This window comes from Clostridium gelidum (assembly GCF_019977655.1).
Taxonomy (GTDB): domain Bacteria; phylum Bacillota; class Clostridia; order Clostridiales; family Clostridiaceae; genus Clostridium; species Clostridium gelidum.
The window spans coordinates 4,276,247-4,333,917 of sequence record NZ_AP024849.1 but is presented as its reverse complement, the minus strand read 5'-3'; the positions used below and the strand labels follow the sequence as shown (position 1 = coordinate 4,333,917).

The 57,671-nt window shown below is 28.7% G+C and carries 48 protein-coding genes, 2 pseudogenes and 1 other annotated feature (2 of these 51 running past the window's edge); of the genes and pseudogenes, 39 read left to right on the top strand and 11 right to left on the bottom strand.

Annotation, left to right across the window (positions count from 1 at the left end; genetic code table 11):
• The 22 genes from psyc5s11_RS19840 to psyc5s11_RS19740 all read left to right on the top strand — a co-directional run.
• Positions 1 to 3,033: the 3' portion of a 2-hydroxyacyl-CoA dehydratase gene (locus psyc5s11_RS19840; protein WP_224034211.1), read on the top strand. Its footprint begins 1,266 nt before the window's first position; only the last 3,033 of its 4,299 coding nucleotides appear in the window; its start codon lies off the left edge, out of view; it ends in the stop codon at positions 3,031 to 3,033.
• Positions 3,034 to 3,109: 76 nt separating this feature from the next.
• Positions 3,110 to 4,147 carry a phosphodiester glycosidase family protein gene (locus psyc5s11_RS19835; protein ID WP_224034210.1) on the top strand — a complete coding sequence of 346 codons (1,038 nt, stop codon included), beginning with the start codon at positions 3,110 to 3,112 and terminating at the stop codon, positions 4,145 to 4,147.
• Between the two features lie 47 nt (positions 4,148 to 4,194).
• A complete protein-coding gene (locus psyc5s11_RS19830) occupies positions 4,195 to 5,271 on the top strand; it encodes a hypothetical protein (RefSeq protein WP_224034209.1) in 1,077 nt (358 codons plus the stop codon).
• A 328-nt stretch (positions 5,272 to 5,599) separates the two neighbouring features.
• Positions 5,600 to 6,691, top strand: a complete 1,092-nt coding sequence (locus psyc5s11_RS19825) for a methyl-accepting chemotaxis protein (protein WP_224034208.1) — start codon at positions 5,600 to 5,602, stop codon at positions 6,689 to 6,691.
• 51 nt (positions 6,692 to 6,742) lie between these two features.
• On the top strand, positions 6,743 to 7,516 hold the full coding sequence (locus psyc5s11_RS19820; RefSeq protein ID WP_224034207.1) for a hypothetical protein: 774 nt from the start codon (positions 6,743 to 6,745) through the stop codon (positions 7,514 to 7,516).
• Positions 7,517 to 7,795: 279 nt separating this feature from the next.
• Positions 7,796 to 8,320 carry an NUDIX domain-containing protein gene (locus psyc5s11_RS19815; RefSeq protein WP_224034206.1) on the top strand — a complete coding sequence of 175 codons (525 nt, stop codon included), beginning with the start codon at positions 7,796 to 7,798 and terminating at the stop codon, positions 8,318 to 8,320.
• Between the two features lie 65 nt (positions 8,321 to 8,385).
• On the top strand, positions 8,386 to 9,522 hold the full coding sequence (locus psyc5s11_RS19810) for a DUF116 domain-containing protein (RefSeq protein WP_224034205.1): 1,137 nt from the start codon (positions 8,386 to 8,388) through the stop codon (positions 9,520 to 9,522).
• Positions 9,523 to 10,178: 656 nt separating this feature from the next.
• Complete coding sequence (locus psyc5s11_RS19805; RefSeq protein ID WP_224034204.1) at positions 10,179 to 11,255, top strand: transglutaminase domain-containing protein; 1,077 nt, start codon at positions 10,179 to 10,181, stop codon at positions 11,253 to 11,255.
• Between the two features lie 240 nt (positions 11,256 to 11,495).
• Entirely contained in the window at positions 11,496 to 12,983 is a 1,488-nt protein-coding gene (locus tag psyc5s11_RS19800) for a TIGR02677 family protein (RefSeq protein ID WP_224034203.1), read from the top strand.
• A gap of 4 nt (positions 12,984 to 12,987) precedes the next feature.
• Positions 12,988 to 14,139, top strand: a complete 1,152-nt coding sequence (locus psyc5s11_RS19795; RefSeq protein ID WP_224034202.1) for a TIGR02678 family protein — start codon at positions 12,988 to 12,990, stop codon at positions 14,137 to 14,139.
• A complete protein-coding gene (locus tag psyc5s11_RS19790; protein ID WP_224034201.1) occupies positions 14,132 to 18,172 on the top strand; it encodes a TIGR02680 family protein in 4,041 nt (1,346 codons plus the stop codon). Before psyc5s11_RS19795 ends, psyc5s11_RS19790 begins: the two co-directional genes overlap by 8 nt.
• A gap of 12 nt (positions 18,173 to 18,184) precedes the next feature.
• Positions 18,185 to 19,471 carry a TIGR02679 domain-containing protein gene (locus psyc5s11_RS19785; protein ID WP_224034200.1) on the top strand — a complete coding sequence of 429 codons (1,287 nt, stop codon included), beginning with the start codon at positions 18,185 to 18,187 and terminating at the stop codon, positions 19,469 to 19,471.
• A gap of 660 nt (positions 19,472 to 20,131) precedes the next feature.
• A complete protein-coding gene (locus psyc5s11_RS19780) occupies positions 20,132 to 20,647 on the top strand; it encodes a hypothetical protein (protein ID WP_224034199.1) in 516 nt (171 codons plus the stop codon).
• A 365-nt stretch (positions 20,648 to 21,012) separates the two neighbouring features.
• The gene (locus psyc5s11_RS19775; RefSeq protein ID WP_224034198.1) at positions 21,013 to 21,291 is read left to right on the top strand and encodes a hypothetical protein; all 279 of its coding nucleotides are present in this window, start codon (positions 21,013 to 21,015) and stop codon (positions 21,289 to 21,291) included.
• Positions 21,292 to 21,308: 17 nt separating this feature from the next.
• Complete coding sequence (locus psyc5s11_RS27925; protein WP_258712364.1) at positions 21,309 to 21,431, top strand: hypothetical protein; 123 nt, start codon at positions 21,309 to 21,311, stop codon at positions 21,429 to 21,431.
• Between the two features lie 15 nt (positions 21,432 to 21,446).
• Complete coding sequence (locus psyc5s11_RS19770) at positions 21,447 to 21,818, top strand: TIM barrel protein (protein WP_224034197.1); 372 nt, start codon at positions 21,447 to 21,449, stop codon at positions 21,816 to 21,818.
• Positions 21,819 to 22,153: 335 nt separating this feature from the next.
• Positions 22,154 to 22,975 carry a DUF4362 domain-containing protein gene (locus psyc5s11_RS19765; RefSeq protein WP_224034196.1) on the top strand — a complete coding sequence of 274 codons (822 nt, stop codon included), beginning with the start codon at positions 22,154 to 22,156 and terminating at the stop codon, positions 22,973 to 22,975.
• 41 nt (positions 22,976 to 23,016) lie between these two features.
• Positions 23,017 to 23,430, top strand: a complete 414-nt coding sequence (locus psyc5s11_RS19760) for a DUF3788 domain-containing protein (protein ID WP_224034195.1) — start codon at positions 23,017 to 23,019, stop codon at positions 23,428 to 23,430.
• A gap of 59 nt (positions 23,431 to 23,489) precedes the next feature.
• Positions 23,490 to 23,894, top strand: coding sequence for an SRPBCC family protein (locus psyc5s11_RS19755; RefSeq protein ID WP_224034194.1), 405 nt, complete (start codon positions 23,490 to 23,492; stop codon positions 23,892 to 23,894).
• On the top strand, positions 23,891 to 24,604 hold the full coding sequence (locus tag psyc5s11_RS19750) for a DNA alkylation repair protein (RefSeq protein WP_224034193.1): 714 nt from the start codon (positions 23,891 to 23,893) through the stop codon (positions 24,602 to 24,604). The genes psyc5s11_RS19755 and psyc5s11_RS19750 overlap by 4 nt, the downstream gene beginning before the upstream one ends.
• A gap of 71 nt (positions 24,605 to 24,675) precedes the next feature.
• Positions 24,676 to 25,116 carry a SufBD protein gene (locus tag psyc5s11_RS19745; RefSeq protein ID WP_224034192.1) on the top strand — a complete coding sequence of 147 codons (441 nt, stop codon included), beginning with the start codon at positions 24,676 to 24,678 and terminating at the stop codon, positions 25,114 to 25,116.
• 174 nt (positions 25,117 to 25,290) lie between these two features.
• A complete protein-coding gene (locus psyc5s11_RS19740) occupies positions 25,291 to 25,488 on the top strand; it encodes a sigma factor-like helix-turn-helix DNA-binding protein (RefSeq protein WP_375541967.1) in 198 nt (65 codons plus the stop codon).
• Positions 25,489 to 25,615: 127 nt separating this feature from the next.
• Here psyc5s11_RS19740 and psyc5s11_RS19735 read toward each other — a convergent pair whose 3' ends face one another.
• The 3 genes from psyc5s11_RS19735 to psyc5s11_RS19725 all read right to left on the bottom strand — a co-directional run bounded on the left by psyc5s11_RS19735 (position 25,616) and on the right by psyc5s11_RS19725 (position 29,190).
• Positions 25,616 to 26,188 carry a Uma2 family endonuclease gene (locus psyc5s11_RS19735; RefSeq protein WP_375541966.1) on the bottom strand — a complete coding sequence of 191 codons (573 nt, stop codon included), beginning with the start codon at positions 26,186 to 26,188 and terminating at the stop codon, positions 25,616 to 25,618.
• Between the two features lie 108 nt (positions 26,189 to 26,296).
• Complete coding sequence (tyrS, locus tag psyc5s11_RS19730) at positions 26,297 to 27,508, bottom strand: tyrosine--tRNA ligase (protein WP_224034190.1); 1,212 nt, start codon at positions 27,506 to 27,508, stop codon at positions 26,297 to 26,299.
• 90 nt (positions 27,509 to 27,598) lie between these two features.
• Positions 27,599 to 27,866, bottom strand: a binding site (T-box leader).
• 142 nt (positions 27,867 to 28,008) lie between these two features.
• Positions 28,009 to 29,190: an AI-2E family transporter gene (locus psyc5s11_RS19725; RefSeq protein ID WP_224034189.1), complete on the bottom strand. Its 1,182-nt coding sequence runs from the start codon at positions 29,188 to 29,190 to the stop codon at positions 28,009 to 28,011.
• Between the two features lie 272 nt (positions 29,191 to 29,462).
• On the opposite strand from psyc5s11_RS19725, the gene psyc5s11_RS19720 reads away from it, so the two are divergent.
• Positions 29,463 to 30,026, top strand: a complete 564-nt coding sequence (locus psyc5s11_RS19720; RefSeq protein WP_224034188.1) for a hypothetical protein — start codon at positions 29,463 to 29,465, stop codon at positions 30,024 to 30,026.
• Positions 30,027 to 30,207: 181 nt separating this feature from the next.
• Here the strand turns inward: psyc5s11_RS19720 and ppx are convergent, their stop codons facing one another.
• Complete coding sequence (ppx, locus tag psyc5s11_RS19715; protein ID WP_224034187.1) at positions 30,208 to 31,716, bottom strand: exopolyphosphatase; 1,509 nt, start codon at positions 31,714 to 31,716, stop codon at positions 30,208 to 30,210.
• A gap of 200 nt (positions 31,717 to 31,916) precedes the next feature.
• Here ppx and psyc5s11_RS19710 point away from each other — a divergent pair, with 200 nt between their 5' ends.
• Both psyc5s11_RS19710 and psyc5s11_RS28120 read left to right on the top strand, forming a co-directional pair.
• A complete protein-coding gene (locus psyc5s11_RS19710) occupies positions 31,917 to 33,965 on the top strand; it encodes an RNA degradosome polyphosphate kinase (RefSeq protein WP_224034186.1) in 2,049 nt (682 codons plus the stop codon).
• 595 nt (positions 33,966 to 34,560) lie between these two features.
• The gene (locus psyc5s11_RS28120) at positions 34,561 to 35,115 is read left to right on the top strand and encodes a cell wall-binding protein (protein WP_311196380.1); all 555 of its coding nucleotides are present in this window, start codon (positions 34,561 to 34,563) and stop codon (positions 35,113 to 35,115) included.
• A 354-nt stretch (positions 35,116 to 35,469) separates the two neighbouring features.
• Here the strand turns inward: psyc5s11_RS28120 and psyc5s11_RS19700 are convergent, their stop codons facing one another.
• Complete coding sequence (locus tag psyc5s11_RS19700) at positions 35,470 to 35,799, bottom strand: helix-turn-helix transcriptional regulator (RefSeq protein ID WP_224034185.1); 330 nt, start codon at positions 35,797 to 35,799, stop codon at positions 35,470 to 35,472.
• Positions 35,800 to 36,231: 432 nt separating this feature from the next.
• On the opposite strand from psyc5s11_RS19700, the gene psyc5s11_RS19695 reads away from it, so the two are divergent.
• Complete coding sequence (locus psyc5s11_RS19695; protein WP_224034184.1) at positions 36,232 to 36,423, top strand: ion channel; 192 nt, start codon at positions 36,232 to 36,234, stop codon at positions 36,421 to 36,423.
• A 268-nt stretch (positions 36,424 to 36,691) separates the two neighbouring features.
• Here the strand turns inward: psyc5s11_RS19695 and psyc5s11_RS19690 are convergent, their stop codons facing one another.
• The 4 genes from psyc5s11_RS19690 to psyc5s11_RS19675 all read right to left on the bottom strand — a co-directional run bounded on the left by psyc5s11_RS19690 (position 36,692) and on the right by psyc5s11_RS19675 (position 40,800).
• A complete protein-coding gene (locus psyc5s11_RS19690; protein WP_224034183.1) occupies positions 36,692 to 36,877 on the bottom strand; it encodes a hypothetical protein in 186 nt (61 codons plus the stop codon).
• A 44-nt stretch (positions 36,878 to 36,921) separates the two neighbouring features.
• Positions 36,922 to 38,151: an endo-1,4-beta-xylanase gene (locus psyc5s11_RS19685; protein ID WP_224034182.1), complete on the bottom strand. Its 1,230-nt coding sequence runs from the start codon at positions 38,149 to 38,151 to the stop codon at positions 36,922 to 36,924.
• Positions 38,152 to 38,296: 145 nt separating this feature from the next.
• Positions 38,297 to 39,085, bottom strand: coding sequence for a polysaccharide deacetylase family protein (locus psyc5s11_RS19680; protein WP_224034181.1), 789 nt, complete (start codon positions 39,083 to 39,085; stop codon positions 38,297 to 38,299).
• Between the two features lie 188 nt (positions 39,086 to 39,273).
• Entirely contained in the window at positions 39,274 to 40,800 is a 1,527-nt protein-coding gene (locus tag psyc5s11_RS19675) for a glycoside hydrolase family 43 protein (RefSeq protein ID WP_224034180.1), read from the bottom strand.
• 890 nt (positions 40,801 to 41,690) lie between these two features.
• Here psyc5s11_RS19675 and psyc5s11_RS19670 point away from each other — a divergent pair.
• The 13 genes and pseudogenes from psyc5s11_RS19670 to psyc5s11_RS19610 all read left to right on the top strand — a co-directional run bounded on the left by psyc5s11_RS19670 (position 41,691) and on the right by psyc5s11_RS19610 (position 56,100).
• Positions 41,691 to 42,644: an alpha/beta hydrolase gene (locus psyc5s11_RS19670; protein WP_224034179.1), complete on the top strand. Its 954-nt coding sequence runs from the start codon at positions 41,691 to 41,693 to the stop codon at positions 42,642 to 42,644.
• 30 nt (positions 42,645 to 42,674) lie between these two features.
• Positions 42,675 to 42,836 (top strand): Hsp70 family protein, encoded by a 162-nt coding sequence (locus psyc5s11_RS28265; protein WP_224038232.1) that lies wholly within the window; start codon positions 42,675 to 42,677, stop codon positions 42,834 to 42,836.
• Positions 42,817 to 42,957 (top strand): hypothetical protein, encoded by a 141-nt coding sequence (locus psyc5s11_RS19660; protein WP_224034178.1) that lies wholly within the window; start codon positions 42,817 to 42,819, stop codon positions 42,955 to 42,957. Before psyc5s11_RS28265 ends, psyc5s11_RS19660 begins: the two co-directional genes overlap by 20 nt.
• A 139-nt stretch (positions 42,958 to 43,096) precedes the next feature.
• Positions 43,097 to 43,750: pseudogene (locus psyc5s11_RS19655) on the top strand (UPF0236 family transposase-like protein); the annotation flags it as partial.
• 24 nt (positions 43,751 to 43,774) lie between these two features.
• The gene (locus psyc5s11_RS19650; protein ID WP_224034177.1) at positions 43,775 to 43,969 is read left to right on the top strand and encodes a NifB/NifX family molybdenum-iron cluster-binding protein; all 195 of its coding nucleotides are present in this window, start codon (positions 43,775 to 43,777) and stop codon (positions 43,967 to 43,969) included.
• A gap of 144 nt (positions 43,970 to 44,113) precedes the next feature.
• Positions 44,114 to 44,548 (top strand): annotated as a pseudogene (locus tag psyc5s11_RS19645) (NADH-dependent alcohol dehydrogenase); the annotation flags it as partial.
• A gap of 465 nt (positions 44,549 to 45,013) precedes the next feature.
• The gene (locus psyc5s11_RS19640) at positions 45,014 to 46,048 is read left to right on the top strand and encodes a right-handed parallel beta-helix repeat-containing protein (RefSeq protein ID WP_224034176.1); all 1,035 of its coding nucleotides are present in this window, start codon (positions 45,014 to 45,016) and stop codon (positions 46,046 to 46,048) included.
• A 341-nt stretch (positions 46,049 to 46,389) separates the two neighbouring features.
• The gene (locus psyc5s11_RS19635) at positions 46,390 to 46,692 is read left to right on the top strand and encodes a sialidase family protein (RefSeq protein ID WP_224034175.1); all 303 of its coding nucleotides are present in this window, start codon (positions 46,390 to 46,392) and stop codon (positions 46,690 to 46,692) included.
• 370 nt (positions 46,693 to 47,062) lie between these two features.
• Positions 47,063 to 48,589 carry a X2-like carbohydrate binding domain-containing protein gene (locus tag psyc5s11_RS19630; RefSeq protein WP_224034174.1) on the top strand — a complete coding sequence of 509 codons (1,527 nt, stop codon included), beginning with the start codon at positions 47,063 to 47,065 and terminating at the stop codon, positions 48,587 to 48,589.
• Between the two features lie 155 nt (positions 48,590 to 48,744).
• A complete protein-coding gene (locus psyc5s11_RS19625) occupies positions 48,745 to 50,967 on the top strand; it encodes a glycoside hydrolase family 48 protein (protein ID WP_224034173.1) in 2,223 nt (740 codons plus the stop codon).
• Positions 50,968 to 50,997: 30 nt separating this feature from the next.
• Positions 50,998 to 53,595, top strand: coding sequence for a glycoside hydrolase family 9 protein (locus psyc5s11_RS19620; protein WP_224034172.1), 2,598 nt, complete (start codon positions 50,998 to 51,000; stop codon positions 53,593 to 53,595).
• Between the two features lie 180 nt (positions 53,596 to 53,775).
• Positions 53,776 to 53,916 carry an AgrD family cyclic lactone autoinducer peptide gene (locus tag psyc5s11_RS19615; RefSeq protein WP_224034171.1) on the top strand — a complete coding sequence of 47 codons (141 nt, stop codon included), beginning with the start codon at positions 53,776 to 53,778 and terminating at the stop codon, positions 53,914 to 53,916.
• 348 nt (positions 53,917 to 54,264) lie between these two features.
• Positions 54,265 to 56,100 carry a glycoside hydrolase family 44 protein gene (locus psyc5s11_RS19610; protein WP_224034170.1) on the top strand — a complete coding sequence of 612 codons (1,836 nt, stop codon included), beginning with the start codon at positions 54,265 to 54,267 and terminating at the stop codon, positions 56,098 to 56,100.
• Between the two features lie 4 nt (positions 56,101 to 56,104).
• On the opposite strand, the gene psyc5s11_RS19605 is transcribed toward psyc5s11_RS19610, so the two are convergent.
• Positions 56,105 to 56,725 carry a sensor histidine kinase gene (locus psyc5s11_RS19605; RefSeq protein WP_224034169.1) on the bottom strand — a complete coding sequence of 207 codons (621 nt, stop codon included), beginning with the start codon at positions 56,723 to 56,725 and terminating at the stop codon, positions 56,105 to 56,107.
• 686 nt (positions 56,726 to 57,411) lie between these two features.
• Positions 57,412 to 57,671, bottom strand: partial view of a LytR/AlgR family response regulator transcription factor gene (locus psyc5s11_RS19600; RefSeq protein ID WP_224034168.1) — the 3' portion only. Its footprint extends 472 nt past the window's final position; the window shows 260 of its 732 coding nt (coding positions 473-732); its start codon lies off the right edge, out of view — the gene reads right to left on this strand; it ends in the stop codon at positions 57,412 to 57,414.

The following is a 57,671-nucleotide window of genomic DNA, read 5'->3' as shown; positions in this document are numbered from 1 at the left end:
CAAGATATGAAGTGCATAAAAATAAAAAATGGTGCTATAGATAGCATACTTTTAAATGAAGCTTGTTCATCAGGATGTGGATCATTTATTGAAAGTTTTGCTAAATCATTAGGTATGAAGATTGAAGATTTTGCAAAGGAAGCGCTACATTCTAAAGCTCCTGTCGATTTAGGATCTAGATGTACAGTGTTTATGAACTCTAGAGTTAAGCAATCTCAAAAGGAAGGTGCAACGGTTTCTGATATTTCAGCAGGAATTTCATATTCTGTTATAAAAAATGCTTTATTTAAAGTAATAAAATTAAGAAGTGAAAGTGACATAGGCGAAAAAGTAATAGTACAAGGTGGAACTTTTTATAATGAAGCTGTACTTAGAAGTTTTGAAAGTATTTCAGGTAGAGAAGTTATAAGGCCAGATATAGCAGGCCTTATGGGTGCTTTTGGATGTGCACTTATTGCAAAAGAACGATATTCAAAAGACAAAAAGTCTAGTTTATTACCTAGAAATCAAATAGATGAATTTGAAATGGCATCGTCTTTTAAAAGATGTGGAAAATGCGGAAACAATTGTTTACTTACTATAAATAAATTCTCTACATCTGAAGAGTATATTTCAGGAAACAGATGTGAAAGAGGATTAGGTATAGATAAACCTAAAGAAGAAAAGTTGCCAAATCTATATGACTATAAGTATAAGAGAACTTTTAATTACAAGCCTCTTAACGAAGAAAAAGCTAAACGTGGAGTAATTGGGATTCCAAGAGTTCTCAATATGTATGAAAATTATCCGTTTTGGTTTACTCTTTTAACCAGTTTAGGATTTAGTGTTAAGTTATCAGCACCATCAAGCAAAAAGATATATGAACTTGGAATAGAGACAATTCCATCAGAATCTGCTTGTTATCCTGCGAAGCTTGCGCATGGTCATGTAATTAATTTAATAAATAGAGGAATTAAGAATATATTTTATCCTTGTATATCTTATGAAAAAAATGAATTTAAGGATGCTCAAAATAATTATAATTGCCCTATGGTAATTTCGTATCCAGAAGCTATAAAAAATAATATGGATGAATTAAAATCAAATGATATTAATTTTATGGAACCATTTTTATCTTTAAATGATGATAAGGAACTTGCAAATAGACTAGTAGATGAATTTAGAATGTTTAATGTTACACTTCAAGAAGCAAGAACTGCAGTAAATAAAGCAAGTATTGAAAGAGAAGCATATAAAAAGGACATTCAACAAAAAGGTGAAGAAGTCATAGATTATTTAAGAAAAAATAATAAAAAAGGAATAGTATTAAGTGGAAGACCATATCACATAGATCCAGAAATAAATCATGGTATCCCTGATATTATAAGTTCTTTTGATATGGCAGTATTAACAGAAGATAGTGTATCTCATTTAGGGGTATTAAAAGATAAATTAAGAGTTGTAGATCAATGGATGTACCATTCAAGATTATATAGAGCAGCGGCTTTTGTAGCTGAGGAGCCTTGCGTTGATATAATTCAATTAAATTCTTTTGGATGCGGATTAGATGCTGTTACTACAGATCAAGTAAATGAAATAATTTCATCTAAGGGAAAGCTATATACAGTGCTTAAAATAGATGAAGGAAATAATTTAGGTGCAGCTAAAATAAGAATAAGATCATTAAAAGCTGCAATGGATGAAAGAGAAAGAAAGAATTATAAACCAATTGAAGAAAAGATTGTATATAAAAATCCAGTATTTACAGCACAAATGAGGAAAACTCATACAATTTTATGTCCTCAAATGTCACCAATACATTTTGATTTGATTGAAACAGCAACAAGAGCAGCTGGATATAATATTGATGTATTACCATCAATGGACATGAAAGCAGTTGATGAAGGCTTAAAATATGTTAATAATGACGCTTGTTATCCTTCAATAATAGTAGTTGGTCAAATGATTGAAGCTTTAAAATCAGGTAAGTATGATGTGAATAATACTTCTGTTATAATGTCACAAACAGGTGGTGGATGTAGAGCCACAAATTATATTGGTTTTTTAAAGATGGCATTAAAGCAAGCGGGATTTGAACAAGTGCCAGTTATATCTTTAAATGCAGTAGGACTCGAAGAACAACCGGGCTTTAAAATTACAGCAAAACTTCTTCATAAGGCAATTATGGCTTTAGTTTATGGAGATTTGTTTATGAGGGTTTTATATAGGACAAGACCTTATGAAAAAGTTAAAGGATCTGCAAATGAACTTCATAAAAAATGGAATGAAAGAGCTAAGTTAAATTTAATTAATGGAAGTAAAAGAGAATTTAATAAAAATATAAAAGAAATAATTAATGATTTTGATAATTTACCATCATTAAATATTAAAAAGCCTAAAGTTGGAGTTGTTGGAGAAATATTAGTTAAGTTCCATCCAACAGCAAATAATGATATAATAGGAATTTTAGAAAATGAAGGAGTAGAAGCAGTAGTTCCAGATTTATTGGATTTCTTCTTCTATTCAGCACTTGATGCAGATTTTAAGGCTAAATTCCTTGCAGGAAGTAAAATGTCAAAGAATTTATGTAATATGGCAATTATGTATATGGAAACTTATAGAAAAACTATGAAGAAGTATCTAGAAAAGAGCAATAGATTCCATAAGCCAAAGCATATAAGAGAATTAGCTAATATGGCATCTCCTGTACTATCTCTTGGAAATCAAACTGGAGAAGGATGGTTTTTAACAGCTGAAATGATTGAGCTTATAGAAAGCGGAGCTAATAATATAGCTTGTCTTCAACCATTTGCATGTTTACCTAATCATGTAACTGGAAAAGGAATGATTAAAACTTTAAAAGAAAGATATCCAAGCTCAAATATAGTAGCGATAGATTATGATCCAGGGGCATCTAATGTAAATCAATTAAATAGAATTAAACTTATGCTATCAGTGGCATTTAAGAATTTAGAAGAAGAACCTACAATTCATAAGGAACAAGAAGAAAGTATAGGAAAACAACAGTTCCAAAATGAAGTGAGTCTAACTTAGAATAAAAATAGTTATGATTAATTTAAATAGAAGGGACAATAGTCCCTTCTATTTGTATACAATTTGGAGGTAATGAATGGACACGAAAGGTAATCAGCAGACAGTGGAAAGCGTAAAAAATAAGAAATTTAAGCCATTAGTATTTTTTATGGGAATAATATATATAGTTGTTTTTTTAGGGATAACAACTCCTATTATATTATTTTTTGGACCTTATGAAAATACGAAAAAGGTATTTGTGTTAAGTGTACTTGGGACAAGACATGCATATTTACTGACTAATTTTATGTCACAAGAAAGTATAAATGAAATTGTAGGCGTAAAGAAGGAAGAAGAGCCAAAAGAGCAAGTTACTAAAAATGTTGCTACAGATATTGATAAAATAAAAGTCAAATATACAAGTGGAAACGATGTAAGTAGATATGATATACATACAGATAGATATTCTGGGTATGTACTAGAAATAAAGAATCCATTAGGAGTTAAGGTTGCAATGACTAAGTATGTAGGCAAAATAGGACAAAAGACAAGTGAAATGGCAGAAGAACATAATGCTATTGCAGCCATTAATGGAGGGGCTTTTGTAGATCAGTCTTCTGATGGAACACTTTATGCAGGAACTGGAGCAGAGCCAGGTGGATTTGTAATTTCAGGAGGGAAGATCATATATCCTAAAAATAATATAAAGAAAAATAATATTGAAAATGTTATTGCATTCACAAAAGGTGGACAACTTATAGTTGGAGATCATACTCTTGTAGAATTGCAAAAATTAGAGGTGCAAGAAGCAATGTGTTTTAGAAGACCTAATATTATTATTAATGGAGAGCCACAGGTAAGGGATAAAATGGCAGATGGACTTAATCCTAGAACTGCAGTTGGGCAAAAGGAAGATGGAACAGTAATATTTTTAGTTATTGACGGTAGAAAAATTACATCTCCTGGAGCAAGTGTATATGATGTTCAACAAATAATGTTAGAACGAGGAGCTATTAATGCAGGTGCTCTAGATGGGGGATATTCATCAACAATGTTTTACAAAGGTGAAGTGATAAATTCTCCTAATGCTTGGGATGGAGAAAGATCTGTTGCAACAGCATTTTATGTTGAGTAATAGACCAATTGTCAATTGAAACAGTTAGTGTAGGAGAGGATTAATTAATGAAAAACTTGGTGAGAATAGTAGTATGGACTCTTGTAGCAGTAGTAATTCAGCAAAGCATATTTCTATATGTAGAAAATATATATTTAGCTGCAGATGTAAAGATAGAAGCGAAAAAAGTTGAGGAAAAAGTTGAAGAAAAAGAAATCCCAAAAGAGAAAAATCCTAATGAAATTGATATAAAAGATGGAATAGGTGAGGTTTCATTATCATCAGATGGAAGATTTGTAGCTTTCTTAGAAGATAATAAGCTTAAAGTATTGGATAGTAATGATAATAGTGAAAAGGAATTTAAAATTGAAAATGATGGGGAAATTGTATTTTATAAATGGTTAATAAACGAAAATAGTATGATTGTTATTCAAAAAGTAGAGAAAAATGGACAAGATTACTTTGAGCCAGTATCCTTTAATGCTAGAAAAGGAGAAGCAAGGCAACTTACAGATATTAATTACAATGAAGTGAAAATAAATATAAAAAATAAAAATGATAAAATTAATGATGCAGTATTTTCAAATGCAACACATAGTCTCTACATAAAGGTTGAAAAGCAAAATGGGAAAAGTGATTTGTATCATGCAAATGTAATGAATCAATTAGAAGAAGTTAGGTCAAATAAAGACATAGGCAATATTGTGGTTCCAACTACAAACTCAAATGCAGTAATGGAAATGGGAGAAAATGCAACTATATTAAACAGTTCGGGAAATATAGAAATACCTAATGTTCAAATCACAAAAATATTAGGTACTGACATTAATGATAATGTATATTTTGGTGAACAGGTAAATGACAAGATTACTAAAATATATTATACGATATTAAATAATGAAAAACTTAAATGGAATACACTAACTCTATCAAAGCCATTAGACAAAGAAGATATAATAGTAGATTATTCTGGTAAAGTTTATGTGAATGATAAACTTGCAGGGAGCGTTTTAGAACTTGTTAGTAAAAAGACAATAAAATATGAAGGACAATTGGTACAAGCATATTCCAAAGGAATTATTTCTAGAGATAACAATAAATTAATAAAGAATGAAATAGTGGATAATAAAATATCTATTCATTAAAAATAGAAGTATTTTGAACGCAGTAATAATAGCATAGATATATAATTATATATTTATGCTAATTACAATAAGATATAAAAAATTTATAAAAAAATTATAGATGTTATATAAATTATATGTAAAACTGAGTTATAATACTAATATAAACAGATTATACTAAAGAGTATAAGAGCAAATTGAAGACAGAATTGAAAAGTAGTAATATTATTAAAATACGAATAATACTACTAATAATAAATTTTTTTATGGTTTATTATGTTTATATTTTAGTGTTAGAAGAAAAGGAGAGTGGTTGGAATTTCATTTTGAATAAGACTATAAATAATAAATGAAAACTAAGGATACGGAAGGAATGGTTAAGGTCATGAAGAGAATTGTAAACAGTATTTTTATTGCAGTAATAATTATAGCGAGTTCATTAATACCAGCAGTTTTGGAAATGTCTGTAATGGTAACAGGAATAATAGCATTAATATGTGCTATAGTAGCAGCAATATATCTAGGGATAGCTTGGAAAAATGATAATAAAAAATATGAAAATGAAAGCTCTAATCAAGAAACTACAGAAATTAAAGAAATTACATTAATAAAGGAAGAGTCGTCCAGACATATAGATAATGTTATTGATAATGAGAAAAAACACGAAATACAAGAATTAGTATTATTCCAAGAACAAACAGTACAAGATTTAAATAATATTATAAGTGAAATGGTTAATAATGTTGATGGAACAAGTAATGTTCTTAAAGAATTATCTAATACATCAGAATCTGCAAACGATGACACTATAAAACTTGCAGAATCACTAGCTAAAACTATGTATTTTACAAGCGTATGTACTGAGGGTATGGAAAATATGAATTCTTCAATGGAGAAAATATACAGTTCGAATAAATTATTGGACGAGTCTGTACAAGTTGCAAATAATTCTACAAAAGAAGCAATAGATATTATTCATCTTATAGGAAATATAGCAAATCAAACTAATTTATTAGCTTTAAATGCAGCTATAGAAGCTGCAAGAGCAGGTGAAGCTGGAAAGGGATTTTCAGTAGTTGCAGCAGAAATTAGAAAGTTGGCAGATAATGTTAAAACAGCAGTAAATAGTGTTGATAGTACAATAAATGATATAACACTTGCAATAAATAAAACAACTGAAAATGTACGAGAAGGTGGGGGTCTTATACAAGAAAGTATAAATATAGTACATACTGCAGAAGAGACCTTCAAGCAAATAGTAGAAGAAATAAATGAAATTGATGCTAATGCAAATGTAGTAACAGAAGCAAGTGGTAGATGTGAAAGTATTAAAACTACAGTATTGGATATGTCAGAAGCACAAAATAAATCAATTCAGAATTTATTAGAAACTGCAAAAAAATTGAAAGAAGCAACAAAGTCAATAAAGAATAAATTATAATTAAATAGTCATATATACAAAATAACTATGGTAAAAAGGGGGACAGGATTTATGAATAACGGTAAAAAAAGTAAATTAATAGGTACTGGTGTGATATTTGGGACTATGGCAGTTTTAGTTAGCGCTATAGTAGTAGGTAAAAATATTAGAAATAATAGAATACAGAAGCTTTTAGAAATGGAAAATTACTCTACTGGTAATACTAGAAAGTTTGGAACATTATATTTAGATAATGAAAAACAAAAGAGACCAATAGATTTTTTTGAATTTAAAGATATTCCAGTATATCTAGGACAAAAAATAGAAATAAAGGATACAAATAAAAGTGACGAAAACAAATTATCATGGATAGAAATAAATGATAATGGTAAGAGACTTTTAGTTTGTGATAGAAATATATTAAAAGAAGTATCTTGGAATGAGTTAAATGAGCAAAATTTAATTTTTGGTAAAGTAGTAATAATAGAGGATAAAAAATATATTTTAAGACTTTTAACTGGATACTCTGAAAAGAAAGATAATAAACTTAATGAATGGGATAATTATATTGCAAATGTAGATAATATAGTAGGACTTCCAATATGTACTGAGTATGATATAGAGGATATATCAAATGAAGATAATGAAGAGGAAATAAATAAAGACGATAACAGCAACTTATGGCACTGGTATAATTTATCAAGCTTTACACAAAGTGAATCCTCTAAAAGTCAAAAAATTTGCATAACACGGGGATTTAATTCTAGAACATATTCTAATCAGTTAGATAAGGACTTAAAAGATGAAACCGTAGGATATAGACCGGTTTTAGAATTGATTGAATAAAAATATACACTTGTTATTTATTTTGAATGTATTAAAAGGCATATGAGCACTTATTAAAGTACTTATATGTCTTTTATTATTTCTTTGACAAATTAGTTTGATAATTTTTTACAATAACAAATAATTGCAGTATAATTTATGTTATAGAAAAATTAAATTTTGAAATAATATATATAAGCATATTTTTAAAGCTAAGAGTAAAAGGTATTATTTCAATAGATTTAAAATTGTACATAGTTACTTTGGATTTTAAATTAATAAGGAGGTGACAACATAATTATGATGTTTAATAAACTTTTTGAAATAGATAAAGTAAGTGATTCAATTGGCAATATTAATTTTAGGGAAGCTGTTAGAGGAATTATAATAAAGGAAAACAAAATTTTAATGGTATATTCTAAAAATAAAGATTACAAATTTCCCGGTGGGGGTATAAAAAAAGATGAAGGACATATGGAGGCACTGAAAAGAGAAGTAGTAGAAGAAACAGGTTATGTTTGTAGTAAAATAAACGAACAAGTTGGAATTGTAACTGAAAAAAGTAGAGATAGGTATACTAACGATAGGACTTTTAAGATGATATCATATTATTATGTTGCTGAAGTATCTAATATAAGAAAACCTCAAAAACTAGACCCATATGAAGCAAAGTTAGAATTCAAACCAGAATGGGTTGATATAGATGATGCTATAAGGAATAATGAGAAAATAATAACACTTGGAATTTCACCTATTGCAAATTGGATTTTCAGAGAAACTTATGTATTAAAAGAAATTCGAAATCATAAAAAGGGAAGCTTTTGAGGTGCAGGTTTCTAAATCAGAGAAAATAAATTAATAAAAATAATGCTTAGTTTTTGGGGGCAATTATGAGTTATTTAACTTATTCTTTAAATTTAGAACAATTAAATTCTGATAAGTACTATAATCAAGTAGCGCAAATTAGTAATAAGATACTAAAAAAAGGCATTTTGGACAGTGAAGAATATTTAAATGACTTTATGAATTTCATTAACGATAATGAAATAGAAAATTTAAGGTCTAAAGAAGAATATTTTATAGAATTACTTTTAATAGGAGTAGTCATTGAACAATATAAAGGTAATGCAAGGGCTTTTAAAAATAATTTGACGAAAGTGTTCAGAGGATTAAATAACATAAGAGAAAAAGAATCGTTAAAAAAATGTGTAGATAAACTTCGAGGAAAACTTATTTCAAAAATATTATTAAAAAAAGTATATGTACATAAGGAAATTTCTTTAGACGATTTTATATTAATAATAGAATGGCTAGAGGCAACTGGAGATTTTAAAGAAGAAGTAAAAAGGCTAAATAGCTGGGAAACATTTTTAGAAACAAAAAACAAAAAATATATTAGTGAAATATTAAATTATTGTTATATGCTTAGTAAATATCTAAAAAAAGAATGCAAGAATATTTTGGGGAAGTATACAAAAAACGTAGAGGGATATTTAGAAAAATACAAAGAAAAGCATTATAATAAAGAAGACATAATATATTGTGGAAAAGAAGAAATACAATATTTCTTTAATATGGTTAGCGCCGAAATAATGAATAGTGTATATAGAGATAGATTTTTAAATTCTTATAAGAAGTTAGTTTTTCTACCTGCATGCATGAGACAAACTGAAAAAGCATGTATGAGTAAAAAAACGAATAAGGGATATGAGTGTATAGGATGTTCTATAAAATGCAATGTAAATAAATTAAGAAAAATTGGGCAAGCATATAATTTTAAGGTGCACATAATACCGCACGAGACTTTGATATCTAACTTAGTGAGTGAAGAAAATAGTGTGACAGGCATGATTGGAATTGCATGTGTACTTAATTTAGTTTCAGGCGGGTGGAAGGCTATTAGATTAGGATTTATCCCTCAATGTATTATACTAGATTATGTGGGATGTTCAAATCATTGGTTAGATAAAGCTGAGATGACACGAATAAACATAGACAGAATAAATAATATATTTAAAACTACGTAACGAAAAAAACTAGTAAGTATATTGATTAAGAATTATAGTTACTAGAGGAGAAAAGAGGATATTTTTTATGCTCATAAGAAAAGATGTTTTAAAACTTGCAATACAAATAATGATATAGTAAACATTTATTCATTACTTAGGACATGCAAGACTAAATATTTAGGATATAAATGGATTTTTTGTATATTAATTAAAAAAATGAAAATAAAACATAAAAAATCAATATAAATGCAAAAGAAAATGTTTACAAAAACGATGCGTGAAGTTATAATGAATAAAGAGATAATTAAAAGTATAGATTTAATTTTATTTTATTTGAATATTATAAAAGCAAGTCTTTAAATGACTTTTAATATATTTTCAATTCAAAGCTCATTAATCTTTTTTATATAAAAGAACTCCATTCGTGGAGTTCTTTTGTTATATGTTGAGAAAAAATCATGATTGACAAAATACTTATAAAATTTACTTGAAAAAATTTTGAATACTTAGAACAATGAAAATTATCTCTAGTAACACAATTTTCGACAATTATTCTTTTGGGTGACTATAATTAAATCTTGTATTATTAGAAAAAGTATTATGGTATAATAAGAATAATAAATATTGTTTGGAATAATTTTGAACGTTTAAATAAAGAAAGAAGGGATTTACTTATGAAGAGATTTATCAAAAATCTATTGTTGGGATTAGCAATAATAGGAGCAATTGGTGGACAACCTGTATTTGCAACAGATTATGATTTAAATACAGATGTATATAGCCATTTAGAAAATTGGGACACAGAATTTAAAATTGATTACTATGATTCTGATGTATTAGATGTGGTAAAGGATATTGCTAAAAAAGATGATTATTTATATATATCATTAAAGAGATTAGTATATGAAAGAGTAAGGAGCACAGCAACTGTAAAAGTTACATATTTAACAACTAAAGAGCAAGAAGAATATATAAATAATGAATTAACCAAAATAGTAAATTCAATAATTACAAATAACATGAGCGATTATGATAAAATCAAAATAATAAATAAATACATAGTTGATAGATATGAATATGATGATAGCCTTGTATCAGATAATGTATATTCTGCATTAACAACAGGGAAAACTATATGTCAAGGCTATGCAATGACAGCTTATAAGATGCTTAATTTAGCAGGCATAGAAAATAAAATTGTTGTTGGAAAATTAAATGGAGTTGGTCATGGATGGAATTTAGTTAAACTTAATGGCAAGTGGTATCAATTGGATGTTACAAATAATGATGCATTAGGTGACAATAGATATTTTCTTAAAAATGATGAAACTTTAAGACATGATGGATTTACTTGGGAAACTAATGATTATCCTATTTGTGATGAAAATTATGATCCTACATCAAGTGGGAATATAACAATATTAAATAATAATACTCAAAATGTATCCAGTAGTAAGGAAGTATCAAACAATTATGGACAAACTTCAATAGGTTATAAGTCAGTTTCAGATGGCAAGTGGTATCTTAATAATAGTTCATGGTATTTCTTGAAGAATACAGGTAGTTATGCTACAGGCTGGACTATGATTGATAATAAGTGGTATTGCTTGGGAAATAACGGAATAATGCAAACAGGTTGGATATACTATAGTGGAAAATGGTATTATTGTTATCCAGTAAGTGGAGATATGGCAACTAGCACTATTATTGATGGATATAGAGTTGATTCAAGTGGTGTGTGGGTAGCATAAATAAAATTTTTCGGTTGGAGGTTTGATACTTTACCTAAATTTACTTGAACATCCATTATAGCCTTAAAGGATACAAAAATTAAAGTATATATTTTAGTAACAAAAAACTATGAAATTAAGGATAATAAACTTAATTTCATAGTTTTTTTACTATAAATAAAAAATTGTATTTTTAGAAGAATATATGTTTGATATAATTAGTATATGTCAAGAATAGAAAATAAGAGAAACAGGTGAAGTATGAAAATAAATAGAAATGTTATAAAGAATATAGAAGAAACAAAATATTTAGCAACTGAAAATACATGGAGATATAGATCTATTTCAAGAATAATATATGAAAACTATGAAAAAATGAAATATTGGTTATACAAAGAAGATATTTTTGCAGAATTAAAAAAATATGAGGAATTTGAAGAATACACTATAGATATGCTAAAAAGTGATTTAGATGCTTTAGTAAATTGGAAAAACCTTATTGCAATTGCAGATACAGCAAAGGTAAATACTATAGAAGAATTTAAAAATAGAGAATTTAGATATCAGTTATCAGAAGTTGCAATAGAAATAGAAAGATTACTTATTTCACTTGAACATATGAAAGTTGAAAATACGGCAACTCTTGAATCCTCATTGGTAGAGAGATTTAAAAATCTACTATATGATTATAAGGTAATACTAAAAGAAAATGAAAAGATAACCTATGAATGGTGGAAAGAACTCAATAGTTCATTTAAAGATTTAAATAGAAATTATCAAGATTATATATCAAAATTCTATTCACCTAAAAATGATGAACTAATGAAAACTACAGAGTTTCTAATATTCAAAGAAGGCTTTATAAAATATTTGAGAGAATTTGTAAAAAATATTCAAACAAATACTTTTGAAATAAGGGAAGTGTTTAAGGATATTACGAAAGAAGAAATTGACAGTATTATAAATAGAGTATTCTTTTATGAAAAGTCAATTCAATCACTAGAATTACTTATTGATGAAAAGGAATATACAGATTTGAGTAGAGGTAGAATTAACTCAATGAAAGATTGGTTCATGCAAAGAAATGGTAGGGAGGCACTTGTAGATCAGCTAATAGGAAATACAAATGAGGTAATAAGAAAGATAACTAGATACGCAGTTCAAATAGCAGATAGAAAAAATAACAATGCAAATAGAAAAGAAGAATATAGAAACATTGCAAAAGTATTCAACGCTATTGATGATATAAATGAGGCGCATAAATTATGTGCAGCTGTGTTTGGATCCTTTAATATAATAAAAATTTTAGGGAATGAAAAAAGAGAAACAGAAAGTATAAATAGCAGCATATATGATGAAACTCCGAAAAACTACATTATAAAACCACGAGAAAGAAGTTTTAGAGAAAAGATAACCAAAAATCCTATAAAAGATAAAAGTAATAAAAAAGAAGAAAAGTTAAAGAATCTTTTAGAGAAAAGAAAAAATGAAGAAGAGAGAATAAAAACTTTCCTAAAAGATAATATAATAGATTTTAATGAGCTAGATCAAATAGAAGGCAAGGACAGAACACTTCTTTTGAAATTATTAAGCAAAGGAATTAGTAAGAAGCAAAACTTAAATAAAAGCGATTTTGGAATGGATTATGTAGTAGATTTTAGTGAAGCTCATAAAACAATAAATCTTAATTGTAGGGATGGAGTATTAAAAATGCCTCATTACAAACTTGTTTTTAGGAAGGGGAAATAAATTCATGGAAAACTTAAAAAAGCTACTTGTGAATTTTTATATTTCTAAAGAATATGATAGAGAAAGTTATTATGCTGTAAAAGATAATATAAAGGATTTCTCGAGTTTTTTAAGAGATAAATTAGGATATAACGTAATAATTAGAGGTGACTTTTTAAAGCTAGAAAAGATTCCAGGTATAGCAGAGAGTTTTATGGGAATAGATGAGTTTACTGAGGCAAGAGAATATAGTTTCTTAATGTTATTACTCATGTTTTTAGAGGATAAAGCTAAGGAAGAACAATTTCTACTTTCACATATTACAGAATTTATAAGTTTAAATCCAATTGGGGATAGCGTGGATTGGACTAATTATTATACAAGAAGAAGCTTAATTAAAGTCCTTAGATTTAGTATTAAATATAAAATAATAAAAATAAATGATGGAAATGAAGAAAGCTTTGCAAAAGATAGTACAAAGGAAGTTTTGTTTGAAAGCACTGGAATATCTAAGTATATGGTTAAAGTATTCAATAATAATATAAATGAAAAAACTACTGTGGAAGATATATTAAAAGATGAAAATTTTAATACAGATGCTGATAAGGGAGTACTTAGAAAATATAGAGCATATAGAAGACTATTATTGTCTCCCATTGTATATAGAAATGATGGACCTTTAGAAGATTATGAATATATAAAAACTTATAGAAATGCAATTGAAGGTGATTTTGAAAAGTATCTTGGACTTAATCTTCAGGTGCATAAAAACGGAGCATTACTAATTCCACAAGAAAATAAATTTCAAAACATTGAGACTTTTCCATGCAATAAAGGAATTAGTGATTTAACTCTACACATAATAACTTATATTAATAAAATAATTAGAAATGAAAAAGATAAATTAACAAATGATGATTTGTTTATGATGGATAAAGAATACTTTGAAAAATTATTAGAAAAAGTTCAAAGAGAAAAGAAAAATGGACTTTCAAAAGAATATAGAGATATGCAGTTTGGGAAGATGTGTTATGAGGTAATTAACTATATGACAAGAATAAAGCTCATAGAAGAGAAAGAAGATAAAATTGTAATTTATCCTTTGTGTGGAAAAATTCAAGGGGATTATCCGAGGGATTATGAAATTAAAGATATAGGAAGTGATAAAAATGAATGATAGATGGGAAATTAATAAATTAGGATTAGTTAACTTTTGGCATTATGATATGGAAGAATTTGATTTAGAAGACGGAAAACTTCTTTTAAGAGGGAGTAATGGATCTGGAAAGTCAGTAACCATGCAAAGTTTTATACCATTATTATTAGATGGTAACAAGTCTCCAGAAAGACTAGATCCATTTGGTTCAAAAGCAAGAACTATATCTAATTATCTTATAGATGAAGAAACAGATGAAAAAACTGCATATCTTTATATGGAGTTTAAAAGAAAAAGTACAGAAAAATACATAACCTTGGGACTTGGATTAAAAGCAATGAGGGGAAAATCACCTCAAAGCTGGTACTTTATTCTTTCAGATGGAAGAAGAATAAATAAAGATTTATTTCTATATAGAGATGCAGGAGAAAAAATTCCATTGACTAAAAAACAACTGGAAAATAGTTTAGGTGAGGGAAATTTCTTTACAGAAAGTCAAAAGAGATATATGGAAAAAGTAAATGAATATTTATTTGGATTTGATGATATTGATTCTTATGAGGAACTTTTAAATTTATTAATAAGTATAAGAAGCCCAAAACTATCAAAAGATTTTAAACCAACAAAGATATATGACATATTAACAGATTCCTTAAAGGTTTTATCAGAAGAAGATTTAAGACCAATGTCAGAATCAATGGAAAATATGGATAGTTATCAAGATACCCTTGAGCAAAATAAAAGAGCATTAGATGGTGCTAGTAAAATAAAGAGTTCTTATGATAGATATAATAGATTTATTTTAAATGAAAAGGCAGAAACATTAATTGAGTTTAATAGCAAATTAAGTGTATTAGAGCAAGATATAAAAAAAGAACAAACTAATTTTAAAAAATTGAAAAAGGATTTAGGGGATAATAGAAATCAAACTAAGATTTTAAAAGATGAGTTAAAAAAAGCAGAAGAAAGTTATGAGAGATTACAAAATAGAGAAGAACTTAAACTGCAAAAGGAATTATCAGATTTTGAAAGTAGTATAAAAGATAACGAAGATATTAAAAAAAGAAAAGAAAATATACTAGAAGATAAGAAGAAGAAGGAAAAGGAATTAGAAAATTCAATAAAGGAATGTAAAAATGAACTGGAACTAAAAGAATCAAATTTGAAAAAAATAATTAGTTATTTAGAAGAGCTTGCAGAAGAAAGTAAATTTATTGAGGGTTATAATTTATCCAAGGAAGTAATGAGTGAAATTAAAAAAGCAGATTTATCATTAATGGATCCATCTATAAAAGAGTATTTGTTAAAACTTAAAAATGCCCATGAATCATTGGGTATTTATGAAGAAATAAAAAAGAAAAAAGAGGAATTGGTATATAAAAAAGATAACAAAGGAGTAGAGCTTCAAGATTCAAAAAAGGATTTAAGAAGAATTGATGAATTACTATTAACAGAAAGAGAAGATTATAAAGTTAATTATGTATCTTTTAATAAGAATAATAAAATATTTACGTTAACTGAAGAGGAAGTTAATTTAATACTTCAAAAAGTAGGAAGCTCAGAAACAGAAGATGCAGTAAATAAAATAAAAGAATTAAATATCAGGAATAAAGGAAACAAAGAGAATTTATTAAGAGGAAAAATTCATATAAAAGAAAATTTTATAGATGAAAAGAAAAAAGAAGTAAAATCATTAGAGGAAGATATAAAAGAACTTAAAAATAAGAAAGAAGTAGAGCCAATAAGAAGTGAAGGTGTAGCTCGAAATAGAGAAAGGTTAGCTTTAGAGGAAATCCCTTTTATTCCATTTTATAAAGCAATTGATTTTAATAAAAATATTAATGATGATTTGAAAAATAAAATAGAAGGTGCACTTAAAGAAATGGGTTTATTAGATGCACTTGTTATTGATGAAAAATATAGATTAAGAGCATTAGATTTTAAAATAGGCACAGAGGATAAATACATATTTCCAGAGCCTAATATGATGAGGCATAATTTAGGAAATTATCTAAAAGTAAACAAGGAAACTTTAGATAAAGTTAGTTTTGAAGCAGTAGATAATGTAATACAAGGTATCTTTTTAGAAGACAGCACCTTAACTTATTTAGATGAAAAAGGCAATTTTGGAATTGGAGTATTAGTTGGAAAAGGAAATGATGATTATATATCACAATTTATAGGAGAAACTTCAAGAAAAAATTTGAGAGAAAAGCTGATAAAAGAAAAAGAAGAAAATATAGAAGCAACAGCACGTCTTATTGAAGAGAAAAATCTAGAAATCAATTTATTACGAGATAAGTTAAGTTTATTAGAAAAAGAATATAATAGAATTCCAAAGCTAGATAATATAAGTGAAGGGTTAAGATTAATATCCGAAAAAGAAAAGGAAATTGAAAGGATAGATGTTGAACTTACAAAATTAGAAGAAGAACTTTTTAGTCTTGATGAAGAGCTTAGAAGAAAGAAGAAAGAAGTATTTATTCATTTAGAGAAGCTAGAAGTAAAAACATTAGAAGATATAAAAAATGCCATAGAAGCATTAGAGGAATATAAAGAAGAGATTAATAAAGGAAATATTTTACTAACTGAAATTAAAGGACAATATAATATTTTAGGAATCAATGAAGAAAAAGTAGATGAAATGAGAATTGATATAGATGATATTTATTATGAGATAAATAAATTATCCATTACAATTAATGATTGTACAATAAAAATAAAGTCCATAAAAGAAGTATTAAAAGCATCATCAATAGAAGAAATACAAAAAGAAATTGAGTTGTGCATTAAAGTAAAAGAAGATAATCCTAAAAAACTAGAAGAGAAAAATAGAATTACTGGAAGTTTAGAAGAACAAATAAATTCAAAAGAAGAAAAAATAGGAGTTATAATAAAAGACAGAGAAATTACATATAAAAAGGTTAATGTTCTTAAAGAGATATTAATAGAAGAAGAAGCTTTAGAATTTTTAGGACCTAAAAAGGAAATTGATATTTTACTTAGAGCAAAAGAAATATTAGAGGAAAATTCAATAACTGCAAATAGGGGAAGAGAAGATTACTCGAATGCTTTAATAGAAAGTTTAAATAAAAATTCAGGAGAATTAAGAGATTATCAGCTTAGAATTTCAGAAAGTCTTTTAGATGAAAGTGAAAATAATGAATTTTCTAAATTAAGAGCTAGAAAAGAAATAAGATGTAAAATTCAAGGAAAAGAAGTTGGATTCTTAGTTCTTATAGAAGAGATTAAAAAAAGTATAGATGAACAGAGTTTATTAATATCTGAGGAAGAGAGAAGAATTTTTGAGGATATATTACTTAACACAATAAGCCAAAAGGTAAGAGGGAAAATACATCAATCTAGGCAATGGGTAAGTAAAGTAAATGATCTTATGGAAAGTATGGATACATCAAGTTCACTAAAATTAAGTTTAAGTTGGCAACCTAAAAAATCAGAAGGCGAAGGTCAGCTTGATATTAAGGATATTATAGATATTTTTGATAGAAATGGACTTTGCACTGGAGAGGAACTTAAAGCATTAGCCCTTCATTTTTCTCAAAAGGTAAAAGAAGCTTTAAGATACTATGAAGGTAGTGGAGAAATCCGAAATTATCACTCTATAATAAAAGATGTTTTAGATTATAGAAAGTGGTATGAATTTAAGCTTCAATTCACTAAAAAAGGAGAAAGAAAAAGGGAACTTACTAATAATGCATTTGACCAATTTTCTGGAGGAGAAAAGGCTATGTGCATGTATATTCCATTATTTTCAGCAGTTTATGCAAGATATGAAAAAGCAAGAAAAGATTGTCCTAGAGTTGTAACCATGGATGAGGCTTTTGCAGGTGTAGATGAAAATAATATAAGGGATATGTTTAGGCTTTTAAAGATACTAGATTTAGATTATATATTAAATTCACAAGTACTTTGGGGTGATTATGATACTGTTAGCGCTTTAGCAATAGCAGAATTAATAAGAGAAGAAAATGATGATGTAGTTACTGTTTTAAGATATAAATGGAATGGAAAAGAAAAAACATTATTAGCTTAAATAGGAGGAAATATGGGGGATAAAGAGAGGGAAGCCTCTAATTTCTTAAAAGAAAACAAGCAATTTAATAAATTATTAGATGCAATGAAAGAAAAATATATAAGGATGGGAAAGCTTTCAGGAAAAATTTCAGTCAAGGATTTGACGAGTGAAGAAAGTTTAGCCTTAAGTGCAATAGAACCTGAAATCTATGGGAAAGACTTTGGAGATGTAAGCATAAAAAAGTTTGTTAATTATTTTACTAAAGGCAAATTTGAAGGTATAGATTTTTTTGAAGTATTTAATGACTATTATGGGGGAACGCTTAAGACAAATAGGGAAGATAAAGAGGAAAGAGGAAATAAAAAAGATGATTTCCTAAGCGATTTATTAGGTGAAACCAAGGAAGTGCACGTAGAACTTTGGCTTAAAGCTGTAATGGAATATAAGAAATATGGATACAATATTTTTCTTAAACAATATAAAGATGATAAAAATATTTTAAGAGAAATAATATTAAATTTGCAGAAAGCAATGGGGCTTATTTCATTTAGTGTTGATGATGGAATACCTCTTGCTACTCTTTCTTCAAAAGCTACTAAGGATTCACATTATTTTGATATTGATAAATGTGCAGGAAAGCTATTACTTCAAGTGTTAGCATATTATATGGAAAAAAATATGAATTACTTTCTAGAAGAAATAAATGAAGTACTTAGTTTTAATGGGATAATAAGAGATGAAATATCAAATTCAACAATAACAGCAGGACTTTTTTGTTATGATGAAAGTGAAGAAATTATTGGGTATAAGTGGTTTAGAAGAGAAATGGAGCCGATAATTTTAAGTATTCATAACCTTAAAGGAATTAAATCAATTAATGCTAACCAGAAAATAGTATTCATATTTGAAAATCCCACTTCTTTTTATGAAGTTTTAAAAGAGTGTAAAAACTTAAGACCAAGTCTTATTTGTATAAGTGGTCAACCTAATAGTTCAACACATATAATTTTAAATAATCTTATGAAAGAAGGATGTAAGATTTTCTATGCAGGAGATTTTGATCCAGAGGGAATTATTATTTGTGATAATTTAAAAAAGAGATATGGAAAAAATTTAGAATTTATGTGTATGGATAAAGATAATTACTTAAAAATTAAATCTACGAATTCCTTTGAGGATAGGGTATCTAAATTAGATAATATTGTTTCAGAAGAACTTTTAGATTTAGTTTCAGTAATGAGAGAAGAAAAAAATCCGGCATATCAAGAGCTATTAACTGATGAGTATGTTAGATTTATAAGGACGAGATTGGAATAATGCATAATTACATAATATTATGGGGCTGCTACAAAACTAATTAATTTAGTTTTGTAGCAGCTCATTTTTATAAAAATTATTTATAGAAATATATTTACAAAGGAAAATAGGTTTAAAGGTTTATATAAAAAATTATTTATAGGTATATATGTTTAAAGGTATCTAGTTAAATAGGTAAATATTTTCAAAGAAAAATATGAACATATAAAACTATATAAATATGTAAATATTTATAGGAAACATCAGGGGTTGAAGGCAGATTGTGAGATAAAGGATTTGAGGAGATTAAAATAAATGCTTTGATTTTTGGATGAATTTGTTTGAATTTTATATGAAAAAAATAGTACTTATTAGGAATAATTTAGATAAAATGATAAAATTTTGTAGTATAATTAAAGATGTTAGTTATAGAGATATGTAGTCGCTTTGACTTTTGAGAAAAGTCAAAGCGTGATTTTTAGATGCTTATAATGTCTATAATGGGCAGTTAACATAATTATAGAAAAGTATTTAAGGATTACGCAAAGTTTGGGAAAATTAACTTGAGAGATGATACACATGGTTTCAATAGTAGTCATTAGATATATTGATACCTTTAGTTAGTTCTTAGTTTCAAATCAAAATTATATGATATTCTTGAGATAATGAGGGGGAATAGCGTTGACTACATATAAAACTGAATTTAGAAATACAATTGACTACCCTTGGATAAAAATGAGTCCAATTAATATAGGAGAAGTTCCTAAAACATTAGGCACTCTAGAAATATATTGTACTGTTGAGAAAGATGATAGTCCATATCTCCTTATAAATATTTATCTTGAATATTCGACTACATTTAAAGATGCTACCATTTGGAATAATTATATTGCTATCGGATTTTGTGAATCATTTTATTTAATAGACATTGATACTCATAGTTACATAAATACTAGAGTAGATGGCTACTTTGGTTATATATACCCTTATGAAGAATTTATACTAGTTGCAACTTGTTTTAATATACTATGTTTTAACAAAAGTTGCACTATGTTATGGACATCTGATGAATTGGGATTTGATGGAGTATTAGTTCATGATTTTGATGGTAAATATATTTATGGAGATGGGGAATATGATCCACCAGGAGGATGGAAAGAATTTGTGATTGATTGTAAAACAGGTAAAAGAGTTTAAAAATGAGGTGATACTTGAATATATAAGATAATTTTTTTGACGATTTTATTTGATTAGAAAACTCATTTTTCGTGCTTTATGAATATCTATTGGAGTTAATATTTATGATTTTCATTAAAATATAAACTAAGTGAAGTAGAGGATTGTTAGAGTGTTTTTCTGGGGTAGTCATATATTGAGGACTATGGCTCTAATGATTTAAATTTGATTTATATATTATTAATGTTAGTGGTAAACCATAAATATATAGTTATAACTACCTGTTATCCATATACCCATTAGGCTAATAATTGGTCGTTGATGTATAGAAATATATTTTTATTTGAAATATAGTGAAGTTTAAAAAGTTATAGGAGAATAAAATATTGAGAAGTAAAGTTTTGTGCTCCACAGGAGCATTTATAGGAAGAGTAAATGGAATGAATTACAAGTTGATCATAGAAAATGCACAAAAAATTCATTGTGATGGATTCGAATTCATGCTGTATCCTTCATGGTATGATGTAATGAATCAATTAGTATACGACTTGAAAGCTACAGATATTACGTTTCCTATAGTATATGTAGATAAGCAAGTCGGTGAAATGATTAGCCGTAATGAAAAGAATGATATTGAATCTGCGTTAGAGCTACAAAGGTATTAGGGGCAGAAAAGCTTGTTTTGCATTTATGGGGAGGGATTCCATCAGATAGGGATATAAATAACAATAGTGAGCAATTTGAAAAACTTCATGCAATTTCAAAAAGCTATGATTTGCTTCTTACAGTTGAAAATGTTGTTTGAAATAAGCAAAATCCTATGACACATTTACAATCATTACAACGATGCTATCCGAATATTTCTTTTACATTTGATACTAAGATGGCCGCATTTCATAGTCAGATGCCATTGATTTATGAAAATGAATGGGAGTGGCTGTGGGAAGGAAATCCTATTAGACATTTGCACATTAATGATTATTGTGGGGGTCACATGGATTGGAAATGCTTAAAGGCATTACATATAGGAGAAGGCAATATCGATTTTAATAAATTCTTTACATTTTTAAGAAGCAAAAGATATTCTGATACAATTACAGTAGAATCTACTTCTATGATGAAAGATGGAAGTATAGAGATAGAAAAGTTAAATCGTAGCCTTGATCATATTTACGGAAAATTGGAGGAGTGAGGTATCCGTTACAACTTGATTTAAATAATGGTGTAGTTAGTAGTATTACCATAAATTTATACCTTATCAACATGATAATGATAAGGTGATTAGAGTAACAGACTTAAAAAGAATGAATATTGCTGGAATAGCTTATAATTATTCATCAACTCTACATAGCATGTAGATTTAATCCGGTAAATAAAACTGATTCTTTGATAATTGAAGAGTATTATATTTACAAAATATGCTATAATTAATATAGAATAGTAAATTATGGTGAACCAAAATATAGTTTATATAAAAACTTAAAATTATTGTATTTTACTTCATCTAATATATAGGGAGAGATAATAATGAAAAAAAGTATAAGTACAATTTTAGTTTTGGTTATGTTAAGTTCAATTTCTGGATGTTTTTCAAAAGCATCCAATACAATAAAATCAGAGAAAAAACCAATACTATCAATTACAAATGTTGAAAAAATTATACCCAATTCTTATACAGAATTGGATAAATTGCCACAGGAATATAGCTCTGAGCTGGCTCAAAAAAACGGTGATGTTGTACAAGTACACGGTAGAGATTTCAATATAGAAAAACTTGATAACTTTATTGAAAATTATAAAAATATAAAAAAAAATGTAGCAGACATGGTAAGAATAACAACTTATACATATGAAGGAGATGCTATAATATGTGACTTAATTATTGATAGCGAAGGTGTTAAACTTATAGAAGATATTACAAGAGACAATTTTAGTAACGCAGAAAGTAGAAAAAGAACAGTTTATAAAGTAGTAGATATATGCAAAACAGATACGATAGAAGGTATATCATATATTGCGAAAACTAACAAAGGCGAGGAAAAATTTTTATTTTTTCAAAGATCTATTATTGATAGCAAGTTAGATATTATCTGCAATAATACTAAAGTTACTGCATCATCAAATCCATATGACTATACAAAAGATAGTCAAGATTATAAAGACATTGTAAATTTAGGTGACAATGCTTTAAAATATATGGTAACGAAGTTTGAGAAGAGTAAAGAAAATGGACTTAGAGAATATGTTATGGCAATTGCATGTTCAGAAATATTAAAAGAAAATACTGAAACTAAAAAATGGACAACAGGTAGGGAGTGGTACGATAATTATACTAAAGCAAATAAATAAAGTTAAGTATCATAAATAGTAATTTGAAAGGAGGCTTAAAGATGTTGGATAAAGCACCCACAAATGATGAGTTGACTGCTCTAATCGGGAAACCATTATTTGAAGCTTGGACAGCATTATGCGACATGATTGAACAAAAATATGACATGGAACATTTATGGAACAATGGAGGTAAAGCATGGGAATATGAGTATAAATATCGCAGAGGTGGAAAAACGCTTTGTGCATTATATGCGAAAGAAAATTGCTTTGGCTTTATGATTATTTTTGGGAAAGATGAACGGACAAAATTTGAAATAGATAAACAAAATTATTCCCTTGAAGTGCAAAAAGTTTATGATGAATCCAAGACCTACCATGATGGAAAATGGATGATGTTTGAATTAATAGATACTTCTTTATTTGAAGATATGGAAAAATTGTTGCTTATCAAAAGAAGAACTAATAAAAAGTGATTGTCAAATTCGAATTTAAAGTTAAGTACTATAAACAGTAATTTGAAAGGCGGGATAGAATGGCAATTGCAAATGTAAAAGTGACTTTAAAGGAAGATATAAAAACAGTTTGGGAGATAGTAACTTCTCTTGATAATTATGCATGGAGAAGTGATTTGAGCAAAATTGAGGTTTTGGAAGTAGGAAAAAAATTTATAGAATATACTAAAGAAGGATATGCTACAACTTTTACAATAACAACGTTTGAACCTATGACACAGTATGCGTTTGATATGGATAACAACAACATGCATGGGCATTGGATAGGATTGTTTTCAAAGACAGATAATAAGACCGAGATAAATTTTACGGAAAATATAACTCCAAAGAAGTGGATAATGAAACCTTTTGTAGGAATATATTTAAAGAAACAGCAGACTACTTATATTTCAGATTTAAGAAAAGCATTGGAGGAAAAACAATGACTTGTGATGAAATTATTTTAGAATTGAAGTCCATAAGTTCTGAGAAATATAAAGCAAATGTTGTTAAAATGGGAATACCAGAAAACAATAGTATGGGAGTTTCCACAGGAGATATTCGCAAACTGGCTAAAGGTATTAAAAAATCAAATAAATTTGCGTATGAGTTATGGAGGACAGGCTATCATGAAGCAAAACTCTTAGCAGTTCTTGTTTTTGATATAGAGTATCTTTCATTGCATGAAGTTGAACTATTGATTAATGATGTTTGTTCGTGGGATTTATGTGACCATTTATGCAAAAACCTTATTATAAAATTAAAAGATTATGAAAACCTTATTGGAAAGTGGTGTACATCTAAAGCAACATATACCAAAAGAGCAGCGTTTACTCTAATGGCTTCTGCTGTTATACATGAAAAATCAATATCAAATGATATTCTTGATGATTACCTAAAACTTATTTCTGAACACTCCGATGATGAGCGTGAACATGTGAAAAAAGCAGCTTCATGGGCATTAAGGGAAATAGGGAAAAGAGATTTTAACTATCAGGAAAAAGCAATCATTTTGGCTCATGAATTAAAAGAAAATGGAAGTAAGTCACAAATGTGGATTGCAAAAGACGCATTAAAAGAACTTGAAAAATTAGTGAAAGTTGAAGGACGAGGGCGTTTAATATCTTCGGATTCACAAATGGGAAAAGAGTGCTAAATTCTTATTTAAGGTTAAGTATGGTAAATAGGAATTTATAGGTTAGAATTTTTGTTTAAGAAGGTGAAATTATGGAAAGTACCGCAGAATTGATTGAAAGATTATATTCTAAAGATAATAAAGTTGCGTACCAAGCATTACAGATGTTAGAAACTGAAAGCGAAAAATCTAACACTGTCTATAAATTTTTTGATGTGTTTGCTGAAATGATTGACAATAGTAATTCATATATAAGAACCAGAGGTATTATTTTAATATCTGTTAACGCTAAATGGGATACAGAAAATAAAATTGATGAAATTATAGATGATTATTTAAAGCACATTTTAGATGAAAAGCCAATTACAGCAAGACGATGTATTAAGGCATTGCCGAGTATTGCACGATATAAATCGGATTTGGTTGAATGTATCCGAGAAGCCTTAATGAAAGCAAATGTAGCGATATATGGTGATAGTATGCGGACATTGGTATATAAAGACATTTCATCTTCATTAAAGGAAATCAAATGACAAATTCCAATTTAAGGTTAAGTATTATAAATAGTAATTTGTAAGAAAGGTGATCAATATGAAAGATGTGCAAGATGTGATGACACAGTAAATCATTCTAAAGGAAATCTTGTTAAAAGCATACATAGAAGAGTACAGGAAGTTAAAAATGATATTTCGATGGAGGTGCACATATTGAAAAAGTGCGAAGCACAACCAAGAACTTACATGACTTTATTGGAAAGAGATAGAGAAAAAATTGAAGAAGGAAGAGAAGAAGGAATTCTTTTAACAAAAAAAGTATTTAAGCTTTCAACTGAAGGATATACCATAAGAGAAATAGCGAAAGAGTGTAATATATCAGAAAATAATGTAAAAAAGATATTAGAATAGTATTTAATATTTAATAAGTAAGAAATAACGCACCAAAAATTAATAATTAAAAAGTTTTACTTTAAGAAAAAAACAGACTAAATATAAAAAAATATTTGGTCTATTTTTTTGAAACTACATTATTAAATTATTTAAAAATATAATCTAAACTTACTTCGAAATTTTCTAATATAGAAGAATGTATCATTCCAGTATCTACTTTAATATCAGCTTGTTCGTAAAAACCATCATCATTTAATAAATAGACTGTAATAGCATTTTTTAAAGGATTTACTATCCAATATTCTTTTACTTTATATTTCATATATAGATTAAATTTTGTTACTAAATCATGCCCTTGATTTGAGGGACTTAAGATTTCAATAATTAAATTAGGAACCCCAATGTATTTATTATCAGTAAATCCACTTAAGTCACAAATAACACTTAAATCAGGAATAACAAGCTTTTCGTCATCAATGTCTTCCAATTTAAGTTGAATATCATATGGAGCTTGAATTACTTCACAAGGTTTATTCTCCAAATACAACATTAATTTTGTATTAAGCCTCCCAGAGACTCTTTGATGCTTGGTAGATGGCGATGGAGACATATAAATAACACCATCGATATATTCAATTATTTTGTCAGAAGTTTCTTTAAGTTTTATATATTCATCATAGGATATAAAATTATTATTAGCTAAAGCCAAGTTAATCACTTCCTAACTTTTGATTTTTAATGATTAAACTACGAAAGTATAAAATAATTATAAATATATTATATCATAAATAGTTAGCACAGTATTATTTCTTGAAAAGTATGTGTTTTATTTTGTTATTTGGACAAACTTCTTTTTACCTAGTTTGATTATATCGCCAGTTGCAATAGGTGTATTATCAAAATCAATTACTTTTTCATTGTTTATTTTAACACCACCTTGATTTACTAGTCTTCTAAATTCATTATTAGATGCTATAAAATTATTTTGCACAAGGAGTGTTGCAATTTCTTTTAATAAATTACAATCTGAAGATACATTTATTTGAGGCACTACATCAGGTAAATTACCTTGTTTAAATACATTTTCAAAATACAAAACAGCACATTTAGTTTCTTCTTCTGTGTGATATAATCTTGTAATAATTTTTGCTAATTCAAACTTAACATCTCTTGGGTTTTTACCGTTCTCTAAAGTACTCTTAATATCATCAATTTTATCTGGATGTTCATCTGTAGCTAATTCAAAGTATTTTATAATAAGATTATCTGGAACTTCCATTACCTTTTTGAACATTATCTCTGGTGCGTCTTGCACACCAATATAATTTCCTAAACTTTTACTCATTTTTTCAATCCCATCTAATCCCTCTAATATAGGCATAAATATTGCTATCTGTTGTTCCATTCCAATGCTCTTTTGTAGAGTTCTTCCCATAAGAATGTTGAAAGTCTGATCTGTTCCACCAAGTTCTATATCAGCTTTTAATTCAATAGAATCGTAACCTTGCATTAATGGATAAAAGAATTCATGAATTCCAATAGGAGTATTGCTAGTGTAACGATTTTTAAAGTCATCTCGCTCAAGCATCCTTGCAACAGTAGTAGTTGCAGCTAACTTTAGCACTTCCTCAAAATTCAGTTTAGATAACCACTCACTATTAAATTTAATTTCAGTTTTCTCTTTATCTAATATCATAAAAATCTGTTTTTGGTATGTTAAAGCATTTTCCATTACTTGCTTCTCAGAAAGTGGTTTTCTAGTTTTGGATTTTCCTGTTGGATCACCAATTTTTCCTGTAAAGTCACCAATTACTATAATAGCTCTATGACCCAAATCTTGCATCTGCTTAATTTTTCTGAGTACAACAGCATGACCTAAATGAATATCTGGTGCACTTGGATCTAACCCTAATTTAATTATTAAAGGTTTATTTTCATTCTCTGATTTGATGAGTTTTTCTTTTAGCTCATGAATACTGATAATATCAGCTACACCTTTTCCTATAATTTTGATTTGTTCTTCAACAGTTTTTTTCATATCTTTGACTCCTTACATTTTAATTTTCTAATATAAGCAAGTTCTATAAGACTCAATATACAACAAAAAACCCTTGCCCTTTATATTACTATAAAGGACAAGAGTATATCTCTCGTGTTACCACCTTAATTTTATTAATCGCTCACACGATTAACCTCTTCAAGTACGCCAAAAATTTGGTTATACTTTAGCACTATAACGGGTGCAAGGTTCCGTCAAAGCCTACTCAAGATAATTTAATCTCTTTCAGATTGAAGCTCTAAGATGTATTCAAAACAGGAATCCATGCACCTCTCATCAACCGGTAACTTTCTGTTTGGATTATCCAATTTCTACTTATTCTTTTCATTGCTTTTACTATCAAATCTCATACTCCGAAATATAGTAAGCTATAAATCTTTGTTATGCGATATATATTAAATTGTTTAAATTATATTGAAACAATTTACTTTTGTCAAGGGCAATTGTAATAATTTGAAGGAAATTCGACTCGCAGTCAATTACGAATTATCTTGGCTTCTCATATAATTATCATACCAATTATTAAATAACACCCTAATAGAAGCTGCAATTGGTACTGCAAGAAGCATTCCGAGTAGACCACCAACAGTACCACCAATTAATATTGCCATCATAGTAAATACAGGATGTAAACCAACACTATCACCCACGATTTTAGGTGCTAGAAGATTATTATCAATCTGCTGAACAACTTGCATAGCAATGATAGCATAAAGTATCTTAATTGGTTGTCCACTAAGTAATCCCATAATTGCAGCAAGTACAGTAGCAACTAATGGACCTACATAAGGAATCATATTGGAGAGACCTCCAATTATACCAATTACAATGGCATATTTTATTCCTATAATTGAAAGAGCAATTGCAGACAAAACACCAACAAAAAAGGCCTCTAATAACTGTCCACGTATGAATTTTCCAAAAACTTCATTGAGAACATGGAAGGTATAATTGATTTTAAGACCTGCCTTACTTTTTCTAAATACTAAATAATAAAGTGTACTAGATAAACTTATAAAATACTCAGAATCATTTAGAATATATATGCTGAGTATTAAGGCAATAAAAAATGTTGCAACACTACTACCAATAGACATTATGTAGGATGTCATATTTCCAATATTACTTATAACATAATTTTGTAAGTAATTTGTACCATCTATAATATATGGCTTAAGTGTGTCTATAAAAGAATTATTTAAACCATCGAGAGCTGCATTTATGGATGCAGTAGAAAAGGAACTACTATTTACATTTAATGAAATATACTGAAATATGTTAGTTAGAGTAGTATTGTTTGATAATTGACCGCCAATCATATAATATATGCCACATAGTAATCCTAAAAGGATACCGATAATTAAAAAATATGAACATAATATTGCTATAACACGTCTTGATGATGACTTTTTTACTTTATATATCTTATTTATTTGTAAAAAATTCTCAATAAATCTAGTGACTGGGTATAAGAGATAAGCAATTATAATTGATATTAGTAGTGGCTTAACTAAATTAAGCATATAGCCTAGAATATTAAAAACATTATTAAATAAGGTGCCTACATTTAAAACAATTAGAAATGCTACATATATTATAACTGCTGTAATAGTTACATAGATTGAATATTTAATTAACTTTTTATCAAATTCGATTTTCATATAATAATATTTATCTCCTTACTTATTTATTTTTCTATAATTTAGTATTGATGCTAATTTTAAATATAACTTTTAACATTATACCACATTTTCAACGAAATATTTCAAAAGAAAACTTAATTATAGTTTTTTGGGTTTAATTTATGTAAGTAGCATTAGAATCAGGATGTAACCCTATAACAAATTAAGATACCATTCAAATTATGGTTATATAATATTAATTATTTTAATATATTTAAAATAGTTAATATTATAAAGGGCCGTGGTTAAATATGGGAGGAAGTTTTAGCTATTATGAAAATAAAGACTTAACTTATGATGAGTTATATGATCAATCTAGTGCTTTTAAGGAAGAATATGAGATTAGTATGAAATTTGATGAAATTGATGATCTTGATAGGGATACTAACAAAATAATATACTCTAAAGAAGAAATAGAAAATATATTAAAAGAATGTATAGAAAATATGGTTATAGAAATAGAAAATGTAATAGATGAAAAGTTTGAGAAATATAATTTTATAGAAACATATAATAAGTATATTGATGACTGGAATGAAGTGTTATGTAGTATAGAGGTTAATGGAAAGCTTGTAGAAGTAAAGCTTACTAATGATTATATATGCGATGATGCTAATAATATTAGTTCAGTTTATATTACATTATATAGTGGAGGGAAAGGTGTTTTTACAGAATGCATAGAACGCATTAATCAAGAATATGAATTTATTGGGTCCACATATGCATATGTACCTGTAAGTGAATTATGTTTTAAAGAGATAGATAAAGATAAATTCATAGAATGCATAGTTTCTGAAATAAATAGAATAATTTAAATATAATACAGATTTAAGTTCAAACTATATTTATGCGTATAACTCGCCGAAATTGGATACATGTTTATTCCGTTGGACTAAGAAAATTTCAATAGCTTATTTTCTTAGTCCAACTGCAAAATATGAATCCAATTTCTTTGTTTAGCTATAAATTTAAGTATGATAAATATTAATAATTTACTTAAAGGGCTACAATTGATAATTTTTTTGAAAAATATTTATTAAAGCTTTCTTCCATTTCTATAGGTAAGCTATCTTTCATATATTTTACGCTAAGTTTAGGAAGTGATAATTTAAAATTATCCTTTTCATTCATAATAATAACTTCAGTTAAGCTATTATAAAAATATTTATCAATTTTGCGAGCAATACATAGGATTATGGAAAGCCTTTTACAAATTAGAATATCATCTTTAGTTAATAAGTATTTATATTCATCTGCTAATTTATAATCAAATTTACCACTAAGCGCAACGGTATATGCAACCATTAATATTTCTTTATGAGTAAGCACTGCAATAAGGGAATTTATTATAATGTAAAAACCATGTTTATAAGAATGTTTTACAGATATACTTACGCCTACATCATGTAATTTAGAAGAAATTCTAAGCAACTTATACTCTGATTTTAAATCTTTTGAAGTTGGATTTTCTAAGTATTCAAAAAGTACGCAAGATAGGTCACTGATTTTCTCCGCATGGGAAATATTCAAATCATTAGTAGTTAAAATATTATTTAAAGAAAAATCTAAAATATCTGTATTATTAATATTCTCTCCCAAGAGTTTTTCATATAGAACACCTTCACGAATTCCATATTGGCTAATTTTAAGATTTGGGCAATTGCAATAATTCATAAGCATTACAAGTGCTGAAAAAGGAGCAGTGAATATATCAGCTCTTTCTTTAGGAAGCCCTTTTAGCTTAGATTTTTGGTTGATATCAAGATTAATAATATAGTCATACATGGCTTTAACTTCATCGAAGGTTATTGTATAATTGTGCAATAAATCTAAAGGATAGTTTATGAACTTTTTATGGATTTTACCTATTGAACGAGCTGTACCACCTATGCCAATTAAAGGTAAGTCTGCAGCATCTTTTAACCAAGGCAGTTTATCAAATTCATTGAAAATAAATTGTTTGAATTCTAATAAAGTATCATTGTCAGCTCGTTTATCAAAAGGAAAGAGTTTAGTTAAAGGAATTGAACCTAAAGGTACACTTATTCCATGAGAAATTGTTTTATTTTTAACTAAAGTAATCTCCATACTTGAGCCACCAATGTCTATAAGAAGGGCACTACTAATGTCCATAGTAGATTTAATTGTTAAATATCCATAAGCAGATTCTTCAAGACCACTCAGGATTCTAATATCTAAATTTAATTTTTCTTTTACTAAGGACAAAATCTCTTCTTTATTATTTGCGCGTCTAACTGCTTCAGTAGCTACTACAATTATTTCTACCACATTATTTTTTTCACAAAGAATTTTGAAGAACTCTAAAGTAATCAACAATTTTTGAATGCCTTGATTTGATAAATCATTGGATTTAGTAATGAATTCACCAAGCCTGGTCATTCTTTTTTCTTCATCAATTATTTTAAAAGAATTATTTTCATATATTTCATATACTAAAACTCTCATGGAATTGGAACCTATGTCAATTACAGCAATATTTTTCATGTACATTCTCCTCTTTAACAATATAATATAAAAAAGTTAACTTACAAATAATAGTATGTTAACATAGAGTTAACAAAAATATTAGATTATATATTTGTATCCATTTAAATATATTACATTATTAAAGAAGTATTTAAAATACTATATTTGCAAATAATTAAATTAAGTTAACAATATTTTGATTTAGGGAGAGAATAATTATGGATCAAATAAACACATATGATAATTTTTTTAATAGAGAGCTTAGCTGGTTAGAATTTAATCAACGGGTTTTAGATGAAGCGAAAGATAATACAAATCCCCTTTTAGAAAGACTTAAATTTTTAGCTATATCTAGTTCCAATCTTGATGAATTTTTTATGGTTAGGGTTGGATCGTTATATAGTCAAATTCAGGCAGGATTTGAAGAAAGGGAAGTTTCAGGATTAACACCTACCGAACAAGTTGATAAAATATTACATAGGGTTAGAAAAATGGTAGAAGATCAATATAAAACATATGAACATCTGTATGATCATTTAGGAGCTAAGAATATAAGAATTTTAAAATATGATATGTTAAATGAGGAACAATTAAAGTTTGTAAGTGATTACTATAAAAATATCCTATATCCAGTATTAACACCTATGGTAATTGATTCTGGAAGACCTTTCCCATTATTATTAAACAAAACATTAAATATTGGTGTTATGTTAAAAGGAAATAAAAGTGAACAAGAAATATTTGCAACTATTCAAGTACCATCTGTATTAGAAAGATTCGTACCGATTCCAGGAGCACAAGGAGAAAATTTTGTACTATTGGAAGACGTTATAAAAAATCACATAAGTGAACTCTTTGGTTTCAAAGTATTAACAACTGCTTGCTATAGAATAACAAAAAATGCAGATTTAAGTTTAAATGAAGAAGGCGCAGAAGACTTACTTGAGACTATAGAAGAGTCGCTTAAACAAAGAAGATGGGGGCTTGCAGTAAGACTAGAAATTGAAGATACTAATGACAATAGAATTATAAATAAATTAGAACAAGAATTTGAAATAAGTGATAATCAATTATTTTCTATAAATGGACCAATTGATTTAACATTTATTAATCAATTATATAGTATAAAGGGGTATAAGGACCTTAAATTTGGACCAATGAAGAGTTTACCAATTAAAGAATTGCAAGGATGTGACATTTTTCAAGCAATAAGTAAAAAAGATATTTTCCTTCACCATCCTTATGAAAGTTTTTCATCTGTTGTTAAATTAGTTGAAGCTGCGGCACATGATGAAAAGGTACTAGCTATAAAGCAGACATTATATAGAGTAAGTGGTAATTCACCAGTAATTGCAGCTCTTTCAAAAGCTGCAGAAAATGGTAAACAAGTTACAGTATTAGTTGAACTTAAAGCTAGGTTCGATGAAGAAAATAATATCCATTGGGCAAGGCAACTTGAAAAAGCAGGATGTCATGTTATATATGGAGTAATAGGACTTAAAACTCATAGCAAAATATTACTAATTGTTAGAAAAGAAAAGAAGGGTATAAAAAGATATGTTCATTTAGGAACAGGAAATTATAATGATGTAACTGCAAAGTTTTATACTGACATAGGACTACTTACTGCAAAACCAGAATATGGAGAAGATGCATCTGTTATATTTAACATGCTTTCAGGATATTTTAGACCGGAAAACATGAGCAAAATAACCATTGCACCCTATGGACTCCGAAAGAAATTAGAATACCTAGTAGAAAGAGAAACGGAATATGCAGGAAAAGGAAAACCAGCAAAAATAATAGCTAAGATGAATTCATTAGTCGATAAAAAGCTTATAACAGCTTTATATAAGGCTTCACAAACTGGAGTTAAAGTAATTCTTATAATTAGAGGGGTTTGTTGCTTAAAACCTGGAGTTAAAGGATTAAGTGATAATATAAAAGTTAGAAGCATAGTAGGGAGATATTTAGAACATAGTAGAATATATTATTTTTTCAATGACGGAAAAGAAGATATTTATATATCAAGTGCTGATTGGATGTATAGAAATCTAGATAAAAGAGTTGAAACCATGACAATAATTGAAGAACCAATAATAAAAAAAGAACTTAAAGAAATGTTGGAACTTTACATAAAAGATAATGTTAAAAGCAGAGTTTTGCTGCCTGATGGTTCTTATAAAAAAGTTGAAGCAGAAGGCAAGAATATTAATGCACAGGAAGATATGCTAGAACTTTGCAAGAAATTTAATAATAAAGGTTAAGAAAAAAATCAAATATAAATATTGATTAAATAATTACGAGAAGAGTTCCAATTAAGCATTAGCTATATTGGAATTTTTTCTGTGGAGTTAAGGCACAATCAAAAAAATAACAAGTCAATCTGACAGCATATTTCCCATCATAAATGAAGCTCGACTCGCTGCGCTCAGTGAGTAAGCGATTCACACAAAATCATTTTTTAATGAGGTTAACACCATTTGGTTGTTAACTAAGTTCGAAGAGCCAAATATAAAAGCTCCAAGGAGAAAGTTCGAAGAATGAAATGTAAAATTTCAATTCTTACTTTTTGGACTCTCACTTATCTGCTCATCGGCAAAATGCCAGAATAGACCAGCTATGATGGCACTTCGCCTCCTTGTCTGATAAAAAATATTCATGCCAGCTTTGGACTTGTTATTTTATTTCATGTGCCTAATAAATTAATTTTAAATGTTCAAGAAAAAACAAATACAGAGATTTTACAAATTGACAATTAAAAATACTAAAGAATTAAAGGATTAAATCGATAATTAATAATAGGAATATAACTTAAGATAAAATAATAATTTACATTAAATATTATAGGAGATGAGGAAAATGAAAAGTAATAAATTTAGAATTTTAACGTTAGCCGTAGTAGTAGTTTTAGCTCAAGGAACTTGTGCTTATGCAGAAAGCAAGGATACTTATAGTAAGGACGAGTTAAATAATTTAGAACCAGGATTCGAAAACACAGATATAGCTAAAAGCAACTATAAAGTTAATTCAGATATAAATAGGTATTCAAGTCAACAAACGAAAGATAGCACTACTGATACGACTACTTCAACAACAGCGACAACAACAGCAAATACAACTATAGAATCAAATCCAGGAAATATCCCTGTAAGCACTATTCCGAGCACAGGGAGAGCAGGAGATTATTGGGGAAAAACTTCTACTGGGAAATGGCTTTTACTTGAACAAGGAGTTCCAGTAAGTGGATGGAAAATGGTAAGAGGAAAGTGGTATTACATGAATCCAGATGGAGTAATGCAAACTGGCTGGGTAAATGATGGTGACCAATGGTATTATCTAAACTCTGGAGGAGACATGGCGTATAATACATATATCGGTAATTATTATCTCGACTCTAGCGGAGCTATGCAATAGAATCTTAGCAAAAGCATCATTGAAAATAAGCAATTGAATCCACTTAATGATGGGTTGTTCCATTTTAGTTTGTCCCAAAAGTGAATCTCCAAAAGTGAAAATCGAAACATAAAATTTCGATTTTCGAACTTTCACACAGTGCTTTTATATTGGTAGCAAACTGAAATAATCCAACCTGCCATTAAGTGATTTTTAGCGAAATTTTCTTAGTCATATGGAATATTATGACTCTGAGGGTACAAATACGTTTTCAATTTTTATTAGATATCGCATAAGTTAATGAATATTTATAAACTTTGATTAATTTCTCGAAACTCTCTTGGAGTAAGCTTGTATTTAGATTTAAATAACTTATTAAAATCTAAATAGATTATTAAAACCAACTTCAAAAGATATATCCATTATAGATTTATCAGTAGTATCTAAAAACTTAGATGCAATTTGAAGCCTATAAGTATTGATATATCCAATACATGTCATTCCAATATACTTTTTAAAAAATCTCATGAAATGGTATTCACTGAAATTACAAATAGAGCACATGTCTTTAATTGAAATATTCTCCATATAGTTTTCTTTGATTATTAAAGGTAGTTGATGTTCATTGTTTAACAGTGGAGCAAAATATTTAATTAGACAACCATCAGTAACAGCGCTGTTTAACATATTTAAATTAAATACCATAGTATTCCAATGCATATTTTGGTTATCTATTGGATGTAAAGAGAAAGGCTTTATTAATACTAAATCTCCTTTCTCTAATTCATAAGGAATTTAAATCTATTTTATATTCACCGGTACCTTCATTTATTATGGTAAATTCTATTTCTTCTTTGCTGGTATGGTAAACTAATTCATTATCTGTGCAGTTGACTAGCTCATCGGTAGCTTCATCATCAGAAGTAAAGTTTCTAATAAATATTTTAAAAAAGGAATATGGGTTTAAAGATAAATGTTTTACAATCTAAAAAGTTAAAAATATAAAAAGATAACAATTTATAGGGAAAATAATGGGTTGAGGGTTTTTAAACCATAGAATTTTCATTTTTAATGAGAATGATAAAATGCATGGAGTTTTTTGTGAAAAATTGATGATATTTTTGATTGATAATTAGAATGATTGAGACCAAATGTATTAGATATCCATTAATAGATTTCTTATATTATAGTGCTGTAACTATTACAACAACTGGATATGGAGATATTTTGCCTAATTCAACAATTATAAGAACAAGTATAATGTTTGAAACATTTTTTGTTTCACTGTTATTTTTTAGAACTGGTGATTGGAGGGAAAACGATATATAGGTATAACTACTGCTAAGAATATTACTAATCAATAAGAAGACCATAGAGCTTTATAATTCTCTATGGTTTTCTTATTATAATTTATTATTTTGAATTAATTTGTAAGTTTGCATAAAATTTGAGACAGAGTTTAATATTTGTGTTAGATACATTAAAAAACTTATCTAACTCAAAATGAATAGAATTTTTTGCACCAGTATTTGCTGCAACTGGTGTATTACTAGAATTTGCAAACTAGTTAGTTGGTTCTAATACCCATAACTGATTGCTATTTCCACCATAAGTCCATTGGCATACAATTGGTACCATCAGAAGTTTCGAAATTATAATCATCTAATACCTTAGTTTGATTACTGCTCATAGTTGCAACAACATATGCTCCTTTTGTTTGCGAAGATTTTATAGAAAACTTCTGTGCATCATTTGAATATGCATTGTAAATTAAAATCAACAATTAGAAGGATTTTTTTATAACAGCTGTATTATCAAAGCCTTCAATTACTTAGCAATAGTATATCCTGCATCAGAATATGCTTTTAAAACTGAATAATAAGCTTCTTTTGGTGTTGAATAATTAGAATATAATAATGGTCTAATATATTTTGGATCATTATTACGCCATGAATGATCATCACTTAATCCCCAAAATACAAGGGCAGTAATATTTGCACCTGCTTTTTTTACTGATAAAATAGCAGACATTAAATCATAATAATATTTTGATTGTTCTGATAAAGAAGTACATCCAACATCAAGTTCTGTAATTTGAATTTCAAATCCTGCTTTTGCAAATGCTTGTAATGCGCTTTTATAATAAGCAACTGGTGGAAAATCAGTACTTAAATGAGATTGCATACCTATTCCCGCACATATTTTCTTACCTGAATTAATGTAACTAATCAAATCAATTATTTTATTAACTTCCATATATTCGTTGTAATCATTATAGAATAATTTAACTTTATCTGTTAATTTATAATATGCTAATGTGTCATACGCATACTGAAAAGCTTGTTTTATGAACCCTGGTTTTGTGCCAAGATTTCCATAAACCTTTTGCCATCCAGTAGCTTTAGGATCTTCAGCAGGTAATGCATGTAAATATTCATTTGCAACATCCCATGCATAAACTACACTTCCATATTTACTTGAAAATACATGTCCCATAACAGTTTTAATATAGAACTCCATTCTCTTATCCATGACTGCAGGAGTTACATATCCACCATTATCATTATAACCGTTTTTAAAATACCATTGTGGAGTCTGCGAATGCCAAACAAGTGTATGACCACGCATTGATAATCCATTGTCAAAACAGAATTTCAACATATTATCTACACTTGTAAAATTAAGTTTTGGAACTGTACTTTCTGGATAATTATCAGGAATATAGTACCCAAGTGCTTTTGCTTGCTGTATAGAAATCACATTTGCAGAATAACCTAATATAGCATCAGGTTTCATTTCATTCTCTGGTGTTACACTATTGTATTCCTTCTTTGTAGCATTTATTGCACTACTATCTGAAATTTGACCTGCGTTTAATGTAGTTCCTACCTTTCCAAACACTTTTCCATAAGTATTTAATAAATTAGCATTATTTGTATTAGTCTCGGCTTTAGTTGTTGTTGTTGTTGTTGTTGCTGCTTTTGCCTGAATTCCCGAAGTTAAAAATGTAGACATTATCAGAGTTGCAGACAAAATCACGCTTAGATATTTTTTCATATTTTTTCCTCCTTGTAATATATAATAGTTAGCTTGTATACCACTTGCATTTAGAATTAAATTTTCACTAATTAATATTGAATAAATAGCAATATTAATTAGTGAATTTAAAGTAAATAATATGAACACTGCTAACATTTTTAGACTAGTTTCCAGTTGTTAATTTTCTTGTAAATGTTGTAATATTATCAGTATTAACAATAGCTATTCTTGGCATATTCATTAAATCACTAGAATCTGTAGCCATTCCTCCACCTACTTTAAATGCCATTTTTACATTTAAACTTTTTAAAACATTAACAAAATTGTTACTTGATTCACCAAATGGATATGCGAAGTACTTTACTGGTTTGTTTGTCAAACTTTCAAGTTTAGTAGTTGCACCACTTACTCTTTTTGTTAGTTCTGTGGTACCCAAATTTGCAATATGTCCATGTGTTGTAGAATGATTTTCTAACTCTATTTTATTGTTTGCAACTGTTTTAAGTTGATTTTCGTTCATTATTCTAATCATATCTGATGCACTTCCCCAAGATGTTCCAATCTGATCTGTCACAACATATTCTGTAGCATTAAATCCATATTGTTTGAGTAAAGGATATGCATTGTTATAAAAATCTATTGTTGCACCATCAAAGGTTAAAAGAACTGGTTTTACTGGCATAGACGCCTTTTTAGTAATAATATTGTAAAACTGATCATTAGTAAGTGTAGTATAACCATTGTCGTTTAAATATTTCATTTCCTGTTTAAATTCATTTAAGCTTATTTGCCATGTATTACTTTCATTAGCATTTGTTTCGATTCTATGATACATTAGTACTGGAACTTTTACCGATGTTGCAGCATTTGCATTTATAGAAGTAGACACTGAAAAAAATAAACTTAATGCGATTGCTCCAACACATATTTTAATAATTTTTGATTTTAACATAATCCTCCCCCTTTAACCTTTCTATATACTTTTTAATAAGTTACAAAACACTGCAACCTCTTATATTATTTATATATTGATATATAATTGGGAAATATACACTGACGATTTAGCTATGTTTTGTGATCCTGTTGTTACCCATGATGACACTTTAGAAGCTAAACTATTTTGTATATTGAAACTTTGATTTAAGAGGTAAATTGCCAATAATCAATATTAAATAAATTTTTATTACCATTTCCAGTAAACTTAAAGAAAACATTATGAACACCACTAACACTTTTTACATTACAATTCATTTCTTTCCACTGTTGTTCTCCACCTGTAGGACTTACATCTAGAGTACCAATAAGTTGACCATCTAAACTATCTAGATGTATTTCTATTTTTCCTCCCACTGTTGATGCAATATTTGCTTTAAATGATTTAGCTCCATTTTTAAAGTCAGCCTTTGATACAGCAAGCCAATCTCCATTATTTATACTTGTAACATCAATATTAATGCTACTTACCATACTTCCTGATGCCTTAGATTTTTCAGTTGAAATACCGCCATTCCATCCAATTGTCTCAGCCTCAGTCCTTATATATGGATTAAGATTAGCAACTTGAGGTACACCTTGCATGTCTGCTTGTACATCTTTTATAGTTCCATTACTATTATATTCAAGCTTATTAATATGAGGAGAACGGTATCCTTTCGTAACCCCTAAAGCTTTTCCAAGAGTTTGAGCATGATATGTTACATACCATTGATTCTTAAATTGAAAAACAGCATGATGGTTATTACCGCCAGCTCCGAAAAATGTTCCAGGATTTTTTAGGAAAGTACCATCATAAGTGAATGGCCCCATAGGACTGCTGCTTGTCATATAAGCAATTGTACCTGCAGCTGGAGATCCAGCTGGATGTGTACCAGAAAAATTAGCACAATATGAATAATAATATTTTCCATTATATTTGTGCATGCCTGAATCTTCAAATATAAAAGGAGCATCAATTGTGGCTGCACTACCCTCAGTATGAATCATATCATTATTTAATTTTATTACTCTACTTGTCTTTGGATTTTCAATTTGAGTTTGTGTAGGACTATTACCTCCTGGTATGCCCCCACCGAAATATAGATAACCTGTTCCATTATCATCAACTAATGCTGCTGGATCAAAAAGCCATACAACTCCATTAACTCCAGGAGTACTGCTTGTAATCATAGGTTTTCCAAGAGGATCTGTCCATGGTCCAATTGGAGTATCTGATGTAAGCACACCAATGCTCCCTCCATTATTTGCAAAATAAAGAAAGAACTTTTCTTTACCATTTATGACTTTATGTGTAACTGAAGGCGCCCAAGAATTGTTTGCCCATTTTGCTGCACCATTTGATCCTGCAACTGGAATTTCTCCATGGTCTGTCCAATTAACCATATCATCAGATGATAAACAAGTTATTGTCTTGATGTTGCTATAATTATTATCAATCACCTTTCCATTACTATCATACATATAGGCATCACTACTCATGTAAGCGTATACTTTGCCATTATAAACCATAACATATGGATCCGCACCAAACTTTTGTGTAATAAGAGGATTAGAATATCCAGGAACTTTTGCTACAGCATTTGTATCTGCACTTGCTACTGTAGGTGTACTTACTCCAACACTAAGTAATAATGTAAAAGCTAATAACAGTGAACTTGATCTTTTTAACATTTTTTAATTTCCCCCTTGTAAAATAATATTCTCCCTCATTGGTCTACATTTTTTAGTTTCCACTTTAAACTTTATTGATATAAAAAACATGCCATTCTCAATTTTTTAGCCTCTCTCTGATTCATTTGAATACGTAAACATTTCTTAGAATATTTATAGTTTTGTATTTCACCTCCTATTTCAATTTCTTATCTCCTTAATATTCTTGATAATTGTTTTACTGGTAAATTGTCTTTAAGAGAGCTTTAATCTTATTGATGTCTTTGGATTATAAAACTCCAATTAATGAGCATTTATGCTAAAAATCGAGTAACAAGAACATTATAGTTAGCTTAACAAATTAGCTATTATTTCACAACATGCTTGTCGTAAGATAGCGTTTTTTAATCGTGTTTGAATTCTTAAATTTCAACTACCTGAACAATTAAGTTTTGCTTATCTTCTTTAAATTTATTAATTTCAACATTAGGCACATGAAAATGAATAACAAATCCAAAGTTACTATGAATATTTTTCATTAGGCAAGGAGAGGAATTGCCTTCATAGCAGGCTTTGCCGATGTGATCAGTGAATCCAAATCTATGATTTGATGATGGTCTCTTACTCTTTAAGCACTCAATGAGCGTTATTCGAGTCGAACTTCCTCTGATGGAAAATAGGCTAATAAATCTGAATACACAACCTATTAAAAACATAATTTTTCTACTTTGTGAATAATTTGCAAAAAAATAATTGTTTAAGTATAAAAAACGTATTTTCAAGAAAAGTTGTTGACGAAAAATAGTTACAATTATAGTATTTAATTGAATACGTAAACATATAAATTCTGTAGTATGTACAAAATTAACAATTTAGAACAAATATATTAATAACAAAAAGGAGTTGTTTATATGTCAAAAAAATTAAAAATGATTATATCAAAGGTTGTTGTAGGATCTATGGCTATGTCTATATGTTATTTAGCTGGTGATTATAATGTTAATGCATTTGCAGCAACTACAAACACTAAGGCTATTCAAGAAATTGCTACAGAAAATGTACAAGCTGTAGGTGACTATAAAGTTCCTTATGGTTTTGATAATAATAAACCTAATGTAAAATATGGGACTTTAAAAGAAGTATCCTATTATTCAAAAACAACTGGAACTACAAGAAAATGCAATGTGCTATTACCAGCAAACTATTCAGCCCAAAAAAAATATCCTGTTTTATATTTATTACACGGTATAGGCGGCACACATTCTGAATGGCTCAATGCAAATCCAGCTGCAATAATCGGAAATCTAGTTGCTGAAGGCAAAGCTTCAGATATGATTGTAGTAATGCCTAATGTTCGTGCTGCTGCAAATGATTCAGTACCCCAAAATATTTTAAGTCAAGAAAATAGAAATGCTTTTGATAACTTTATAAATGATTTAAGCAATGATTTAATGCCTTTTATTAACTCAAATTATTCAGTGAAACAAGGTAGGGAGAATACTGCTATAGCTGGACTCTCAATGGGTGGGAGAGAATCATTATTTATAGGTTTTAAAAAACTCGATAAGTTCGCTTATATAGGTGCCTTTTCTCCTGCACCTGGACTTCTTCCAGATAGTGCATTAAATTATCCTGGTCAATTTACTGCAGCACAGTTTACAATTCCCAAAAACTCTATCAATACTCCTAAACTTGTAATGATATGCACTGGAAATAACGATGGTGTTGTTGGAAATACACCTAATACTTATCACCAAGCACTAATCGGGAATAAAGTTAACCATATTTGGTATACAACTGATGGTGGTCATGATTTTAAAGTTTGGGAAAATGGTCTTTATAACTTTGCAAAAAGGATTTTTTAATCGGGTAATAACAAAGTTGAAAATGCAGATATAAATAAAGAGCAGGTATATTGTACTTCTTATGATGGTCAGTCACAGGTTGAAAAAAAAGTATATCAAGGGTATTATAAAAAAGCTTCTATGAATAACCTTTTAGGAAATTTTATGTTATCAGATATACTAAAAGCTTCAGGTGGCACGGAAAATATTTAAAGTGAAATTTACCTATGATGTTAATGTAATATTTCAAGTTGAGGCAGTGGTAATAAGTACAGGAAAAAATACCACTATAACTGTTATTAAAGTAAAAGTTATTATAAAATATAATAAATAGAAGTTATAGGATTGTGACTGGAAAGCATGCAAGACCTAGATTAGCACAAGTGATTTTTTGTGTTAGTTTAGGTCTTTTTTAATAGCAATAGGGATATAGAAAAATAAGTTGAAATAAATTTAAACCAACTTTCTTATTAGATGAGATATTAAATATCGATCTTTTGGGAAAATCAACTCTTAAGCAAGCTGTAAATTTAGTAACCGAAGCGTCAGCAGAATCCTTTAGAAATGTGAGTAAACAAAATGACTCTTTAGTGCTTTGCAATCCTAGTCATCAAACAATTAAAAATCGTGTATCTGATATTGGAGAACTTTTAAAAAGTTCTGAAGTGGAAAGAATACAAAAATATTTTAACAATGAACTGAAAGGTGAAAATCAAGTAGAAATTCTTTTTGAAGAAAAGGACGGACTATTTTTATCAATACAAGGTGAAAAAAATAAAAAAGAAATTAAATTAGTTAAAGTTTATGAAGGGTGGCAACCAGAAACAGTTGAAAGTAAAAGATATAAAACTATAAACACGCTATATTTTGCAGGATATGATAAACCAGAACAATTTGATGCTGTTGTCAATAGTGGAATTGCTCAAATATATAATATGGACTATTTAAAAACTAGAATCTTAAATGGTGATGGAGCTGCTTGGATAAGTAAGGAAATTGATATAGATGAATCAGTTCAATATCAATTAGACTTATTTCATATTTACCAAAAAGCTACAAGAAAGATTTCTAATTTAGATGATAGAAAGATAAATCCATTTAGTGTATGTTACACGAGATTTAGCTAGGAGAGATAAAATATTAAAATTGCAATGCAAAAAAACGAAGACATGATTAATCAACATTTCGGAAAGAGTAAGAGCTTTCAAATTGTAGCAGTAGAGGACAACAAGATAACTGAAACTAAAGAGCTATCCACTGAAAATCTTCAACACAACCATGGTGGACTTACGGACTTACTTAGGAAAGAAAAAGTTAATTTAGTTATTGCTAGTGGAATTGGTTAAAGAGCTTTGGATGCATTAAAGGAAGCCAATATTGAAGTTATAAGAGGCGCTTCAGGTAAAATTGAAGATATAATTACTTCATATATAAATGTAAATTAAAATATAAGAATGTCTTATATAATAATGATTATGGAGATTATCATCAACATGAAACCAAAAGCTTCAATTTTAGATCCAGAGTATACATACTCAGTACCTAAAAATCAAACAGCAGATATTATGAGTCATATTTTTGGAAATTATTTTAGCCATACACAAGGTGTAGGACTTGCAATACTAACACCTCATTGGATGAAATATTCTTTAGATGATACTACTGTTAATAAATTTGCACAATATGGAATAAATGTTTGGAACATAGATAAAAATTTAGAAAATTTCGAAATAGCAAATATTGCAATAGAGAAAACAACTCAATTTTTTAAAGAACTCGGAATTCCAAGTACTTTAAGAGAAGTTGGAATTGAAGAAGAAAAATTCGAAATAATGGCAAAGAAAGCTATGAATCCATATTTTAAATATGCCTTTAAACCACTTGATGAAAATAATATTATTAACATTTTTAAAGCGGCATTTTAATTTTATGTGTATTTATAACTAAGTTGTAATGTTAATTAATTGGATTATTTAAAGCGTTAAGTAATAAAATAAATATAAATTTAATGAATTAAAAATAAATTGCCTTTCTTGTTAAATTGCAAAAAACTATTTAGTAAGAAAGGTAATTTATTGTCGCGAAGAGAGAGCAAATCATGCTAGATATATGTAGCTAAATGACAAAAACTTGTCGTAAAATGCAATTATACCATTTGTTTTGTATAATAAGCATAAAAAATATTACTTGAAGATATAGATATTTACTAGTAAAAAATAAAATGTTAAAGTAATATTGTAAGTTGGTTGTGAAAAAATAAAAGCATAAAAACAACTTAAGCTACTAAGGTTTAAATAATTACATAAAAATATTAAGAAAGCATAAAAAGTTCCGCTAACTGTTCACGTTAACAAATTGTTATTAATTAAAATAAAAGGGGGATATACATTATGAAAAATATCAAAAAATTATGTTTAATGGCAGCTCTAGGAGTAATGGTTACAGGAGGAAGTTTATTACCAAGTACAACTGCTTATGCAGCTACAACTATCCCAGTTACTGTAGGAGGTTCTTTAGAAGCTGCTATAGCTAACGCTAAACCAGGAGATACTATTACTATTAGTGGAACTGTAACAGCTGGTTCAATAACTGTACCATCAGGAGTAACAATAACAGGTAAAACTGGGAAAGGCAAAATTGATTTCTCTAAAACTGGGAAAGTTAACGGAAAAAGAGGATTTGTGGTTAATGGTACTGGATCTACTATTGCAGATTTAGAAATTTATAATGCAGGTGATAATGGGATATATGTAGAAGGAACAAAAAACTTTTTTACAAACTTAAATGTTCATAATAATAATGATGCAGGAGTTCAATTATCAAACGGAGCTTCTTATAATACATTAACAGGAGTTAATTCTCATGACAATTGCGATCAGTATAAAACAGATAAAACAAAGTTGGGTGAAAATGCAGATGGATTTGCAATTAAATTACACTCAGGTGTAGGAAATATATTAACAGATTGTACAGCACAAGGAAATTCAGATGATGGATATGACTTATATGCTGCTCATGGAGCTGTAAAATTTACAAACTGTAAGGCTATTAAAAATGGAATTTGTAACGGAATAAAAGGTGATGGAAATGGATTTAAAGTTGGAGGAATAGATAATAAAACTCCAGGTCAACCTGCACATGCAGATGCATTAAATCATGTACTTATTGGTTGTACAGCATCAGGAAATACAGGAGCTGGATTTGATAGAAATAACCAAACTGGTGTTGTTACAATGACAAGATGTAATAGTGACAATAATCTTTTAGGTAATTATCAATTCCCAGCTACAGGTACACCATCTGCTTTAGGAAAGACAATTACATTTGGTACTGCTATAATTGATGGGTGTACATCTACAGGTGCAGGAGCAAACAAAAATAATCTTTCAGGAGCTAAAGTAACAAATAGCCCAACTGTAAAATAGCATAGATACAGACGAAATAACAATGGATAATATTTCATTAGCTAAATTGGCAGGAAATTATCTAGATTTTAAAAAGTATACTATTGAGCTCATAATTAAACATAATATTATTTTTTAATAATAAAACAAGGTAAGGAAATATGATTATTATAGTCATATTTCCTTATTTTATTATTAAGTATTTTACATAAACTATGAAAAAACATAAATTTGCATGAGTGGAACTAATTATATAGTTGTTGAGGTTCAGCCTGCTTTAGATAATCAATCAAGTGGAGTAATAACATCGTACTGGAATTCCAAACGGAGCTAAGGTAGCTTCAAATCGTGTAAATCCAAAGGTGTTTTATGGATTCTTAAATGGAAAATTATACAGAAGTAATGATGGTGGGGCAACATTTAAAGAGACAAATGCAAGTGGAATTCCTAAGACTGGAATAGATGAGTTTAAAGCAGTTCCCGGCAAAGAAGGTGAAATATGGTTAACTAGTGGAAGTGAAAAAGAAGGAATATATGGAATGTGGCACTCTAAAGATTATGGTGAAACATTCACAAAGATCGAAGGAGTACAAGAAGTTGACACAATTGGATATAGTAAAGCAGCAAGTCAGGTTATGTTTCAATATATACAAATACTAAAATAGGCAATGTTCGCCAATTAAAATATAATTGTAATTAATAGAAGAGAGGATTATAGAAAATGAAAACGTTTATACAAAAGGAGTTAATTGTCAAGTGTAATGCACAAAATATGATAATATTAGCTTAAATGTAAATTTAGGGAATATAATAAGTTATATGACATGAAAAAGACAGTATGTGATAATTGAAACAAAAAATGTAAAATTAGTGAGATAATAAGGTTACAATCTTTATTAAAAAAAATTAGATATTATTTTTGATATCGATTGTATATACTTAATAAAAAATTATATATTAGGGGGTGAAAAGGGGAAGTTTTTAATCATAAAGATTTAACTATTTTATTAAAAAAGAAGTGAAAGGATGATTTCAATGAAAAGATTAAAAATTTTTACTATCATGGCAGCAGCAGTAATTTCAGCAAGTTTATATTCTGCACCTGGATTTGCAGCTAATACAAACAGTAAGATGGGTTTAGAATTAACAAACGTGTCAGCGCAAGCATCTACAAATTCAATAACTGGAACCTATAAAGTTACGAATACAGGGAGTGAAACAATTAACTTATCAGATGTAAAGATAAGATACTATTATACAAATGATAATAAAAAAGGAGAAGAATTTCATTGTTATAGTGCCAACATAACTAATCAATATAAAGATATTACAACATACGTAAAAGGAACAGTTGTAAAAATGGAAAGCCCTATTGAAAACGCTGACACCTATATTGAAATAAGTTTTGATAGTGCTGCTGGAACAATTACACCAGGAGATACAGTGTCAATTCAAAGCGCTTTAACTAATAGTGAGTGGTCAAATTATAATCAAAGTAATGATTATTCATACAATAAGGCAGGTAATGTTACTGTATTAGTTAACAACATAGTAACATGGGGAACTTTACCAGATAAAGGAAGTGTTACAGATTCTAAACTAAGCGAAACAAATGTAGTCGTTAACAAAACAAGTTTATCTGACATAAATATTAATATGGAACTTAATGGGAATACCTTTGAAGGTATTACAGATTTAATAAAAGATACAGATTATAAGGTTAATGCTGCAGGTTCCGTAGTAATCAAACAGAATTATCTTTCAAAACTACCAGCAGGAGATAAGATATTGACATTTAATTTTAGTAAAGGGGCAGCTCAAAAATTAAATATTAGTGTTATTGATTCAGATGAAATTGACTCATTAATAACAACAACTTCAGGAGTTTACTATAAAAATAACAAGGCAGATATAGATGTTGGAATGACATTGAATGGTAATACATTGGTTGACATTAAAAATAAAGATGTAATTCTAAAAGCAGGTACTGATTATATACTAAATGGAAATATAGTAACATTAAAACAGGCTTATTTAGATACTCTTGTAGATGGACAAGCTACAGATCTTACATTTAATTTTAGTAAAGGGAAATCGAAGACTTTTGTTGTTACTAGTGGTCAAATAAGTCAAAATCTAATTGCAGGTATAGGGAAAATTGAAGCAAAACCTGGAGATACTATAAATTTACCTGTTACACTAACTGGAACACCAGAAGCAGGAATAGCAAACTTTGGATATAGAATTAAATATGATCCAAATGTAGTTGAAGTAGTAAAAGTAGAAGCCGGCACTGCAATTACAAATCCAAGTGTAAATTTTGTATATGGTGTATATCCAGATACAAAAATAATATCTGTAATATTTATGGATAATGCTATGAATGATACAGAAACAATAAAAACTGATGGAGTATTAACAAATATCCAATTAAAAATAAAAGATACTGCAGCAAAAGGATCAACAGCAATTGAATTTAATAATGATGATCATTCGTTCTATGACATTAATGGAAAAGAATTAAAAGTTGATTTTGCTAGTGGAAGTATAAATATTAAATAATAATGTAAACAGAACTATTAATTTATTTAGATGTTTGTGTATTTTAATTCAAGAACAATATTTTAATTAGATTTAATTAAGGTATTGGCTAAATTTTAATAAAAATTAAGATTTAGCCAATACAAAACAAAAAATTATAATAGGGGGTATTTACAATGATAAAGGCGAAATTAAAAATAATAGTTGCATCTATTATGTGCTCAACAATTTGTTTTACATCAGTATTTAGTAGTGCAGCTATGGCAGCTACAATTGAAAAGGTTTCAACAACTACTACAGCAACTGATGAATACCAACAACGTTTTATAAGCTTATGGGGAAAAATCCATGATTCAAAAAATGGATATTTCAGAGATATAACTCAAGATGGAAAAACTTTGAAGGTTCCTTATCATTCAGTAGAAACATTAATGTGTGAAGCACCTGATTATGGGCATGAAACAACTAGTGAAGCTTATAGTTACTATATGTGGTTAGAAGCAATGTACGGAAAATTCACAAATAATTGGTCTAATTTTGGAGATGCATGGGAATCAGCAGATAAATACATCATACCTCATGGCCAAGATCAAACTGGAATGAATTCATATAAGCCTGATAGTCCAGCAACACTTGCAAATGAATATCCAACTATAAATAAGTATCCAAGTAAATTACAATTTGGAGCGCCAGTTGGAAAGGATCCAATTAGTAGCGAATTAAAGAATGCATATGGATCAAGTGAAATGTATGGAATGCATTGGCTTCTTGATGTTGATAATTGGTATGGATTTGGCAACCGTGGAGATGAAAAAAGTACGGCACCATCATATATAAATACTTTCCAAAGAGGACAAGAAGAATCATGTTTTAAAACAATACCTCAACCTTCATATGAAGCATTTAAATCAGGCGGAAAAAATGGGTTCTTAGATTTATTTACAGGAGATAATAATTATTCTAAACAATGGCGCTATACAGATGCACCAGATGCAGATGCACGTGCGATACAGGCAACATATTGGGCTGATGAATGGGCAAAGTCTCAAGGTAAAGATGTTAGTAAATATGTAACTAAGGCAACAAAAATGGGAGATTATTTAAGATATTCTATGTTTGATAAATACTTCAAACCTATTGGTGTAGGAACAGATAATCCGTCAAATACTAGTCAATCTTATTTAATGTCATGGTACTATGCTTGGGGCGGTGGAGCTGATGGTGGCTGGTCTTGGAAGATTGGAAGTAGTCATAATCACTTTGGATATCAAAACCCAATGGCAGCATGGGTATTGTCAAAAGATAGCGACTTTAAACCTAAATCAACAAATGGTCAATCTGATTGGGATAAGAGTTTAGATCGTCAATTAGAATTTTATCAATGGTTACAGTCTTCAGAAGGCGGAATAGCAGGTGGAGCAACTAATTCATTAACTACAGAAAGTGGAAGTTATAGCAAATATCCAGAAGGAACACCAACCTTCTATGGTATGGCTTATGACTGGGCACCTGTATATCGTGATCCACCAAGTAATAACTGGTTTGGTATGCAAACATGGTCAATGCAACGTGTTGCTGAACTTTATTATAAGACAGGAGATAAGAGAGCAGAAGCAATACTTGATAAATGGTCAAAATGGGTTAAAAGCGTAGTTAAACTTAATGCAGATGGAACTTATGCAGTACCAAATAACTTAACTTGGTCAGGAGAGCCAGATACATGGGATGGAAATTATACAGGCAATTCAGGTCTTCATGTTAAGGTAAAAGATTATTCACAAGATATTGGAGTAACATCATCATTAGCTAATACATTAATGTACTATAGTGTAGGAAAGAGTAAGCATTCAACTTATGATGCATCTTATACAAATTTAGCAAAAGAACTTCTTGATCGTATGTGGAATTTGAACCAAGATGATAAAGGATTATCAGTTAAAGAAGAACGTGCAGATTATAGCAAAATGTTTGACACAAAAGTATATACTCCAGATGGATGGACTGGAAAAATGCCTAATGGTGATGAAATTAAATCTGGTGTAAGTTTCTTAGATATTCGTTCTAAATACAAACAAGATCCTGACTTTGCAAAAGTAGAAGAGGCTTATAAGAATGGAACTGCACCAACATTTAAATATCATCGTTTTTGGGCAGAATCAGAAGCAGCTATAGCAAATGGTACTTTTTCAATTTTATCAAAAGAAATAATTGATAATAAATTACCTGGAGATGCAAATGGAGATGGAGCAGTTGACATTCAAGATTATATTACATTGCAAAAATATATATTAGATCCAACAGTTCCAATAAAAGCTGAAAATGTTGATTTAAATAATGATACAAGAGTTAATTCAGCAGATTTATTTTTATTAAGAAAAACTGTACTTGGGAATGAGTAAAATAATAAGGGATAAATAGGGGGAACAATAATGATAAGAAAAAAAGTCGTATGTTTAATAGCTTTAGGAGCTATTATGATATCTTCATGTATGCCACCAGCCTTAGCTAATGCAGCAAGTAGTAATTTAGTTGGTGCAGGAAACTTAATAAGAAATAGTACTTTTGATAGCGGAGTAGGATTACCATGGACTCAAGTTGAAACTTACCCAGCTCATGGAGAATTTGATATTTCTGATGGTAAATTTAACATAACTGTAATAAAACCAGATGAGGCAAGATCAAAGGACACAAGATGGGCTATTCAATTTCGTCATAGAGGATTAGTACTTGAGCAAGGTCACACTTATGATGTGTCATTTACAGTAACACCTACAGTTGACTGTAAAATTTATCCTAAGATTGGTCAACAAGGGGATCCTTATAAAGAATATTGGAATAATAATTGGGAACCGATAAGCTTAAAAGCTAATGTTCCTACAACATTTAATAGAACTTTCAGGATGAATGATGCTACAGATAAGCAATGTGAATTTGCATTCCATCTTGTTGGGGATTGTACAGGAGCTACGCTTCCATATACAGTTTCTTTTGATAATATATATGTTAAAGATCCTCAATTTAAAGGATACGAACCTCCAATATTAGAACCAACAAATGCTGTTCGTGTTAATCAAGTAGGATACTTTACAAATCTTGAAAAGAAGGCTACTGTAGTTTCTAGTTCAACTATACCTATAGCATGGAGACTATTAAATAGTAGTAATACTGTTGTAAAATCTGGAATAACAACCGTATTTGGAAAAGATTCAGCATCAGGCGATAAGGTTCATACAATTGATTTTTCGGATTACAAAACAGAAGGAACTGGCTATAAATTAGAGGTGGATTCTGCAGATGTCTCGCCTAAGGAAAGTATGAAATTTAAAATTGGTACAGATTTATACACGCAAATGAAATCTGATGCTATAAAATATTTTTATCATAATAGAAGTGGTATTGATATAAAAATGCCTTACAGTGGAAGAGCTGATTTAGCTAGACCAGCTGGACATCCAAGTGACGTAGTAAGTAATGCACCAGGTACTTGGTATAATGGAAATTATACTTTGGATGTAACAGGCGGGTGGTATGATGCTGGAGATCATGGTAAATATGTAGTTAATGGTGGAATATCTACTTGGACAATGATGAATCAATATGAACGTGCATTATATAACAAGCAAGATATGACAAAAACTCCTTTTGGAGATAATACAATAAATATTCCTGAAAGTGGAAATGGAAAGCCAGATATTCTTGATGAATCTCGTTGGAATTTAGAAGCACTTTTAAAGATGCAAGTACCAGCTGGAAATGAATTGGCGGGAATGGTGCATCATAAAGCACATGACGAACGCTGGACAGCACTTGCAGTACGTCCAGATCAAGATCCTCAAAAACGTTTTATACAACCACCAAGTACAGCAGCTACATTAAATCTTGCAGCTATTGCAGCACAAGGAGCTCGTACTTGGAAAACTTATGATAATTCTTTTGCAAATAAGTGTTTAAGTGCAGCTGAAAAAGCGTGGGATGCAGCTGTCGCTCATCCAGATATATATGCACCACTTACAGGTAGTGTTGGAGGTGGAAATTATGGAGATGATCATGTTGAAGATGAATTTTATTGGGCGGCATGTGAACTTTATACAACAACTGGTGAGAGTAAATATTTAGATTATATTAAGAATTCTAAATATTATTTACAAATGCCTACAAAGTTAACTGGAGGAGAAGACAAAGGAGTATCAGGTTGTTTTAACTGGGGAAATATACAAGGACTAGGAACAATAACTTTAGCACTTGTTCCTAATGGGCTGCCAAAAGAAGATGTAAATACTGCAAGAAACAATATTAAAGCAGCAGCAGATACATTTATTGATATTGAAAATAAAGAAGGTTATGGTACACCTATGAGTGAGAGCCCAGTATCTGATACTACAAGTAAAGGATATCCTTGGGGATCCAATTCAACTGTTGCAAATGAAGCTATTGTAATGGCATATGCAAATGATTTTAGCGGTAAAACAGACAGCAAATATATTAATGGAACAGCTAGAGCTATGGATTATTTATTAGGTTGTAATGCAAATGTACAAAGTTATATTACAGGATATGGTAGTAATCCACTTGAAAACCCACATCATCGTTTTTGGTCATATCAAGCAGATAACTCATTTCCTAAAGCACCAGCAGGATGTATGTCAGGTGGTCCAAACTCTGGATTAGAAGATCCATGGGTTAAGGGCTCAGGTTGGAAGCCAGGTGTAAAACCAGGAGCTAAATGTTTTATGGATAATATAGAATCATGGTCTACAAATGAAATTACAATTAACTGGAATGCACCTTTTGCTTGGATTACTTCATATATGGATGATAATGGAGGGACAAATATATCTGGTAGTGGTATAAAGGGTGATTTAAATAGTGATAGTGAAGTTGATAGTATGGATTATATAGCATTACAAAAATATATAATGGATCCTTCAAACAGTAATATAAACACTGCGAACGCTGATTTAAATAGTGATGGAAAAATAAATACAGCAGATCTTTTTGCATTAAGAAAAATTATTACAAGTAATTAAAAAAAATGTTTCATTTATAAGAAAATTATAGTATAATTTTCTTATGTTAACGATAACAATACGTTTTAATTAATAATATTTATTATGTTCTAAGTTAAAATGTTGGTACAGAAACTAAAAATAACTTGGATTATTATAAATAAATTTTTAAAATAAAATATTATAATAGGAGGACTTAAAATGAAAATTACTAGAATTAAAAGCTTTTTAGCACTATCTCTTTCTGCAGTTGCAATGCTTGTTGCAACTACTGCATCTACGATGTGTGGTAGTCTTTGTGAGGAACCTAAGATGCCAAAATCATTATACAAGGTTGATTAATTATAACTTACTTGTAAATCCATAGTAGATAATAAAAAAAACGCTTGATACATAATTTTAATTATGTATCAAGCGTTTTTTTATACTAAGGAATACTCAAAAAAATAAAGAAATCTTAAAATAAGAAAATACTGTCGCAAATGTTAATAAAAATTAAAAATATGAAATAGTGAGCAATTGTGTATTATTTAGGATTTTTAGTGGAGAAAGGTACGTACTAGGCGGATAATAGAGATATGAAAAGCTAATGAATAAAAAGAACATAAGTTTAATACTTCCCATTTTATTAATTATAACAGATTAAATTGTTTTTTATAAAATTATATAATAAAGGAGTAGATGATAATAATGAAAAGAAGAAAAGCAGTAGCACTTCTAGTAGCTTTAGCAGTAACAAGTTCATTTCTGCCAATGATAAATGTACATGCAGAAGATACAGCTAAAATTAATGTGAGAATTGATACAAGTGCAGACAATGTTAAAATTAGTCCATATATTTATGGGGCTAATTATGATTTTGATGGGAATGAAGGTACAATTCCACAAGTGGCAACTGGAAGCAGGCTTAGTGGAAATAGGCTAACAGGATACAATTGGGAAAATAATGCGTCTAATGCAGGAAGTGACTGGAAGCATACCAGTGATAATTATTTAAATATGAATAAACCTTATAATACTCAAAACATTCCAGGAAAAGTAGTCACAGACTATCAAGATGAAATACTGAATAATGGATCAAATTATTCCATTGTCACTTTACCCATGGCAGGATATGTTGCTAAAGATAAAAATGGAATTGTAAGTGAAGCAGAAACAGCAGCTTCAGCAAGATGGGATCAAGTTAAAGTGAGAAAGGGAAGTAATTTCTCTGAAACACCAGATTTAACTGACAATTATGTTTATATGGATGAATTTGTAGACAAGCTTATATCTAAATATGGAAAATCATATACTAATACAGGTATTAAAGGATATAGTCTTGATAATGAACCAGGACTTTGGGCTAATACGCATCCTAGAATTCATAAAGATAAAGTAACCTGTGCAGAACTTATATCTAAAAGCACAGAATATTCAAAAATGGTAAAAGATATGGATTCAAGTGCAGAAATATTTGGACCAGTTTTATATGGAATGGGTTCATATCTAGATTTAAATAGTGCACCAGATTGGAATAATGTAAAAGGAAATTACAAGTGGTTTTCAGATTATTATTTAGATAACATGAAAAAAGCATCTGAAAAAGAAGGAAAAAGACTATTAGATGTATTTGATATTCACTATTATTCAGAAGCTACAGGTGGAGGAATCAGAGTAACTGAAAGTAATGATACTAATGTTGATTGTAATAAAGCTCGTATCCAATCAGCGAGAACATTATGGGATCCAACCTATAATGAGGATAGCTGGATTGGTAAATGGCAAAGCTCTAATCTTCCTATTATTCCTAAAATGAAAACTTCAATTGATACTTATTATCCAGGAACAAAATTAGGAATAACAGAGTATAATTTTGGTGGAAATAATCATATATCAGGCGGAATTGCTCAAGCTGATGTATTCGGTGTATTTGCTAATCAAAATGTATATTTTGCAGCATTATGGCCATTTAGCGGTAAAAGTGATTATACACAGGCAGCATTTAATTTATATAGAAATTATGATGGTAAAAAGTCAACTTATGGAGATATAAAAGTTAAAGCTGAAATTTCTGATGTTGAAAATTCATCTGTATATTCTGCATTAGACAGCAAGGATGCTTCTAAATTACATGTAATAATTATTAATAAAAATTATGATAAGCCTATGACAATGAACTTTAACATAGCTGGAAATAAAATTTATGGATCAGGAAAGGTGTGGGCTTTTGATGAAAGCAGTGCACAAATTACAGAAAAAGCTCCTATAACCAATATTACAGATAACAAATTTGAATATACAGTTCCCAAATTAACAGTATGCCATATAATATTAGATCTTAAGCAAAATGCAGATCCGAGCACATTTGTAACTGGAGATGTAAATGATGATAATACAGTTGATATAAGAGATTATACAGCCCTACAAAAATATATAACTGGAGAAGCAATTAATATAAATAAGGAAAATGCAGATATAAATAAAGATACAAGAATTAATACAGCAGATCTTTTAGCATTAAAAAAGATAATCTTAGGTGTTTAAGTTTTTATTTGTTGTTTATTATTAATTCCTGCTTAAAAATACAATTATCGATTGTAGTATTAAAAAGAATATTTTTATAACGGTTATTAATAATATCTTTTATATTATTTAAGCCAATACCTCTGTTCTCTCCCTTGGTAGAAAAGTTTTTTTCATAAAGTTTATGAATAGGAGGTGTTGAGCTTAAACATGAATTAGATATGTTTAATATAATTTCAGTATCAGTTTTTATTATAGCAAAATGAATAAATTTATTATCACATAAAATACTAGATTCTATTGCGTTATCAAGCAAAATACCAGTAATTCTACAAATATCAATAGTGCTCATATTAATAGTATCGATATCATCAATTAGCTCTACTGTCACGTCTATTCCTTGTGAATGAGCATTATTAATCTTTGAAGACACTAACGATTTTAATGGGCTTATTTTAACATGAGATAGCAAAGATAATGATATATCTTTATTTATAATTATATTGCTTCCGGGTAATAAATCATTATAGTAAAATTTTTTTAAGCCATCCATATCTTGTTTTTCAATATAGGTTTCTAATATTGAAAGTATATTTAAATAATCATGTCTAAAACTTCTTAAATCTGAATACGTATTTTCAATCATATTTGTATAATCTTTTAATTGCAAATATTCATTAGCTTTATATTTATTTAATAAAGAGCGAAATCTGTAATACAGAATAACTACAGCAAATATAAAAAATATAGATAAAGTTAGTGCACTATATAACATACGTGAACTATCCAATGAGTTTGGGATAGTGGATAAAAATATGTGGTGAATTAAAAATACAATTAATATAATACTAAAAAAAAATGTGATGGAAGATTTCTTGAGGCTTTCAAAACTAATATCAAATTTATTAAAAATATTTAGGAAAATTAGTCTAGTTAATTTACTAAGAATAAAGGTACTAAAAAGAAGACAAAGTTGAGATAGTAAATCTGGTATAGAATAATTACTTATATCAGCAATGCTATATTTTAGAAAAGATATAAATACTACTCCTGTAATAATGTCTGAAATTGATATCATTACCCATATTAAACCAGTAAGAAGAATAGAAATAACAACTTTTTTATATATTATTAATAAATAGATAAAAAGAACTAGAGGTATTAAAAATAAAACGTTATTAATATGATTAAGCAGTAAATAACTATATAACATATATACTATTAATGAATATATAAATAATATCTTCTTATTTGGCTTTATAAAAAAAGTAAAGTTAAGAACTGGAAGTAGGAACATAAGAACTAAAAGCAAGGGGTAAATTATTTTAATTGCTAATGTAGGCATTTTTTCAACAACCCCTTTAAATATCGTAATGATACATAACACATTTCATCATTTGTCATTTCTATAACCATATTACTTTTATCTATAGATTTTATCTTTTTTGTATTAACTAAATAGGATCTATGAGTTTTGTAAAAATCAGAAGATACTGTTTTTTCAATATTTTTTAAGGTACCATAAAATTCTGATTGACCATTATGTGTGTGAACAGAAATTTTATGCTCCGTACCAGCAGTTTCGAAAAATA

Coding starts and splice junctions, on each gene's coding strand:
- psyc5s11_RS19770 (WP_224034197.1), top strand. CDS start 21,447: ATGACACATTTACAATCATTACAACGATGCTATCCGAATATTTCTTTT.
- ppx (WP_224034187.1), bottom strand. CDS start 31,716: ATGAAAAATATTGCTGTAATTGACATAGGTTCCAATTCCATGAGAGTT.
- psyc5s11_RS19670 (WP_224034179.1), top strand. CDS start 41,691: ATGTCAAAAAAATTAAAAATGATTATATCAAAGGTTGTTGTAGGATCT.
- psyc5s11_RS19725 (WP_224034189.1), bottom strand. CDS start 29,190: ATGAAAATCGAATTTGATAAAAAGTTAATTAAATATTCAATCTATGTA.
- psyc5s11_RS19620 (WP_224034172.1), top strand. CDS start 50,998: ATGATAAGAAAAAAAGTCGTATGTTTAATAGCTTTAGGAGCTATTATG.
- psyc5s11_RS19810 (WP_224034205.1), top strand. CDS start 8,386: ATGAGTTATTTAACTTATTCTTTAAATTTAGAACAATTAAATTCTGAT.
- psyc5s11_RS19765 (WP_224034196.1), top strand. CDS start 22,154: ATGAAAAAAAGTATAAGTACAATTTTAGTTTTGGTTATGTTAAGTTCA.
- psyc5s11_RS19710 (WP_224034186.1), top strand. CDS start 31,917: ATGGATCAAATAAACACATATGATAATTTTTTTAATAGAGAGCTTAGC.
- psyc5s11_RS19835 (WP_224034210.1), top strand. CDS start 3,110: ATGGACACGAAAGGTAATCAGCAGACAGTGGAAAGCGTAAAAAATAAG.
- psyc5s11_RS19675 (WP_224034180.1), bottom strand. CDS start 40,800: ATGTTAAAAAGATCAAGTTCACTGTTATTAGCTTTTACATTATTACTT.
- psyc5s11_RS28120 (WP_311196380.1), top strand. CDS start 34,561: ATGAAAAGTAATAAATTTAGAATTTTAACGTTAGCCGTAGTAGTAGTT.
- psyc5s11_RS19625 (WP_224034173.1), top strand. CDS start 48,745: ATGATAAAGGCGAAATTAAAAATAATAGTTGCATCTATTATGTGCTCA.
- psyc5s11_RS19830 (WP_224034209.1), top strand. CDS start 4,195: ATGAAAAACTTGGTGAGAATAGTAGTATGGACTCTTGTAGCAGTAGTA.
- psyc5s11_RS19680 (WP_224034181.1), bottom strand. CDS start 39,085: ATGTTAAAATCAAAAATTATTAAAATATGTGTTGGAGCAATCGCATTA.
- psyc5s11_RS19795 (WP_224034202.1), top strand. CDS start 12,988: ATGGAAAACTTAAAAAAGCTACTTGTGAATTTTTATATTTCTAAAGAA.
- psyc5s11_RS19605 (WP_224034169.1), bottom strand. CDS start 56,725: ATGATTGAAAATACGTATTCAGATTTAAGAAGTTTTAGACATGATTAT.
- psyc5s11_RS19745 (WP_224034192.1), top strand. CDS start 24,676: ATGGAAAGTACCGCAGAATTGATTGAAAGATTATATTCTAAAGATAAT.
- psyc5s11_RS19615 (WP_224034171.1), top strand. CDS start 53,776: ATGAAAATTACTAGAATTAAAAGCTTTTTAGCACTATCTCTTTCTGCA.
- psyc5s11_RS19805 (WP_224034204.1), top strand. CDS start 10,179: ATGAAGAGATTTATCAAAAATCTATTGTTGGGATTAGCAATAATAGGA.
- psyc5s11_RS19720 (WP_224034188.1), top strand. CDS start 29,463: ATGGGAGGAAGTTTTAGCTATTATGAAAATAAAGACTTAACTTATGAT.
- psyc5s11_RS19815 (WP_224034206.1), top strand. CDS start 7,796: ATGATGTTTAATAAACTTTTTGAAATAGATAAAGTAAGTGATTCAATT.
- psyc5s11_RS19640 (WP_224034176.1), top strand. CDS start 45,014: ATGAAAAATATCAAAAAATTATGTTTAATGGCAGCTCTAGGAGTAATG.
- psyc5s11_RS19825 (WP_224034208.1), top strand. CDS start 5,600: ATGAAAACTAAGGATACGGAAGGAATGGTTAAGGTCATGAAGAGAATT.
- psyc5s11_RS19695 (WP_224034184.1), top strand. CDS start 36,232: ATGATTGAGACCAAATGTATTAGATATCCATTAATAGATTTCTTATAT.
- psyc5s11_RS19700 (WP_224034185.1), bottom strand. CDS start 35,799: ATGGTATTTAATTTAAATATGTTAAACAGCGCTGTTACTGATGGTTGT.
- tyrS (WP_224034190.1), bottom strand. CDS start 27,508: ATGAAAAAAACTGTTGAAGAACAAATCAAAATTATAGGAAAAGGTGTA.
- psyc5s11_RS19650 (WP_224034177.1), top strand. CDS start 43,775: ATGCAAAAAAACGAAGACATGATTAATCAACATTTCGGAAAGAGTAAG.
- psyc5s11_RS19750 (WP_224034193.1), top strand. CDS start 23,891: ATGACTTGTGATGAAATTATTTTAGAATTGAAGTCCATAAGTTCTGAG.
- psyc5s11_RS19820 (WP_224034207.1), top strand. CDS start 6,743: ATGAATAACGGTAAAAAAAGTAAATTAATAGGTACTGGTGTGATATTT.
- psyc5s11_RS19760 (WP_224034195.1), top strand. CDS start 23,017: ATGTTGGATAAAGCACCCACAAATGATGAGTTGACTGCTCTAATCGGG.
- psyc5s11_RS19790 (WP_224034201.1), top strand. CDS start 14,132: ATGAATGATAGATGGGAAATTAATAAATTAGGATTAGTTAACTTTTGG.
- psyc5s11_RS19630 (WP_224034174.1), top strand. CDS start 47,063: ATGAAAAGATTAAAAATTTTTACTATCATGGCAGCAGCAGTAATTTCA.
- psyc5s11_RS19785 (WP_224034200.1), top strand. CDS start 18,185: ATGGGGGATAAAGAGAGGGAAGCCTCTAATTTCTTAAAAGAAAACAAG.
- psyc5s11_RS19610 (WP_224034170.1), top strand. CDS start 54,265: ATGAAAAGAAGAAAAGCAGTAGCACTTCTAGTAGCTTTAGCAGTAACA.
- psyc5s11_RS19800 (WP_224034203.1), top strand. CDS start 11,496: ATGAAAATAAATAGAAATGTTATAAAGAATATAGAAGAAACAAAATAT.
- psyc5s11_RS19685 (WP_224034182.1), bottom strand. CDS start 38,151: ATGAAAAAATATCTAAGCGTGATTTTGTCTGCAACTCTGATAATGTCT.
- psyc5s11_RS19755 (WP_224034194.1), top strand. CDS start 23,490: ATGGCAATTGCAAATGTAAAAGTGACTTTAAAGGAAGATATAAAAACA.